At 46.7% G+C, this 57,671-nt stretch carries 50 protein-coding genes; 20 read left to right on the top strand and 30 right to left on the bottom strand.

The window, feature by feature from the left end:
* The first annotated feature begins 177 nt into the window (after positions 1 to 177).
* The 5 genes from E0D71_RS16015 to betA all read left to right on the top strand — a co-directional run bounded on the left by E0D71_RS16015 (position 178) and on the right by betA (position 6,679).
* Positions 178 to 369 carry a hypothetical protein gene (locus E0D71_RS16015; RefSeq protein WP_133004325.1) on the top strand — a complete coding sequence of 64 codons (192 nt, stop codon included), beginning with the start codon at positions 178 to 180 and terminating at the stop codon, positions 367 to 369.
* Positions 370 to 803: 434 nt separating this feature from the next.
* Positions 804 to 2,516 carry a lysophospholipid acyltransferase family protein gene (locus E0D71_RS16010; RefSeq protein ID WP_133004324.1) on the top strand — a complete coding sequence of 571 codons (1,713 nt, stop codon included), beginning with the start codon at positions 804 to 806 and terminating at the stop codon, positions 2,514 to 2,516.
* A gap of 334 nt (positions 2,517 to 2,850) precedes the next feature.
* Positions 2,851 to 3,243 carry an isoamylase early set domain-containing protein gene (locus tag E0D71_RS16005; protein WP_243712059.1) on the top strand — a complete coding sequence of 131 codons (393 nt, stop codon included), beginning with the start codon at positions 2,851 to 2,853 and terminating at the stop codon, positions 3,241 to 3,243.
* A gap of 298 nt (positions 3,244 to 3,541) precedes the next feature.
* Positions 3,542 to 4,999, top strand: a complete 1,458-nt coding sequence (betB, locus tag E0D71_RS16000; protein WP_133004322.1) for a betaine-aldehyde dehydrogenase — start codon at positions 3,542 to 3,544, stop codon at positions 4,997 to 4,999.
* A 12-nt stretch (positions 5,000 to 5,011) separates the two neighbouring features.
* Complete coding sequence (gene betA / locus E0D71_RS15995) at positions 5,012 to 6,679, top strand: choline dehydrogenase (protein ID WP_133004321.1); 1,668 nt, start codon at positions 5,012 to 5,014, stop codon at positions 6,677 to 6,679.
* A 121-nt stretch (positions 6,680 to 6,800) separates the two neighbouring features.
* Here betA and E0D71_RS15990 read toward each other — a convergent pair whose 3' ends face one another.
* The 4 genes from E0D71_RS15990 to E0D71_RS15975 form a co-directional block, all read right to left on the bottom strand.
* On the bottom strand, positions 6,801 to 7,175 hold the full coding sequence (locus E0D71_RS15990) for a DUF6515 family protein (protein ID WP_133004320.1): 375 nt from the start codon (positions 7,173 to 7,175) through the stop codon (positions 6,801 to 6,803).
* A gap of 171 nt (positions 7,176 to 7,346) precedes the next feature.
* A complete protein-coding gene (locus E0D71_RS15985) occupies positions 7,347 to 7,604 on the bottom strand; it encodes an EF-hand domain-containing protein (RefSeq protein WP_133004319.1) in 258 nt (85 codons plus the stop codon).
* A gap of 94 nt (positions 7,605 to 7,698) precedes the next feature.
* Positions 7,699 to 8,379: a response regulator gene (locus tag E0D71_RS15980; protein WP_133004318.1), complete on the bottom strand. Its 681-nt coding sequence runs from the start codon at positions 8,377 to 8,379 to the stop codon at positions 7,699 to 7,701.
* Complete coding sequence (locus E0D71_RS15975) at positions 8,372 to 9,916, bottom strand: ATP-binding protein (RefSeq protein ID WP_133004317.1); 1,545 nt, start codon at positions 9,914 to 9,916, stop codon at positions 8,372 to 8,374. The genes E0D71_RS15980 and E0D71_RS15975 overlap by 8 nt, the downstream gene beginning before the upstream one ends.
* A gap of 146 nt (positions 9,917 to 10,062) precedes the next feature.
* Here E0D71_RS15975 and E0D71_RS15970 point away from each other — a divergent pair, with 146 nt between their 5' ends.
* From E0D71_RS15970 to E0D71_RS15960, 3 genes are read left to right on the top strand one after another with little or no spacing between them, the layout of a single operon-like run.
* Complete coding sequence (locus E0D71_RS15970; RefSeq protein ID WP_165943021.1) at positions 10,063 to 11,448, top strand: FAD-binding oxidoreductase; 1,386 nt, start codon at positions 10,063 to 10,065, stop codon at positions 11,446 to 11,448.
* A 12-nt stretch (positions 11,449 to 11,460) separates the two neighbouring features.
* Positions 11,461 to 11,676 (top strand): ferredoxin family protein, encoded by a 216-nt coding sequence (locus tag E0D71_RS15965; protein WP_133004315.1) that lies wholly within the window; start codon positions 11,461 to 11,463, stop codon positions 11,674 to 11,676.
* A 2-nt stretch (positions 11,677 to 11,678) separates the two neighbouring features.
* Complete coding sequence (locus tag E0D71_RS15960; RefSeq protein WP_133004314.1) at positions 11,679 to 13,472, top strand: FAD-binding protein; 1,794 nt, start codon at positions 11,679 to 11,681, stop codon at positions 13,470 to 13,472.
* A gap of 72 nt (positions 13,473 to 13,544) precedes the next feature.
* Here E0D71_RS15960 and E0D71_RS15955 read toward each other — a convergent pair whose 3' ends face one another.
* Entirely contained in the window at positions 13,545 to 14,222 is a 678-nt protein-coding gene (locus E0D71_RS15955) for a zinc metallopeptidase (protein WP_133004313.1), read from the bottom strand.
* A 110-nt stretch (positions 14,223 to 14,332) separates the two neighbouring features.
* Here E0D71_RS15955 and E0D71_RS15950 point away from each other — a divergent pair, with 110 nt between their 5' ends.
* Both E0D71_RS15950 and mltA read left to right on the top strand, forming a co-directional pair.
* Positions 14,333 to 14,911, top strand: coding sequence for a DNA-J related domain-containing protein (locus tag E0D71_RS15950; RefSeq protein WP_133004312.1), 579 nt, complete (start codon positions 14,333 to 14,335; stop codon positions 14,909 to 14,911).
* A gap of 152 nt (positions 14,912 to 15,063) precedes the next feature.
* Entirely contained in the window at positions 15,064 to 16,242 is a 1,179-nt protein-coding gene (gene mltA / locus E0D71_RS15945; RefSeq protein ID WP_133004311.1) for a murein transglycosylase A, read from the top strand.
* Between the two features lie 150 nt (positions 16,243 to 16,392).
* Here mltA and E0D71_RS15940 read toward each other — a convergent pair whose 3' ends face one another.
* The 6 genes from E0D71_RS15940 to E0D71_RS15915 all read right to left on the bottom strand — a co-directional run bounded on the left by E0D71_RS15940 (position 16,393) and on the right by E0D71_RS15915 (position 21,781).
* Complete coding sequence (locus E0D71_RS15940; protein ID WP_133004310.1) at positions 16,393 to 17,346, bottom strand: energy transducer TonB; 954 nt, start codon at positions 17,344 to 17,346, stop codon at positions 16,393 to 16,395.
* Complete coding sequence (locus E0D71_RS15935; RefSeq protein ID WP_133004309.1) at positions 17,343 to 17,774, bottom strand: biopolymer transporter ExbD; 432 nt, start codon at positions 17,772 to 17,774, stop codon at positions 17,343 to 17,345. Before E0D71_RS15935 ends, E0D71_RS15940 begins: the two co-directional genes overlap by 4 nt.
* Entirely contained in the window at positions 17,771 to 18,193 is a 423-nt protein-coding gene (locus E0D71_RS15930) for a biopolymer transporter ExbD (RefSeq protein WP_133004308.1), read from the bottom strand. Before E0D71_RS15930 ends, E0D71_RS15935 begins: the two co-directional genes overlap by 4 nt.
* Complete coding sequence (locus E0D71_RS15925) at positions 18,183 to 18,860, bottom strand: MotA/TolQ/ExbB proton channel family protein (RefSeq protein WP_207923427.1); 678 nt, start codon at positions 18,858 to 18,860, stop codon at positions 18,183 to 18,185. Before E0D71_RS15925 ends, E0D71_RS15930 begins: the two co-directional genes overlap by 11 nt.
* A 241-nt stretch (positions 18,861 to 19,101) precedes the next feature.
* Positions 19,102 to 20,421 (bottom strand): MATE family efflux transporter, encoded by a 1,320-nt coding sequence (locus E0D71_RS15920; protein WP_133004307.1) that lies wholly within the window; start codon positions 20,419 to 20,421, stop codon positions 19,102 to 19,104.
* Positions 20,422 to 20,548: 127 nt separating this feature from the next.
* Positions 20,549 to 21,781: a multidrug effflux MFS transporter gene (locus tag E0D71_RS15915; protein WP_133004306.1), complete on the bottom strand. Its 1,233-nt coding sequence runs from the start codon at positions 21,779 to 21,781 to the stop codon at positions 20,549 to 20,551.
* 321 nt (positions 21,782 to 22,102) lie between these two features.
* Between E0D71_RS15915 and E0D71_RS15910 the strand changes: the two genes are divergently transcribed.
* Positions 22,103 to 23,671 carry a cation:proton antiporter family protein gene (locus E0D71_RS15910; RefSeq protein ID WP_133004305.1) on the top strand — a complete coding sequence of 523 codons (1,569 nt, stop codon included), beginning with the start codon at positions 22,103 to 22,105 and terminating at the stop codon, positions 23,669 to 23,671.
* A gap of 96 nt (positions 23,672 to 23,767) precedes the next feature.
* On the opposite strand, the gene E0D71_RS15905 is transcribed toward E0D71_RS15910, so the two are convergent.
* The 10 genes from E0D71_RS15905 to E0D71_RS15860 form a co-directional block, all read right to left on the bottom strand.
* On the bottom strand, positions 23,768 to 23,938 hold the full coding sequence (locus E0D71_RS15905) for a DUF6435 family protein (protein ID WP_133004304.1): 171 nt from the start codon (positions 23,936 to 23,938) through the stop codon (positions 23,768 to 23,770).
* 46 nt (positions 23,939 to 23,984) lie between these two features.
* Positions 23,985 to 24,188 (bottom strand): DUF1289 domain-containing protein, encoded by a 204-nt coding sequence (locus tag E0D71_RS15900; RefSeq protein WP_243712058.1) that lies wholly within the window; start codon positions 24,186 to 24,188, stop codon positions 23,985 to 23,987.
* Positions 24,189 to 24,389: 201 nt separating this feature from the next.
* Positions 24,390 to 25,811 carry an FAD-dependent oxidoreductase gene (locus E0D71_RS15895; RefSeq protein WP_133004302.1) on the bottom strand — a complete coding sequence of 474 codons (1,422 nt, stop codon included), beginning with the start codon at positions 25,809 to 25,811 and terminating at the stop codon, positions 24,390 to 24,392.
* Between the two features lie 97 nt (positions 25,812 to 25,908).
* Positions 25,909 to 30,360 carry a glutamate synthase large subunit gene (gene gltB, locus E0D71_RS15890; RefSeq protein WP_133004301.1) on the bottom strand — a complete coding sequence of 1,484 codons (4,452 nt, stop codon included), beginning with the start codon at positions 30,358 to 30,360 and terminating at the stop codon, positions 25,909 to 25,911.
* Positions 30,361 to 30,802: 442 nt separating this feature from the next.
* Positions 30,803 to 32,362: an AAA family ATPase gene (locus tag E0D71_RS15885; protein ID WP_133004300.1), complete on the bottom strand. Its 1,560-nt coding sequence runs from the start codon at positions 32,360 to 32,362 to the stop codon at positions 30,803 to 30,805.
* 29 nt (positions 32,363 to 32,391) lie between these two features.
* The gene (gene aroB, locus E0D71_RS15880; RefSeq protein ID WP_133004299.1) at positions 32,392 to 33,495 is read right to left on the bottom strand and encodes a 3-dehydroquinate synthase; all 1,104 of its coding nucleotides are present in this window, start codon (positions 33,493 to 33,495) and stop codon (positions 32,392 to 32,394) included.
* Positions 33,476 to 34,042, bottom strand: coding sequence for a shikimate kinase (locus tag E0D71_RS15875; protein WP_133004298.1), 567 nt, complete (start codon positions 34,040 to 34,042; stop codon positions 33,476 to 33,478). The genes aroB and E0D71_RS15875 overlap by 20 nt, the downstream gene beginning before the upstream one ends.
* A 42-nt stretch (positions 34,043 to 34,084) precedes the next feature.
* A complete protein-coding gene (locus tag E0D71_RS15870; RefSeq protein WP_243712057.1) occupies positions 34,085 to 35,269 on the bottom strand; it encodes a type II and III secretion system protein in 1,185 nt (394 codons plus the stop codon).
* A gap of 4 nt (positions 35,270 to 35,273) precedes the next feature.
* Positions 35,274 to 35,975 carry a hypothetical protein gene (locus tag E0D71_RS15865; protein ID WP_133004297.1) on the bottom strand — a complete coding sequence of 234 codons (702 nt, stop codon included), beginning with the start codon at positions 35,973 to 35,975 and terminating at the stop codon, positions 35,274 to 35,276.
* Entirely contained in the window at positions 35,947 to 36,921 is a 975-nt protein-coding gene (locus E0D71_RS15860; protein ID WP_133004296.1) for a hypothetical protein, read from the bottom strand. The genes E0D71_RS15865 and E0D71_RS15860 overlap by 29 nt, the downstream gene beginning before the upstream one ends.
* A gap of 150 nt (positions 36,922 to 37,071) precedes the next feature.
* Between E0D71_RS15860 and E0D71_RS15855 the strand changes: the two genes are divergently transcribed.
* On the top strand, positions 37,072 to 39,516 hold the full coding sequence (locus E0D71_RS15855; RefSeq protein WP_133004295.1) for a penicillin-binding protein 1A: 2,445 nt from the start codon (positions 37,072 to 37,074) through the stop codon (positions 39,514 to 39,516).
* 122 nt (positions 39,517 to 39,638) lie between these two features.
* On the opposite strand, the gene E0D71_RS15850 is transcribed toward E0D71_RS15855, so the two are convergent.
* The 3 genes from E0D71_RS15850 to rpmE form a co-directional block, all read right to left on the bottom strand.
* Entirely contained in the window at positions 39,639 to 40,907 is a 1,269-nt protein-coding gene (locus E0D71_RS15850; RefSeq protein ID WP_133004294.1) for a malic enzyme-like NAD(P)-binding protein, read from the bottom strand.
* 175 nt (positions 40,908 to 41,082) lie between these two features.
* Complete coding sequence (locus E0D71_RS15845; RefSeq protein ID WP_133004293.1) at positions 41,083 to 41,859, bottom strand: thermonuclease family protein; 777 nt, start codon at positions 41,857 to 41,859, stop codon at positions 41,083 to 41,085.
* Between the two features lie 8 nt (positions 41,860 to 41,867).
* Complete coding sequence (gene rpmE, locus E0D71_RS15840; RefSeq protein WP_133004292.1) at positions 41,868 to 42,083, bottom strand: 50S ribosomal protein L31; 216 nt, start codon at positions 42,081 to 42,083, stop codon at positions 41,868 to 41,870.
* A 259-nt stretch (positions 42,084 to 42,342) separates the two neighbouring features.
* Between rpmE and E0D71_RS15835 the strand changes: the two genes are divergently transcribed.
* The 6 genes from E0D71_RS15835 (at position 42,343) to E0D71_RS15810 (ending at position 48,338) form a co-directional block, all read left to right on the top strand.
* Complete coding sequence (locus tag E0D71_RS15835; RefSeq protein WP_133004291.1) at positions 42,343 to 44,574, top strand: primosomal protein N'; 2,232 nt, start codon at positions 42,343 to 42,345, stop codon at positions 44,572 to 44,574.
* Positions 44,575 to 44,617: 43 nt separating this feature from the next.
* Positions 44,618 to 45,241: an SPOR domain-containing protein gene (locus E0D71_RS15830; RefSeq protein ID WP_133004290.1), complete on the top strand. Its 624-nt coding sequence runs from the start codon at positions 44,618 to 44,620 to the stop codon at positions 45,239 to 45,241.
* 100 nt (positions 45,242 to 45,341) lie between these two features.
* Entirely contained in the window at positions 45,342 to 45,908 is a 567-nt protein-coding gene (gene hslV / locus E0D71_RS15825; RefSeq protein ID WP_133004289.1) for an ATP-dependent protease subunit HslV, read from the top strand.
* A 15-nt stretch (positions 45,909 to 45,923) separates the two neighbouring features.
* Positions 45,924 to 47,246, top strand: coding sequence for an ATP-dependent protease ATPase subunit HslU (gene hslU, locus E0D71_RS15820; protein ID WP_133004288.1), 1,323 nt, complete (start codon positions 45,924 to 45,926; stop codon positions 47,244 to 47,246).
* 21 nt (positions 47,247 to 47,267) lie between these two features.
* On the top strand, positions 47,268 to 47,651 hold the full coding sequence (locus tag E0D71_RS15815; protein WP_133004287.1) for a DUF971 domain-containing protein: 384 nt from the start codon (positions 47,268 to 47,270) through the stop codon (positions 47,649 to 47,651).
* 60 nt (positions 47,652 to 47,711) lie between these two features.
* On the top strand, positions 47,712 to 48,338 hold the full coding sequence (locus E0D71_RS15810) for an SCP2 sterol-binding domain-containing protein (protein WP_133004286.1): 627 nt from the start codon (positions 47,712 to 47,714) through the stop codon (positions 48,336 to 48,338).
* A 78-nt stretch (positions 48,339 to 48,416) separates the two neighbouring features.
* Here E0D71_RS15810 and E0D71_RS15805 read toward each other — a convergent pair whose 3' ends face one another.
* The 4 genes from E0D71_RS15805 to ilvA form a co-directional block, all read right to left on the bottom strand.
* Entirely contained in the window at positions 48,417 to 49,274 is an 858-nt protein-coding gene (locus E0D71_RS15805) for a DMT family transporter (protein WP_133004285.1), read from the bottom strand.
* Positions 49,275 to 49,321: 47 nt separating this feature from the next.
* The gene (locus E0D71_RS15800) at positions 49,322 to 50,302 is read right to left on the bottom strand and encodes an asparaginase domain-containing protein (protein ID WP_133004284.1); all 981 of its coding nucleotides are present in this window, start codon (positions 50,300 to 50,302) and stop codon (positions 49,322 to 49,324) included.
* Between the two features lie 169 nt (positions 50,303 to 50,471).
* On the bottom strand, positions 50,472 to 52,205 hold the full coding sequence (gene argS, locus E0D71_RS15795; protein WP_133004283.1) for an arginine--tRNA ligase: 1,734 nt from the start codon (positions 52,203 to 52,205) through the stop codon (positions 50,472 to 50,474).
* A gap of 137 nt (positions 52,206 to 52,342) precedes the next feature.
* Positions 52,343 to 53,848, bottom strand: a complete 1,506-nt coding sequence (gene ilvA / locus E0D71_RS15790) for a threonine ammonia-lyase, biosynthetic (protein WP_133004282.1) — start codon at positions 53,846 to 53,848, stop codon at positions 52,343 to 52,345.
* A gap of 285 nt (positions 53,849 to 54,133) precedes the next feature.
* On the opposite strand from ilvA, the gene rpiA reads away from it, so the two are divergent.
* Entirely contained in the window at positions 54,134 to 54,805 is a 672-nt protein-coding gene (gene rpiA / locus E0D71_RS15785; protein WP_133004281.1) for a ribose-5-phosphate isomerase RpiA, read from the top strand.
* 45 nt (positions 54,806 to 54,850) lie between these two features.
* On the opposite strand, the gene E0D71_RS15780 is transcribed toward rpiA, so the two are convergent.
* Positions 54,851 to 55,822, bottom strand: a complete 972-nt coding sequence (locus E0D71_RS15780) for a zinc transporter ZntB (RefSeq protein WP_133004280.1) — start codon at positions 55,820 to 55,822, stop codon at positions 54,851 to 54,853.
* Between the two features lie 147 nt (positions 55,823 to 55,969).
* Between E0D71_RS15780 and E0D71_RS15775 the strand changes: the two genes are divergently transcribed.
* Positions 55,970 to 56,929, top strand: a complete 960-nt coding sequence (locus E0D71_RS15775) for a class 1 fructose-bisphosphatase (protein ID WP_133004279.1) — start codon at positions 55,970 to 55,972, stop codon at positions 56,927 to 56,929.
* Positions 56,930 to 57,038: 109 nt separating this feature from the next.
* On the opposite strand, the gene E0D71_RS17425 is transcribed toward E0D71_RS15775, so the two are convergent.
* The gene (locus E0D71_RS17425) at positions 57,039 to 57,305 is read right to left on the bottom strand and encodes a hypothetical protein (RefSeq protein ID WP_165943020.1); all 267 of its coding nucleotides are present in this window, start codon (positions 57,303 to 57,305) and stop codon (positions 57,039 to 57,041) included.
* Positions 57,306 to 57,671: the final 366 nt, after the last annotated feature.

Below are 57,671 nucleotides of genomic sequence, written 5' to 3'. Positions count from 1 at the left end.
CGCATTTCCTTTCTAATGCCAGCAACATCCTTTGGTGCTTTTTGTACTAAACAAAAACACGCCCCGCGTTATGCTTTTTTCTCTCTGCCTGCTTATTAAATATAGATCGCATTCTAATAATATCGCACACTAGAAGAGTACTCAGTCGCCACACTCTACAAAGGAATTACCCTCACTATGCTAACCGATTCAGATCGTGCTTTTTTCCGTCCTAAATGGCGCCGCGTGGCGGCCACTGTTTTTTGTGCCGCCTGGGCCGTACTCGAATGGGTATCGGGTGAAGAATTCTGGGGAACCGTGGCCATCGGAATTACCATCTATTGCTTATGGAATTTTTTCTACCGTTTTAACGAGACACCAGAAGAATAATCTCAAAACGCTCCTTGTTGATCTTGCCGACGATTTTCTAAGTAAATGAAAATCGTCACAAAAATGTGAAGACAGCTCCTTACTAGAAGCGCATTCCATACCATCTTGAGACGCTTAATTTACTGACTCTTTGTTATAATTCTCTGCGTTGAGTTTCTACTTTTCTTTTTCTTGCTAGATAGGCTTTTGCCTCATCTGAAAAAGAAAGTTTCCCAGATGACTCCGTCGCAGCTGCCCTGCAGCTCGCGATTATTGCCCACTTCGGTGGGCTTTTTTTTGCCTTTCATTTATGAAAGCAGCCCTCTGTGTTATCGCCATCCAGTACTCATATTCCCTGTCATTTTTCCGACATCTTATCGTCACCCGTTTGTCACATCCGCCCTCTAGTCTCAAAGCAACTAACAAAGAAACTTTCCCTTTCGTGGAGCGTCACTGTGATACAAGTAGAACAATTGATTGCCAGTAAATCACCTCAGTTCTTCGACAAGAGCCCTTTAATCACACGCCCAACTTTAAGCGTCCTAAAACGCCTCTTTCATGAAAATGAAGTGAATCATTTTTTAGAAGCCAATGGCGATTGCATCGGCTTCGAATTTATTGACCGTGTTTTAGACCATTTCAATTTTACTTATCAAGTCGGCCAAGTGGATCGTCGTAATATTCCCGCCAGCGGACGGGTTATGATCATTGCGAATCACCCTCTTGGCGCGCTCGATGGATTGGCTCTACTGCGCCTAATCGGTGAAATCCGCCCTGACGTAAAAATCGTTGGCAATGACTTATTAATGGGCTTCGATGGCCTCAAAGATCTTGTTCTGCCGGTTGATAACATGGGCGGAAAAACAGGACGCCAGCAGCTGAAAGCGATTATGAATTGCTTACACAATGAAGAAGCCGTGATTATTTTCCCTGCAGGCGAAGTGTCTCGATTGTCCCCAAGCGGTGTCAAAGACCAAGGTTGGAATCATAATTATTTGAAGCTGGCGCAAAAGACCAACAGCCCATTACTTCCTGTGCACATTGGCGGTCGCAACTCTATGTTGTTCTACACCAGCTCTTTAGTGTATCGCCCTCTTTCTACGATCCAACTTGCTAACGAAATGTTTCGCCAAAGAAACCGAAAAATCCCAATGCAAGTTGGTCAGGCTATCCCGATTCAAGAGCTCGCAAAATTACCGTTAAGCGACAAAGAAAAAAGCAAATTGGTAAAACGTCATCTTTACCGTATCGCTAAGGGGAAAAAGCCATTATTGAAAACGGAAAAGACCGTTGAGCACCCACAAAACAGACAGATGATTCGGGCTGAACTAAAACAATCCGAACACCTAGGCAGCACCAAGGACAATAAACAAATCTATTTGTTCGACCACGACCCATCCTCGGTCACCATGAAAGAGATCGGCCGCTTACGTGAGATAGCCTTTCGTAAAGTAGGGGAAGGCACTGGAGAGCGCTCTGACCTAGATAAGTTTGACCAATACTATCGTCACCTTATTTTATGGGATGAAGAAGAGCTGGAAATCGTTGGGGCTTATCGCATTGGTGAAGTCGCTCGCTATATGAAAGAAGAAAGTCCTAATCGCATATACAGTGCGGAGTTGTTTCGATATTCATGCGACATGGCAACGTATTTTGAACAGGGCATTGAACTTGGCCGCAGTTTTATTCAGCCAAAATATTGGGGCAAACGCAGCCTAGATTATTTATGGTATGGCATTGGCGCTTATCTCAATCGTCACCCTGATATTCGCTATATGTTTGGGCCTGTCAGTTTAAGCAACAGCTACCCGCAAATTGCCAAAGATTTTATTGTTTCTTTCTACCGCTTATATTTTTCTGATAAAGAACATCTAGCGCGCTCTTTTACGCCGTACCAAGTAACCCCAGAACACGCTGAGATCATTGCGGGTTTATTTTCTGGTACAAGCTATGAAGAGGATTTCAAAGTACTCAAAGAGCAACTCGGGCATTTTGGCGCCAGCGTTCCGACCTTGTTCAAACAATACAGTGAAATTTGTGAGGTAGGAGGGGTTCGCTTCTTAGACTTTGGTGTCGATGCCGACTTTGGCTACTGTGTAGACGGTTTAGTCTTAGTAGACCTAAATACAATCAAAGAAGCGAAAAGAAAACGCTACCTAGGCCAATGATGATGGCGTTTAGAGTGATGGTGAAACTTTCGATGATGCTTAACGTGAGATCGTTTGAAAACGACAAGGTAAATGATCTTAATGACCAAAATAGCACTTAACACGACTAATACAGTCAGCTGAAGATCCATACTATCACCTCTCTTTTTACAGTGAGTGCGTTATGTCACTCTCTCATTATAGTGTATAGGTGAGAATAAAATGTGCATTTTTTGATCTACAGCACCAAACAATGGCAGCGATTTCGTCGCATTTTCATTATGATAGTAGAGTGTTTTTCTGAGTAGCAAGAGCAAGAATTGGATTCTTTAATAGTATTAACAAGTTACGATTCATGGCGCAGGACTTGCTTATATCAGGGGTGTCTTTAATTGCCACCCTAAACATTAATGGCCTCTCAAAATGGACGATGGAGTTGGAAATGATTGAGAAAAAGTACTTAAAAACCAAACCTGAATGCAAAGTAAAATTTGCCCTTCCTGCTGACAAAGTAGGTACTGCGAAAAGCGTTGCGGTCGTTGGCGACTTTAATAATTGGGATTGCACCGCCAACCCAATGAAAAAACAAAAATCAGGGGTATTTGCCTCAACTCTAAGTTTAGAAGTGAACGCAGCCTACCAATTTCGCTATGTGCTAGATGGCACCCAGTGGCTAAACGATGACATGGCCGATGATTACGTGCCAAGCCCGATAAGCTACGACAACAATGGTGTCATCAGCCTCTAAGAAGGCTTTATAGTTTTCTTCACACCCTTGCTTCATAGCACGAAGCAGGGGGTGTTCGTTCGTCTCAAGCTTTCTTAATTAACGGACTTTTACGTCCGGCTGCCATAAAGCCCTTTCTTTCTCTAGTAACTTAACTTTATCCTTAGACCACTAATTATTGGATTGCGGCTGCAATTTATAGTCAAAAAATGTACAATTGTTTTTATTAAACGAGCGTTTAATAAAAACGCGAAAGTCAAAACACCGATTATTCAAGCGAATTTATCGTCAAGAAACCAAACGATTAAAGAGGTTTATCATGGCACATCAGCAGCAATATATTCACGGTCGCTACCTTGCATCAACAAGCGGAGAACATTTCGACACGCTAAACCCAGCAACAGGCGAAGTGATTGCTACCATCGAGCATGCCGGACAAGCTGAGTTGGATGCTGCTGTCGAGTCAGCAAAAAAAGGCCAGCAAGTATGGGCTGCAATGAGCCCAGTTGAGCGTGGTCGCATCCTTAAAAGAGCCGCTGAATTGTTGCGTGAAAACAACGAAGAGCTGGCTCGTCTAGAAGTGTTAGACACAGGTAAACCTCTACAAGAAGCCATTTGTGTTGATATCGAAACCGGCGCCGATGTTATCGAATATTACGCAGGCCTAACCGATAAAATCCAAGGCGAATACCAGGACCTTGGTAACGGTAACTTTTATTACACTCGCAAAGAAGCGTTGGGAGTTTGTGCCGGCATTGGCGCTTGGAACTACCCTATTCAAATCGCTTGCTGGAAATCCGGTCCTGCTCTAGCGGCTGGCAACGCGATGATTTTCAAGCCTTCTGAAGAAACCCCACTAACGGCGCTAAAACTGGCTGAGATTTACACTCAAGCCGGCTTACCAGATGGCGTCTTCAATGTGGTTCAAGGGGATGCTCGCACCGGTCAAATGATTACCGCGCACCCTGGCATCGACAAGGTGTCCTTCACCGGTGAAGTTGGCACAGGTAAAAAAGTCATGGCGGCTTCAGCGCAATCTTTGAAGCAAGTGACCATGGAATTAGGTGGTAAGTCCCCTATGATCATTTTCCCTGACATGCCAATCGATCAAGCCGTGTCGGCGGCGATGCTTGCCAATTTCTATACGCAAGGCGAAGTATGTACCAATGGCACACGCGTTTTTGTGCATGCAGACATCATGGAAGCCTTCACCAAAGAACTAAAAAGCCGCACAGAAGCCATGATCATTGGCGACCCCATGAACATGGAAACCCAAGTTGGCGCGCTAATTTCTAAAGACCATATGCAAAAAGTATTGGGCTTTATTGAAGCGGCAAAAGCCTCTGGCGCAACCTTGTTATGCGGTGGTTACCAAGTCACTGACAATGGGTTAGAAAACGGCGCATTCGTTGCGCCAACCGTGTTCACGGATTGCACCGACGACATGCCACAAGTGCGTGAAGAAATCTTCGGCCCTGTTATGTCAGTCTTAAGCTTTACCGACGAAGACGAGGTTATTGCCCGTGCAAACGATACAAAATATGGCTTAGCAGCCGGTGTTTTCACCAAAGACTTTGCTCGTGCACACCGTGTGATCAACCAAATGCAAGCGGGTATTTGTTGGATCAACGCATGGGGTTCTTCTCCGGCTGAAATGCCTGTCGGTGGTTATAAAGAGTCTGGCGTGGGCCGTGAAAATGGCATCGAGACTTTATATCACTACACGCAAAACAAAAGCGTGTTTGTTGACTTAAACGACATTCAAAACCCTTATTAAGCGAGCACAGACATGAGCAACGAACTGTACGATTACATCATAGTCGGCGCGGGCTCCGCAGGGTGTGTGCTGGCAGACAGACTCACAGAAAGTGGTGACAACAAGGTACTGCTATTGGAAATGGGCGGTTCAGACAAAAGCCTATTTATCCAGATGCCGACCGCCTTGTCCTACCCGATGAACACGGAAAAATACGCTTGGCAATTTCATACCGAAAAAGAGCCAGGCTTAGACAACCGTGAAATGCACTGCCCACGCGGCAAAGTATTAGGCGGCTCTTCTTCCATCAATGGCATGGTGTATGTTCGAGGCCACGCTTGCGACTTTGACCAATGGGAAGAGCATGGCGCCAAAGGTTGGAATTACCAAACCTGTCTGCCGTATTTCAAAAAAGCAGAAACATGGAAAAACGGTGCGGACACTTACCGTGGTGGTCAAGGCCCTCTGTCGACCAACAATGGTAACGACATGACCTACAACCCACTTTATCAAGCCTTCATAGACGCAGGTGATGAAGCAGGTTACGGCAAAACCGACGACTACAATGGCTACCGCCAAGAAGGTTTTGGTGCCATGCATATGACGGTAAAAAAAGGCGTACGAGCCTCAACCTCTAATGCCTACCTGCGCCGTGCAATGCTACGTTCTAACCTGACATTAAAAACGGGTGTTCTTAGCCATAAAGTCGTATTCGAAGGCAAAAAAGCCGTAGGCATAGAATTCAGCAACAATGGCCACACCCAACAAGTCAACGCGCGTAAAGAAGTCATCTTATCTGCGGGATCTGTTGGCTCTCCGCAATTATTGCAATTGTCAGGTGTGGGGCCAAAAGACGTACTTGAGAAAGCTGGCGTGCCACTTTTACACGAGCTTCCTGGTGTGGGTGAAAATTTGCAGGATCACCTGGAAGTCTACTTTCAGTACTTCTGTAAGAAGCCCGTTACACTAAACAGCAAGCTTGGCTTGATCAGTAAAGGCATGATCGGAACCCGATGGATGCTCTTTAAGACAGGCTTAGGGGCGACGAATCACTTTGAATCCTGTGGTTTTATCCGCTCCCGTGCTGGCTTAAAGTGGCCTAATATTCAATACCACTTCTTACCTGCTGCTATGCGCTACGACGGCCAAGCCGCGGTAGAAGGCCATGGTTTCCAAGTGCATGTAGGGCCGAACAAGCCTGAAAGTCGTGGCAAATTATGGATTGAATCTGCAGATCCACAAGCTAAGCCTAGAATTCTGTTTAACTACATTTCAACAGAACAAGACAAGCAGGATTGGCGCGATACTATTCGCCTGACGCGAGAAATACTTCAGCAACCCGCCTTGAACGAATTCCGTGGTGACGAAATTCAACCTGGAATCGACATTCAAAGCGATGCAGACATCGACCAGTGGGTAAAAGAAAACGTTGAAAGCGCCTACCACCCTTCTTGTACTTGTAAGATGGGTGACGACAGCGACCCAATGGCCGTATTAAACGAATATTGCCAAGTTCGTGGCTTGCAAAATTTGCGCGTGGTCGACTCGTCTGTGTTTCCTACTATTACCAACGGTAACTTGAATGCGCCGACTATCATGGTGGCTGAAAAAGCCGCCGATATGATTCTTGGTAAGCAAGCGCTGCCTCGCTTAGAAGCGCCGGTTTGGATTCACCCAGAGTTTGAAAGCAAACAGCGTTAATCCATCGGACCTAATACGCCCGCGACGGTGAATGCTAGATCAGTACTTGAACAAACAAAAACCCAAGTAGATTTTTCTACTTGGGTTTTTTAATGGCGGCAAAGACGCTGGATATTAGTGCCTAAAAAGGGTCTTCTACCACACGATATTGCTTACGGTGAGCATCAAATCGATACCAAATACCCTTACACTTAAAGTAGTCATGTTCTTGATAATGCACTACTTTATGGTCCTCAGGTATGTCGTCTACCCAAACACCTGGTGACGGCACAATAACGACATATCCTCTTGGTCCATCGCGATAAAAAACGCCATCTGAATAATAAATGTCGTTTCTGACGACCACATGACGCGGAGGCAATGTCGTCAATACAGAACCAATTGCTACCCCAGCACCAAAAGCAAATAGGCCCAGTGGCGCACCGCCGCGCGGCCCCATCGCGCAACCTGATAAGGTGAGGCAGCAGCTCAATGCTAAAACAGAGCGAAATCTCATAACGATCTCCTTGTTATTTTATGATGAGCTACTAAGCCTTCTCAGATAGGCGAGTTTGGTGCTAGAAAGGGGAAAGTCCGACCTGTTTTTTGCCCCAAGAACACCGGCTACGCCTCTCTAAATGCAGATATCAGACTGGCTCATACATCGATTTAATTAAGAATAAGGCGTTTATTGATGGCTAGGTGGCGCAGGCAATTCGTCTTCTGTTAACGTGCCGCTGTTATCCGTATCAAAACGATCGAAGTCATCCGCTAGAGGGCCTCGTACTTCGTCTTTGGTCAGCACACCATCGCCATTAGCGTCTAGCTGTGCAAAAGAAGGTGGGTCTTTCGGTGGTTGTCCACCGGCTAGGCTATTAACAGAAAACAGCGCGAGTACGCTCGCCGTGATAACAGGCAGTAACACGGCCATTGACAGCTTTTTCATACTTTACTTCCCCTACTCGTTCATTGAACGTGAATCAGATTATTTTGTAAGGGAAGCATAAGTAGAAAGTTAGTATTCAATATGGAGAAAATGCCTACTGGTCGTCAAATTTATAACCAACACCGTAAACAGATTTGATGCAGTCTAGTTCTGGTTCTATTTCTTCTAGTTTACGTCTTAGATTTTTGATGTGGCTATCAATAGTACGATCTGCAACCACTCTGTGATCGGAATAAATATGATCCATCAACTGATCACGGCTGTATATACGGCCGGCATTTTTGAACAAAAGCGCCAAAATTTTAAATTCAGCTGGTGTGAGAGCAACTTTTTGTTGGTGGTAACGCACCGTCATGGAAGGCTCATCCACTTGCAGTGTGCCTTGCGTTTTAATGGCTGGCGCTTCGCTACGGCGTAAAATATTTTTTACTCTGACCACCACTTCTCTGGTGCTATACGGTTTGCAAATATAATCGTCTGCGCCCAATTCAAGACCAATCAATCGGTCAATTTCTTCTATTTTAGCGGTCGCCATAATCACAGGCACTTCACTAAAGCTGCGGATGTCTCGGAAAATATCCAGCCCGTTTCGGTTCGGTAACATCAAGTCTAGAATAATCATATCTGTATGATTTTCTTTAACAAAATCAACAACAAGCGAACCGTCACTCAACTGGCTGGCATGATAGCCTGCGTGTTCTAAATACTCACAAAGGATCGCCGCTAACGTCGGTTCATCTTCAACCACTAGAATACTTTTCTTTTTCTCATCCATTACTCATTTCTCTTTTCAATCTTACTTCAATGACTAAACCGCCCAGTTCGGATCGCTTCGCCACAATGCTTCCGCCGTGCATCATGACGATATTATGGCAAATAGACAATCCCAAACCTGAACCACCGTGGGAACGGCTACGGGATTGGTCTACTCGATATAGACGCACAAATAGTTTGCCTAAGTGAGCATCATCAACACTTGGAGCGGAGTCCTCGAAGAGCAACACAAGGTCATCATTTTGCTCTAGAACCGACAGCTTTATTGTGCCGGGTGCGTCCGTATAGCGAAGGCTATTTTCTAAAAGGTTTACACACAGCTGCTCTAATGTTTTTTCATCTCCTTTAATAAAAATAGGCTCTGAAATCAATCGTTCTAAGCGCAGACCTTTTTGTGCCATCCTGTGTTCGAAACGATTGGCGACGGATTGTAGCAAGGCCACAATGTCCAACCGACGAACGTCCAGTTGATACACGCCCGCATCGGTTTTAGACAAGAGGTAAAGATCATCCACCAAACGACGCAATCCCATCACCTGATGGTGCATAGAATCCATGCGCGTCATTTCTGGTTTGCGAATACCATCTTGAATGGCTTCTAACTCACTGCGCAAAACCGCTATCGGAGTTCGCAGTTCATGAGAAATATCGACTAACCATTGTTCACGACTGTCTTTTTGGCGTTTCAGGCTGCCAGCTAAATATTGAAAGCGATTAGCAAGTTCACCAAATTCATCATTACTACTGCTCTCAAACGTAAAGCTGTAGTCCCCTTCGGATAGTGCATTTGCCCCTTGTTGTAAGCGTTTTAATGGTGACAAAAAGTGACGCACCAACCCCAAGGCAACAAGCAAGGAAGCCAAGCCAGCTAGGCCGATAATCCAGATGAGGTTATGCTGCTGTTGGGCATAAAACTGCCCTACCAAAGGCCCTGAAAGCTGATTTTTTTGTTTAAGTACAAGCCAACCAACAATCTGTTTTCCTTGTTTAATCGGCTCCCTAAACCACTCAACGCTGCCCTCTTTTGAATCAGAAAAATACACACCAGCGATCCAATGATGACTGTCATCTTCAAGAAAAAGTCGATGACTGATGGGGCCAAACTCTTCCGACATAGCCGCATCTCTAGGGGGGAGATCATGGGGATCTGGACCTCGATCTGGACCTCGATCTGGACCTCGATCAGGCCCTCGATTAGGCCCTCGCTCTAAGCCTGAATCTGGGCCGCCAAGGTCAATATTCGGTTTAAAATGACGCTCAGGCGCCGCGCTATTTTTAGGAAACGGCACGCCTAACTTTACAAAAAGATCCCCCCAAATTTCAGGTTGCTCTTGCAACTCTTGCCAACCAACGTTCGCTGAATAATACCCAGACAAAAGACTCGCTAGCTGTTCGACTTGCTCTTTTTCTTGCTGATTTAAGTACTCTTGAAAACCGGATTTGAAGCTGTAACTAACAGAAAAAGTCATTCCGATGACCAATAAAATACTGGTCATAAACAAGGAAATAAACAGTTTCGTAAATATAGGGACTCGCACAATATTTCCTTTCTATATGGCATAAAACAAGCTTTTTAGGCTCAAAAAGCACGTATTTTGGCGAAGTAAACTTCTCACTTTTCTCCATATTCACCACAAAATTTATGGCTACCTTGGGCTCTATTATTTCATTCTTGGGTACGCGCATGGCAAGCTTACTAGAAAATCGGATCTTAGCGTCCTTCTCGCAGTTTATAAAACAGAAGACCTATCCAACACAAGGCTGGTTAACCATTCAACTTGCTCTTCTGGTGCTGCTTCCCTATGTTTTTCTAGCCATATTGCCGATGGATAACAAAGGCATTTACGTAGAAATATTAAGCTTTTTAAATCTCGTAATGATGCTTTCCATGATGCTGCAATTCCCGCTGGCCGCGCGCTTAAAACACGCAAAACTCTTCTCTCGTATTGATTGGAATATGCAACAGCATAAGCGTATGGGAAAGTGGATTGGTGTGTTTTTCTTCTTACATCCACTGTTAATTTTGCTGCCGAAATGGCTGTTATCCAACGCAGATTTACGCTTATCCATTATTGAATCGATCACAGCGCCACGTTTATTAACAGGGATTATTGCGTGGGTTTTATTGGCCGTTTGGGTGCTTTCTTCCATTTATAAAAACAAGCTTCCCATTGCCTATGATAAGTGGAAATTATGGCATACCGCAGGCTTCATGGTGGTATTAATTCTGGCGACCTGGCACATCACCCAAGTAGGCAGTCACGGGCAGTTTGGTCAGTATATCAATCTGCTTTGGTGGTCGGCCTGTTTCTTATCATTGGCATTTACCGTCTATGGTTATGCGATTAAACCCAAATTATTAAGCCAGCATGCCTGTACCTTGGTGAGCCGAGAAAAAGTCAGTTTTAACGATTGGTTAATCACCTTAAAAACCCACTCTGCTTTTACTTTCCAGCCGGGACAATTTGTCTGGCTGAGCACTAAGACAAGCGCCTATGAGCTAGATTACCACCCATTTTCCATTGCATCTACGCCCAGGTCTCTACCGAATTTATCCTTTGTAATCAGAGAATTAGGCGACTATACAAGGTCACTTGAACAACTCAAACCAGGACAAGCCGTCTTCGTCGATGGACCTTATGGCAATATGACCTTAGCGGCCAATGATGCCAGTAACGCCATCATTTTAATTGCCAGCGGCGTCGGCATAGCACCGATTATCGGCTTATTACGCGCTCTCGCTGAAGCCAATGATCCTCGTCCGATTCGTCTCATCTACGGTAACCGAACCTATTCGCAGATGCTCTTCACTGAAGAATTGGCGCACTTTGAGAACACGCTGAATAATTTTAAAACCCGTTTTGTTTGTTATTTACCCTCAACCTTTGCGATTTATTACCAAGGTTTTATTGACCAAACCTGCTTACAAAGTGCGTTGCAAGATGTTCCGGTCGAGACCAGCTCTGTGTATCTCTGTGGTTCTGACATCGCGGTAAAAAACATCCGCAAAGGCCTGAAACAATTTCCCATTCCGGCGCGAAATATCCATTTCGAACAACTTTCATTTTAATAGGATCACATTATGCCCATTCATCAAATTTCCGGCTGTATCGGTTGTAATGCTTGTATTGAAAGCTGCCCTACCGATGTCATAAAGCTCGATGAAGCAACGCAAAAAGCCGTTATTCAATACCCTGAAGATTGCCAAATCTGCCACTTGTGTCGGTTATATTGTCCGGTAGGCGCCATCACTATTACCCCTGAAAAATCCATTCCCGTGATGGTTTCTTGGAGGTAAGAATGAGCGATTCAAAACAAAAAGGACTCTCAAGGCGCCAGTTTATTAGCGCAGCAGGCAGTGCTCTGGGTGTTGCTGCCGCGGGGGCGTATGTGTTTAATCAAATGGATTTCAATAAGCCACCGATCAGCAATGATACGCCGATGCCACCCAGCACCTTTTCAGTCAAACACATGGAAAGCGATGTGCTGGTCATTGGCAGTGGCATGGCAGGGTTATTTGCGGCCGTAAAAGCACACGACGCAGGCGCCAAAGTGACCATGGTGTCGAAAGGGCGACTGGGGAGCTCAGGCTTAACTCCGTTCGCCAAAGGTATTTTTAGTTACGACAAAAACACCAGCAACATGAGCATTGATCAGTTTGTTGCTAAGGTGACAGAATCTGCCATTCAAACCAATAATCCCGTGTTTACTCGCCAGCTTGCTGAGCACTCTAAAGCGCGCGTAGAAGAACTCAAAGAGTGGGGCTTCTTTGACTCTCCGCTCTACAACGAAACCTTCTCTCGTCCCATCAATGAAAGAGGCATTCCCCTGCATCAAAGGGTCATGATCACGCACCTAATCAAAGAAAATGGTCGCGTTGTGGGCGCCTCTGGTTTCAGTTTAGACAAGCCAAATTTAATCCATTTCAAAGCAAAGACAGTGATTCTGTGTTCTGGCTCTGGAGGCTTCAAACCCAGTGGTTTTCCGGTCTGTGACCTAACCCACGACGGCACAATTATGGCTTATAAAATTGGCGCAAAAGTCACCGGAAAAGAGTGGAATGACGGTCATCCAGGGTCCGCCAAGAATTCAGGCTCCAGCTACGACAACTGGCACGGTCAAATTGAAGAAAAGCCGCAAATCAATGGCGCTGAAGTACGTCATGATCTTGGAGTCGATATGAACTACCAAGCTTATAAAATAGGTCCGCCTATCACCATGGGTCCACCACCAATGGGGCCATCAGGAAATAATCCAAAACGACCAGAAATGACGCAGATAAAAGGCGGTCCTTTTGTACCATCCGCCTTTCGCCATAGAGCGGCACCACCGCCAGAACACGAAGGCGGCATATTGGCTTTGTTTTCAGGTAAAAAACCCGGCGGAGGTCCACCTCCAGGAATGGGCGGTGAACAAGTAGGTGGCTCCAGCGCGGGCATGGCCATTCATAAATCAGAAGGACTGACGCCGATTAATGAAACGGGGCTCAGTACCATTCCAGGTCTCTATGCCGCTGGCGATGCCCTCGGCTCGCATATGTCGGGAGGCATTTATGCACAAATTGGTTCCTCTCTCGCAGGCTCCGCCGTACAGGGCGCCATCGCAGGGGAAGCCGCCGCACAGGCCAGCAAAAAAATATCATCCGTCGCCATAAGCTCAAGTCGATTAAGAGACATTGAACAAGAAATTTTTGCGCCGCTAAAACGCAAGCGTGGCTACAGCCCGGCCTGGGTAACACAGGTTCTACAGGGCATCATGATCCCTAATTTTGTATTGTACATAAAGAAAGAACGTCTGCTGCAGGCGGCATTAGCGTATGTCGAAGAGCTAAAAGAACATCATGTTCCTATGTTAATTGCCAATGATTTGCATAAGTTAAGACTTGCCCACGAAACCGAGAATATGATCATCACGGCAGAGATGAAACTCAAGGCATCGATAATGAGAAAAGAAAGTCGCTGTAGCCATTATCGATTGGATTACCCAAAAATAGACGATAAAAACTGGCAGGCTTGGATTAATATCTACCAAGATGAGAAGGGTGAAATGGCGTTTGAAAAACAACCTTTTGGCACTTGGGCGAGCGCAATATAACCCTCAAAGTGCTTTGTCAGAGCCAATATCATGCGCCCTATTGTGGTACTGGCTCTGACTCAACGATAGGGATTAACGCTTAAACCAACGCCACACAAACAACATTCTCAACAAGGCGGCCGCAACATATGTCATCGCACAAGCGAATAAAATCCGCTTAACCTTAGGCAAATCTTCGTTTGGTAAATAGCCGCCTTTTTCTAAAATAGGCAATGCCTTGTTAAAGCTGGCATCCCATTCTTCTGGTAAAATAGCCACCTGCACCAAGACCGCTAAGATCCCTGACAAACCAACCACAAGCGCATGAATTGCCACCGCGTAAGGGATATGCAGCACAATCGATAACAAGGGCCAGCCAATTAATAACCCGCCCGCAAGGCGCTGTAAAAAAACCGCTTTGGGTAAATATCGCACACGCAGCCGCGCAATTTTCTCTTGTCGTTCATGGGCTATTGCGTGGCTAACTTCATGACTTGCCACCGCCACAGCGGTCAAAGATTGGCCCGAAAAAACACTCGGGCTTAAGCGTACTTTATGTTGCTGAATATCAAAGTGATCATGACCTTCTTGAGTGGTTTCAACCGTGACGTCATGCAATTCAAAACGACGAATCAAATGTTGCGCCAACTCGCCACCAGAGCCGGGTAAATAATCTCGCGTACCCGAGTAGCGCTTTAAGGTAAATTTAACCCATAAATGTGGCCCACAAATAAGCGCTAAAAACAGTAAAATAGCTAAGATCCACAACATAACGCACCGTCTATTAATAACAAAAAATTGATCCATCCAGCGTAATGGCTTTGACCCTATGGGGGCCACTCCTCTACACTTTAGGCGTTTTCAAAGGAAAAAAACGAGCTATGCGAAACCCTCTAATCGGTCCCATTTTAGACATATTAAGAACACACCCAGAAGGCGTTGGTGAGTTTGAGATTCTTAAAACACTAAAACAGCAGCTCCCTGAACTAAAAAATATTGCCACAGACCCCAATCTGCAATTGTTTCGGCAGCACTTTCTAATTATGAATGCGCTTTATCAACTGCAATCAAGCTTATGGCAAGAAGAATCACTGACTCTGTCGATCAGCGCCACTCACATTAGAATCCTTCCAAGTGAACAAGTTCCCCTTGCCAACAGTAAGGAGTTAAATAATAGCGTGGACGCAAAGCTCGCGGCGTATTATCTCGATTGGAACGAATATGAGAAGACCAATGAAGAGGCGGTAACGCGCTTATTAGACAGTTTTTACCAAGGCATTTATCAAACGGACGATCGTGAAGCGGCGCTTGCCACCTTACAGCTGACTCAAAAATCCCCCAGTAAAGACGAAATCAAACGCCAATATCGAAAGCTCGCACACCAAACACACCCAGATAGAGGTGGTGACACAGAGGCCTTTATTTCATTACGTCATGCCTATGAATGCCTGATGTTCTAGCCGTCAATAAGCCCATTATAAAGTGTAAATTCACCCTCTAAAGATTGCGTTGCTTCGGCGTAGCACGCAAGATAAATACTTCTTGGCAGCGACCACACAATCATTGCTGCTTATACTTTGTTTAATGAAAGAAGTTAATAGAAAGAGCGCTTATGCCACTATTTATATCGTCGAGCACCACCCCTGTAAAAAGCAAAGCAAAAAGTCTATTTACCACACTTAGCCTATTTTCATTGTTGTCGTTAACTGCGTGTAGCCAGTTTGAGGTCGATTCATCCAATGACTTTGAGAATAATGGCCTAGATAAAACAGGCATAAAACGAGACGCTCTTTATTTAAAAGAAAGCCTACCTCCGGGTTTACCTTACCCAGATCCTAGCTTTCAAACCGGGCTAGACCAACAAATGGTTTACCTAAACAAGCTGCCTGAGCGAACCTACGAGTTAGAAGACACCAAAGTAAGCGTACAACAGCTCAAACAAGTCACCAATGAAATCCAGCACTGGCTGACACAGCCCACTTACCAACCACAATTAAAGGCGCTGCAATTAGCAGGGCAAGATTACCGCGGTAACGTGCAAATCACAGGGTATTATGTGCCCGTCATACCGGTTCGCCACAAACCTGATGCCGTCTATCGCTACCCTCTTTATCGTAAGCCATTGACCCGCGACGCCAATGGCCAGTTTCCTAATCGCGAACAGATCGATTTCGAACACGCCTTACAAGGCCAAGGTCTTGAGATTGCCTACAGCGCAGACCTAGTCGACAACTTCTTTTTGCATGTGCAGGGTTCTGGCGTAGTGCAATATGAAGACGGCACGCGGGAGCTGCTATCTTGGGGTGGCGTCAACGGTTGGCCGTATCGTAGTCTAGGTAAAATCCTCATTGAAAATGGCGAAATAGCGCGCGCAGATATCTCGGCTCAAAGCATCAAACGCTGGCTAAAAGACCACCCAGATAAAGTCAGAGAAACACTTTCACAAAACCCAAGTTACTTGTTCTTCAGTGAAGGATTATCCGCACCAGTGGGCGCTGCCAATGTCCCGCTAACCCCACTTTATTCGGTAGCGGTAGACCCTAAAGTGATCCCTCTTGGCTCTATTTTGCTGGGTGAAATGCCTAAACTAGACCAACAAGGTAACCTCATTGGTCACCAGTTTCGACTCTTGCTAGCGCAAGACAAAGGTGGCGCGATAAAAGGACCAGGACACATAGATTGGTACCAAGGAATTGGCGATGAAGCCCACGTTCATGCGGGCCAACTTAAGCATTTTGGTAAAGTCTGGTTGTTATTGCCGAACAAAAAAGAGACCGATTTAACCCAATAAAAACCTTCTTTTTAGCCTATTTAAAAGGGTCATAGACGACCAATAAAAACGGCGCATTTTGCCATAAAATGCGCCGTTTTTTTTACCTTGTATGCGAGCAATACAATGATCCTAGAGTGAACCTATCTGGTTTCTAGCGTTTGTCTAAACTCAATAGTCACTCAATTTAAAAGAGACAGGCAAAGTAATACTCAGCTGTTTTTCCGGCATATCGTCGGAAAACTTAGGAAGAGGCACGGCCCGCTTCAGCATGGTTAGCACCGCTTTGTCTAACCGGCGATAGCCGGAGCTTTTCACTATCTTCGCATCAGAGACACTGCCATTGGCATAGGCGGTGAAAGCCAGAGTCACAACGCCTTCTTCATTACGACGACGAGACGCGCGAGGGTATCGCTTATTCTGCGCCAACGCAGTAGTGAGCTGAGTAAAGTATTTGGCTTTGGCGCCAGGATTGCCGCCTGTGGTAACCGCATTCGAGCTACCAGTCGTGGCTTTTTGACTTGCTTGCGACTTGGGTCCTTGCTTCTGCGGTGTGGCACTCGCCACTTGGGTATTTTGGCTTGGCGCGTTTTCAAGCGTTGGTTTTGTTTCTGGCTGAGTCTCTACCTTTGGCGTCGGTTTGGGCGTAGGCTCAACCTTAGCGACCGGTTTCGGTTTTGGCTCAACCTTCGGCTTAGGCGTCACTTTAGGCACAACCACAGGTGAGGTTTGTTTGGCCACAACAGGGGGAGCAGGTTTTATAACGGTTTTTTTCACCGGCTCAGGTGTTGTCTCTTTAATCGGTTCTGGCTTCTTCTCGACCGGTGTTGGTTTTTTCTTTTCGACCGGCTTAGGCGGCTTTTCTTTAACCTTAGGAGGATTGTCTTGCGGTTTCTTTTCCAACGGTTTTTCTTCGGCTTTTTTCGGGGTGACGTTTTCTTGCTGCGCCAACGTCGTCTGTGCCGCTGCGCCCATGTCTCCCATCATACCAAGATCAAATTCAATGCCTTGAGCACCCGCGCCTTTACTGCCTTCAGGGGCATGATGAAACACCGCATAAAAACCCACAGCATGCATGGAAAGTGCGGCCGCACCAGCTATCAACCAATGACGCTTAGAGATCATTTCTGACCTCTTTCTAATTGCGTGGCCAAACTGACCTTGGTCAACCCAGACGCCCGAATTTCACTAAAAATAGGGCGTAAGACATCAACCGGAATAAGACCGTCTGCTTTAATTTGCACCCAGAATTTGTCTTTATTCTGAGCCTGTTCAAATTGGCTTTCTAAGGCAGGTTTTATGGCCTCAAGCGAGACCAATTTATCGTCTAAATAAATCTGTTTATTCTCACCCACAACAATCAATACATTCGGCTCTGTCGCCGCCTTGTTGTCATTAATAGAACTCGGTGGAATCACTGGAATTGGGTCGGCTTTGCGAATTTGCCCCGCGACCATAAAGAAGACCAACATAAGAAAAACCACGTTGATCAATGGCACCATACTGTCGTCGTCGGCTTTATTCTTGGCCGCAAACTTATCGGCTATTTTCATTCTTTATCCTTGCTGGAAAACGCGTTCGCAATCGACACGGTTTTCGCACCACTTTCCTTAAGACGGTCAGCCAGATTCAACACACTTTGTAGATTAACGCCATCTTCTGCGCTCACGGCAAAGGTGCCTTTTTTGTGCTCTGTGATCAGTTTTTTAAACCATGCTGCATCGGATATTGCGTAAGCACTGCCGTCTAACCACACCATTTGATCATTCTGCTTCAGTGTGAGCAGCACGATATCATTGTCTTTTGCGGCGCTTGGCGTATCCGATGCCACCGATAATGGCGTGTCTACTGTACGCCAAGGCACAAAGCTTGAAGTCAGCATAAAGAACAAAAGCAGAATAAAAACAATGTCTATTAACGGTGTCAGACTGATCGCAGTTTTGCGTTTCGGCTGACTTAAATTAAGCGGCATGCAGAACCTCTTTGGCCGCTTTAGCAACCAAACGCTCCGCTTCTTTGCAGGTAAATACTTGCGTCACTGCATCATTCACCATATGAGAAATACGTTCCACTTTACGCTCTAACCAGCTGTGCATAGTCACCACAGGAATAGCGACCGCCAAACCGACTGCCGTCGTTAGAAGCGCTTGCCAAATACCGCCAGACAAGACTGAAGGGTCCACTTGGCTACCGGCGCCTTCCATTTGCTGAAACGCGGTAATCATCCCCAATACGGTTCCTAATAACCCAAGCAATGGGCTCAAAGAAGCGATGATTTCTAGTGGACGAAAATACGAGCGCAGTTGATTCAGCTTATTCATCGCCAGACGCTCAACTTCTTCACGGATACGATCAACTTCCATATTGCCAGACTGCAAGGAGCGAATTGAAAAGCCCACCAGCGAATCCACTGGGCGTGTTTCATCGAGTAATTCTAATGCTTGGTTTGGATTATGCTGACGCCATGCTTCCAATGCCTTATCAACGGTTTTACGACTCTCTGCACGCATCGAAGCAAACTGCCAAAGTTTCATTAAAACGATCGTCAAGGCAACAACAGAAAAGCCCATTAAGATCCATACCACAGGTCCGCCGACCTGCAAAAAATCAATAATCTGCTGCTGTACTGAATTTTCCACGTTGAGCTCCAAATAAGAGAATGACTAATAGAACAAATGGTATTCATTCTCAACTCCGTTTTCAACTAAACAATTGTGCAATGCAATGCATATTTCAACAATATCGTCTTTCAAAAGGGCTCAAGACGGCTTTTGTCTTGGCTTTTCGTTAATAACCAGGCTTTAGAAGCAAGAATGCCACTTGATACTCAGTAGCAAGTGGCATTGTTTGTGGCAGGAAATCAGCGTTCTAAAAAATACTCTAGTTGTTTTCCACCATTTGTAGCGTGCGGCGGTACATATACCAAGAACAGATCCCGGCGAGTACATTACCAATCAAAACCCCCACAAAAAGGCCTTTTAGCCCTGCGATTTCCGACCCGATCCAAAGGCACGGCAAGAAAAAAGCAAACAGACGTAAAGCAGATATAGTCAACGCGGTATACGATTTTCCTAAGGCATTCGAAATAGACACCATCAGCATACAAATACCCAGTGGCCCTAAACTAATAGGGACTATCATGAGATGCCAATGCAAAATCGTCTGAACCTGAGCCTCGCTCGTCATAAGATTCGCCAGCCCACTGGCGACCAAGAACGTCAGAATGGCAATCAACAGTTGGAACAAGAGCACAAAACGGCACGCGACCTTGACTATATAGCGAATGTCTTGGGTTCTTCCGGCGCCCAACAAGCGCCCCACAAATGGTGGCATCGACATCGTAAGGGCAAGCACCGCCACTATCGAGAAGAACTCAAACCGAGAACCTAACGCCCAAGAAGCGACAGCAGCGGTACCAAAACCTGCAATCAACTTTGTGGCCAACATAGACGACACAGGTGGCAATAATTGGCTGACCATCGCAGGCCCCATGATGTGACCTATATCCGCCAAGCTTTTGCTGATTTTTAAATCTTTCCAATCAAATGAAAGCCAATGGCGACGAGCAACCAGCGGCGCCACAATCAGCACCCCAATGCTAAATGCCAAGACAGTAGCAATGGCGGCGCCATTCAGGCCTAAGCCTAATGTAAAAATGAAAATCGGATCTAGCACCAGGTTAAGCAAGCTGGTCACTATCATCATAATACCGGGAAGCAAGGTATTACCGTTGGATCGGCAAATGCTGTAATAAAAGTAAATCACAGCGCCAACCCAAGCGCTAAGCAGCCAATACGGCCAATAACTGTCGATCACAGAGTAAACCGAATCTGGCGCACTCAATAGCGCCAATATAGGGTGACGTAATAACCAAATCAGTAGCGTGAAAAACGCCAGTCCAATACTGCCGATCATCAGAACCAAGCCGCCTAATTGCTTGGCATAACGCACTTTCTGTGCGCCTAATGCTCTAGAAATCATCGCTGTTGTCGCGATTCCCAAACCAACTTGTAAGCCAATCACAATCATCTGAATCGGCAAAGTAAAGCCTTGAGCAGCCAGCGGCAACACCCCCAATTGACCAATAAAAGCACTGTCCACTAACTGGAAGCTCATTAATGACAAGATCCCAAAGAGCATGGGCCACGTCATGGTAAAGAGTTCGCGGGCGAGAGATGGTTGAGCGGTGTTTGAAGACATAAGTTAGGTTTTTTTGAAAACTAAAGACAAATAAAGGATCCTGATTATACGTGATTTTTGTGACAAATTCGTAATATCGAGATTTGTCTATTTATAATCAAGATTCCCCTATCATATAAAGCTGCGACTATTCCGCAGATGGGTATCGCCGAGCAATAAACAGCAACACCAGACTGGTGGAAGAAAAGATCAGAAAACCACACGCTAATGGCGTTACAGAATCATGATAAAACAGCCCCACGAGCGACGAAAACACCACGCCAATTAGGCTCGATGATGCTGACACAATGGCAGCACCCAACCCTGCGGTGCGACCAAGAGGCTCCATTGCCATCGCGTTAATATTTCCAAACAGCACCCCTTGGCAGAAAAACACCAAGATACCCAATGCCAAAAATAACCACAATGGCGGAACACCTTGATGCAATAAAGCACTCGCCAACATCACCAGCGCCGTGCCAGCCAACAAACACAAGGCCGATTTCACCAACAACGCCATTCCCAAGCGCATCACAAAACTGCCATTGGTAAAAGACGCCACCCCAGCGCCACAAGACAATAAGGCAAAGTACAAGGGAAAGTTATCACCGGTGCCATAGATGTCTTGGAAAATGGATTGAGCAATACTCAGATACAACAAGAGCCCACTAAAGACACACCCTGTAATACCGATATAGCACATCACATCAATGCGTTTGAAAATCCCCAATGCATCGCGTATTAGGCGCGCAGGTTGAAGCGGTTGACGTTGCGCTTTTGGCAGTGTTTCCTGTTGACGCAAAATCAGCCAGAGCGTGGCCACGGTTGCCTGTATTAAAAAGGCGACAAAGATCCAGCGCCAGCCACCCAACAACATGACTTTTTGGCCAAACCAAGGAGCGAGCATTGGCACGAAAATAAAAATCACCATGACATAGGACATGATTCTCGCCATCGCAGCGCCTTTATACAGGTCTCGAATCAGTGCCCTTGAGGCGATTTTCGGCCCAGCGACGCCAATCCCCTGTATCACGCGTCCCAATAACAAAATAGGCAAGCTTTGTGCGGTCATCGCGATCACAGTACCTAGCGCATAAACGCTGATTCCGATCAGAATGGTTTTACGGCGGCCAATCGCGTCAGACAAAGGTCCAAAAATAATCTCACCAAACACCATGCCAAACACTAAGCCTGTGACTATCCATTGCGTCTGATGATAATCGGCAATATTAAAAGCGTCTGTAATACTCGGAAAAGCCGGTAACACAGCATCCATGGTCAACGCCGTTAATGATGTCATTAGAGCAAAAAGTGCGATGAACTCTTTCTCTGGCAATCGTTTCTTAAGCGACGTTAGCGCTGATGTTTCCGAACTCGACATTCTTTCCCTCAATTCACAACAATAAAAAACGCAGTGTACGCGTCTAGATCTCTCTTTTACACTGAATTCGCCTTAACGAAGCGGCCATAAAAAGCATCCATGCCTATTCAGCACCTCAATTTTTAGACAAAAGAGCAAACGCGTCTTTCTGCATAGGAGCATGCATAAGACACCAGGCAAAAATACCTTCGCTAGGGAATGAAAAGTTCACTTACCGCCTATTTCAGGCTGTGCTTTAGGCGTGAATTTCGTATCATATTCTGCACCACAGTTGGCACGTTTTAGCGCTACGATGGCTCTCAAGAAAATTAGAAGGATTGCATGGAATTTATTTGGATATTATTTGCTTTTGTCTGCGGCCTCGCCGTTAAATTAATTAACTTACCACCACTGATTGGTTTCTTGCTGGCGGGCTTCTTATTAAATGCATTCGGTATGCAACCCAGCAACACCTTAGATTCTCTTGCTAACCTAGGCATTACCTTGATGCTGTTCTGCATTGGTCTAAAACTCCACGTCAAAGACTTATTAAAACGCGAAGTCTGGGCTTCAACACTAGGCCATATGGGAGTGTGGACTGTTTTACTGGTCGCTTTTTGCTTGCTGTTAGGCAGTTTGAGCCTCCCCTTCTTCGACATACTGGATCTGAAAACCGCGGCTTTACTTGGCTTCGCCCTCAGTTTTTCCAGTACCGTTTGTATTATCAAACTGCTTGAGGAAAGCAGCGAATTAAAAACACGCCATGGACAATTAGCGCTGGGCATCTTGGTAATGCAAGACATAGTCGCGGTGATCTTCTTGGTGTTCGCCACAGGCAAAATACCCTCCCTTTGGGCGCTGGCGCTTTTTGGTTTATTACTCATTCGACCTATTCTTAATAAAATAGTCGACAAAGCCGGGCACGGTGAAATGCTGCCACTCACGGGGCTTTTTCTCGCGTTGGGTGGTTATGAGCTTTTCTACCTAGTCGGTGTGAAGGGAGATCTAGGCGCACTGGTTTTCGGTATTTTACTGGCATCTCACAGTAAAGCAGCGGAAATGAACAAAGCCTTGATGAACTTTAAAGACTTGTTTCTGATTGGCTTCTTTTTATCCATTGGTTTTACCGCGTTGCCAACCGTTAACATGCTTGTCATCAGTTTAATTATCACCTTGGCTATTCTCGCTAAGTTTGCCCTTTTCTTCGCCTTGTTCACCAAGTTGAAATTGCGCGGACGAACCTCTTTTCTGTCCTCGATTGTGCTGTCGAATTACAGCGAGTTCGGCCTAATTGTAGTGGCTCTTAGCGTGGCCAATGGCTGGCTGGCCAAAGAGTGGCTGGTAGTACTCGCGTTAGCGGTGTCTTTTTCTTTTATCATTACCAGCTTGTTGTACCGAAATGTTCATCGCTTGTACCGCAAAAACAAAGAAACCATTCGCCGTTTTGAAAGTGCAAAATGCTTACCCGAAGACGTATTTGTACAACCTGTTGATACGGAAATTTTAGTGGTCGGCTTAGGCCGTGTTGGCCGTGGGGCTTTTGAATCATTAAAGGGCTTGGTTGGCGATACCGTTGCCGGTATGGATGCAGACAGAAAGCGCATTACCCAAATGCAAGAAGACCAAGAAAATGTCTTCTACGGCGATGGCGAAGACGCCGATTTATGGGAGCGCCTAGACACCTCTAATATCCATCTGGTTTTACTGGCTTTGCCTGCGGCTGAAGACACAACCAATGTCGCCATTCAATTACGTAAGGCCAATTACACAGGCCAGATTGCGGCGATTGCTCGCTATCAAGATGAAAGAGACATCCTCATCAATAGCGGTATCGATAATGTCTTTAACTTCTATACCGAAGCCGGTACGGGGTTTGCGGAAGAGAGCTTGGCACTCATCCGTCAGGGCTAATCAAATTGTCTCTATCCTGTGGTTAACACCAAAAACGATGACATGGATGTCATCGTTTTTTTATGCCTCTTGTTTGTTAATAACGGCAACGACAGACTAGTCACCCTTCGCGATTTGAATTTGCACTCTCACCATTTCGGCCTGTGCCGTCAGCTCTGAATACAGCTTGATGTCACCGCTGCGCTGGGCTTGCATGGCTTTTTCCAGTAACTGTCCGTACTCTTTATCAAGCTTTTTCACCGGATCAGACTTTAAAAAAGAAAACATAACCACCTCTTTTATTGAAGACTTACCTAACAGTACGTCACTAACGTCATTTTGGATGATCAAAAATAATATTTGTGAACGCAGGACTCGCTTGTGCTTTGCGCTCAGTCGCGTCCTTAAGGATGTGCTGTTTTTCGCTATCCGACATGGAAGACCAAGCTAGGATTTCTTGTAATGAGCGAAAGCAGCCCAAACAGATGTCTTTTTCATTCAAACAGCATTGTCGAATACAGGGAGAAGAAACCGTCATACACACCTTCATGCTTAATGATGGACCTGTACTAAGTCTAGACTATTTTCTGTTCTTATCAGGTGTTGTTTTCAGTACCGCCTTAAAACAAAAAAACACTCATTCGAGTATCAAATGAGTGTTTTTATGTGTGCTATATCTCCCACCGAAAAGTCTTAACGAGAGATATAAGTTACCTTGCTAAAAGACTAACGGGAGCGGTTAAACGTCCAAGAAGTCCATAATGCCTTCGGCGGCTTTGCGGCCTTCATCAATGGCGGTTACCACCAAGTCAGAACCACGTACCATATCGCCACCAGCAAAGATTTTCTCGTTGGTGGTTTGGAACATGTACTTGCCTTTCTTAGGCGCTAGAACACGACCTCGAGAATCGGTTTCAATGCCGAACTTCTCAAACCAAGGCGCCGGACTCGCTTGGAAACCAAACGCGACTAAAATGGCGTCCGCAGGAATGATTTGCTCACTGCCTTCTATCACTTCTGCACTACGACGGCCATTGGCATCTGGCTCACCCATTTTCGTTTCAACAACCTTGATGCCCTCTACTTTGCCATCACCGACAATTTCCACAGGCTGGCGATTAAAGAGGAACTGAACCCCTTCTTCACGCGCATTTTGAACTTCTTTGCGTGAACCAGGCATGTTTTCTTGGTCTCGACGGTAAGCACAAGAGACGCCCTTGGCACCTTGACGAATGGCTGTACGGTTACAGTCCATCGCGGTATCACCACCACCTAAGACAACCACTTGCTTGCCTTTTAGGTTGATGTAGTCGCTTTCGTCTTCTTCGAAATCTAGGCAATGGTTTACGTTAGAGATCAAGTAATCTAGCGCATCGTGGACACCCGGTAGATCTTCACCAGGGAAACCGCCTTTCATGTATTTGTACGTTCCCATGCCAAGAAACACTGCATCGTACTCTTCTAGAACATGTTCAAATGGCACGTCATCGCCAACCGAGGTGCCTAATACGAACTCAACACCCATTTCTTCAAAAATCTCACGACGGCGCGTCATAACACTTTTTTCTAGTTTGAATTCTGGGATACCAAACGTCAGCAAGCCACCGATTTCTGGGTACTTATCAAACACGACAGGCTTAATGCCGTTGCGTACCAAGACATCGGCACAAGCGAGGCCAGCAGGACCCGCGCCAACAATGGCCACGGTTTTGTTGACCGGAACCACATTGGTCATATCAGGGCGCCAGCCCAAAGCAAAGGCGGTATCAGTAATGTATTTTTCAACAGAACCTATGGTCACCGCACCAAAACCCCCTTCACCCAGCGTACAAGCGCCTTCACAAAGACGATCCTGCGGACACACACGACCACAGACTTCAGGTAAAGAGTTGGTTTGATGGCTCAACTCGGCAGCTTCTAAGACACTCCCTTCACTCACCAACTTCAACCAGTTAGGAATGTAATTGTGAACTGGGCATTTCCACTCACAATAAGGGTTACCACATTCAAGGCAACGATGAGACTGCCCTTTGGCGTGCTCTTCCTCAAACGGTTTATAAATTTCGACGAACTGAGCCTTACGAGTAATTAAAGGCTTCTTCTTCGGATCTTTACGATCCACTTCGACGAATTGAAATGCATTGTTCAAGCGCTCAGTCATAAGCTGCTATCTCCTATGGCCGCTTGCAAGCAAGCGGCACTTCTCTCAAATGGGTCAAACTGATTCATTGATGGTGCCTAGCACCACATAGCAAGTTTTATTCTGGGCGCTGACGAGTATTATCTAGCAACGCACCTAAGCTCGCGGCTTTTGGTTTTACTAGCCAGAATTTGCCAATGTAGTCATAGAAGTTTTCTAAGATTTCGTGGCCCCATTCGCTGTCAGTTTCTCGAACATATTCTTCAATCACACTGCGTAAATGAGAACGATATTCTTCGGTAATTTCTGTTCCTACACGCTGAATCTCAACCAGTTCATGGTTGTATTTGTCTACAAACGTACGGTCCATATCCAACACGTAAGCAAAACCACCGGTCATACCCGCGCCAAAGTTGTAGCCCGTATCACCCAGCACAGTCACCAGACCGCCTGTCATGTACTCACAGCAATGATCACCAGCGCCTTCGATAACCGCATGGGTACCAGAGTTACGTACCGCAAAACGCTCACCAGCAATACCCGCGGCAAATAACTTACCGCCGGTCGCACCATACAAACAGGTGTTACCAATGATGACAGTGTCTTGCGATTCGAAAGCCGACTGACGAGGTGGGCGAATCACCAGCTTACCGCCAGTCATGCCTTTGCCGACATAATCGTTCGCATCACCTTCTAGGTACATGTTCAAGCCGCCCACGTTCCACACACCAAAACTTTGTCCAGCCGTGCCCGTCAACTTCAAGGTTAATGGCGTATCGGACATGCCTTGGTTGCCGTAACGCTTGGCAATTTCACCAGACAAGCGCGCACCAATCGAACGATCACAGTTGGTTACTTTAAAGGCAAACTCACCACCTTCTTTTTCTTCAACGGTTGATTGCACTGTGTCCCACATTTTCAACGCTAACAAGCCTTTATCGTGTGGCGGGTTAAATGGCGCTACACAATACTGTGGTTTGTCGGCTGGGATGGCATCGTTCAATAAGATAGGCGATAAATCCAAACCTTGTTGCTTCTCTGTTTCACCAGGCAAGATGGTTAATAGATCCGTACGGCCGATTAAGTCTTGCAGACGAGCAACACCTAATTTCGCCAACCATAAGCGCGTGTCTTGAGCCATAAAACGGAAGAAGTTTTTGATCATTTCTACCGTGCCGATGAAGTGCTCATCACGCAACATTTGGTCTTGTGTTGCCACGCCTGTTGCACAGTTGTTTAGGTGACAAATTCGTAAGAACTTACACCCCATAGCAATCATAGGTGTGGTACCAAAGCCAAAGCTTTCTGCACCAAGAATCGCCGCTTTCACAACGTCTAGGCCCGTTTTTAAGCCGCCGTCTGTTTGCAGACGAATTTTGCCACGAAGGTCGTTAGAACGTAGCGCTTGCTGCGCTTCCGCCAAACCAAGCTCCCAAGGAGAACCTGCATGACGAATAGACGTCAATGGTGATGCTGCCGTACCGCCATCGTAACCAGAAATAGTAATCAAGTCCGCGTAGGCTTTCGCCACACCCGCAGCAATCGTACCCACACCAGGCTCAGACACCAATTTCACAGAAACCAGAGCATCAGGGTTCACTTGTTTCAAATCAAAGATCAGCTGAGCCAAATCTTCAATCGAATAAATATCGTGGTGCGGTGGCGGTGAAATCAATGTCACACCCGGTACCGCGTAACGCAAACGCGCAATCAACCCGTTTACTTTACCGCCAGGTAACTGACCACCTTCACCTGGTTTCGCACCTTGCGCTACCTTGATCTGTAGCACTTCAGCGTTCACTAGGTATTCTGCTGTCACACCAAAACGGCCTGACGCAATTTGCTTGATCTTAGAACGACGTTCAGTGCCATGACGCGCTGGGTCTTCACCACCTTCGCCTGAGTTAGAGCGACAGCCTAATTCGTTCATCGCTTGCGCAAGTGATTCGTGTGCTTCTGGAGACAAGGCCCCAAGCGACATACCGGCAGAATCAAAGCGAGGTAGAATCTCTTCTAGTGACTCAACATCGTCGATAGGAATCGCTTTGGCTTTATCTGACAAAGTAAACAAGTCACGCAACATTGACGCTGGGCGGTTATTTACCAACTCAGTGTAAGCGGTGAAATCTTCAAAACGACCACTGCCTACCGCAGTTTGCAGATTGCGCACCACGTCTGGGTTAAAAGCGTGATATTCCGCATCATGGACGTATTTAAGATAGCCGCCCTGCTGAATAGGTTTACGCAGTTTCCAAGCATTGTTGGCGACCGTCACTTGCTCGCGCTGGAAATCTTCAAAACGCGCGCCTTTAATGCGGCTTGGTACGCCTTTGAAACAAAGGTCCACCACTTTAGTGTCCAAACCAACCGCTTCGAATAATTGCGCGCCGCGGTAAGAAGCAATGGTAGAAATCCCCATTTTAGACAGGATTTTCATCATGCCTTTGTTAATGCCTTTACGGTATTTAACGTGACAAGCAATTGGGTCACCCAACACTTCTCCTTTATCCACCATGTCATTGATCAAACGGTAAGATAAGTACGGATACACTGCCGTAGCACCAAAACCTAACAAGACCGCAAACTGGTGAGGGTCACGCGCAAAGCCAGTGTCTGCAATGATGTTCGAATCACAACGCAAACCGACAGCGGTTAGATGGTGATGCACCGCACCGACCGCCATTGGCGCCGGAATAGGCAAATAGCCTTTTTCGATATCACGATCGGTTAACACCACAATCACAGCACCATTACGAACGACTTCTTCAGCACTGATGCATAGGTTTTTAATCGATTGCTCTAAAGAGACTTCATCTGGGTTGTAGTTGGTGTTCAAACGAACCAAGCGGAAACGATGGTCATTCAACGCCAATAATCGGCTGTATTTGCGTGGTGACAACACAGGCGAGGACAAAATGATTCGATTCGCATGCTTCGGCGTTTCTTCAAACAAATTACGCTCAACACCGATGCAGGTTTCTAACGACATCACCACAGATTCACGCAATGGATCGATAGGAGGATTCGTTACCTGAGCGAATTTTTGACGGAAATAATCCGTCACTGGACGAGTTTGGCTCGACATCACGGCCATTGGCGTATCATCGCCCATAGAGCCTACGGCTTCATGACCGCTCTCTGCCAACGGACGGAAAATCTGTTCACGCTCTTCAAAAGACACTTGGAACATCTTCTGATACGTCAGCATTTCTTCTGCGGTAAAAGGTTCGAACTCAAGAGACGATTCTTCTAATAATGACTCAATGCGAATGGCTTCTTGCTTCAACCATTTTTTGTATGGGTGCGCCGCTTTCAATCGATTGTCGATGTCATTGGTATGCAGTACTTGGCCGGTTTGAGTATCAACCACAAGCATTTGACCAGGACCTACACGTCCTTTCGATACCACATCTTCTGGCTTGTAATCATAGGTGCCAATTTCGGATGCCAAGGTAATGAATCCGTTTTTGGTGATCACCCAGCGAGACGGACGCAGACCATTACGATCCAGCATACAAATCGCATGGCGACCATCGGTCATCACAAGACCCGCTGGGCCATCCCAAGGATCCATGTGCATTGAGTTGTACTGGTAGAAAGCACGTAACTCAGGATCCATGTTCTCAACGTTTTGCCACGCCGGTGGAATAATCAAACGTGCCGCACGGAAAATATCCACGCCGCCCGTCACCAAGACTTCTAGCATGTTGTCCATGGAAGACGAGTCAGAACCCGTTAAGTTAACCAATGGCTGCAAGTCTTGCAGTTCTGGGATCAATGGTGAACGCAGTTTACTACCACGCGCCAACGCCCAATTACGGTTGCCTTCAATGGTGTTGATTTCACCATTGTGCGCCAACATACGGAACGGTTGCGCCAACGGCCATTTCGGCAAGGTGTTAGTAGAAAAACGTTGGTGGAAAACACAGATCGCCGTTTGTAGCGCTTCGTTGCCAAGATCTTTGTAAAACACAGGAAGATCAGCAGGCATCATTAAGCCTTTGTAAGACAAAACCTTGTCAGACAAAGAACAAATGTAGAAATTTTCGAAATGTGATAATTCGATTTCAGTTTGACGACGAGCAACAAACAGACGCGTTGAGAAAGTACGGGCGTCCATACGGTTACTATCAACAAACACTTGCTCGATACGCGGTAAACATTCTTCTGCAATGCGACCAAGACAAGAAGCGTCCATTGGCACTTCACGCCAACCAACGACATTAAGACCTTGTTCTTGTAACTGCTTCGTCAAGACGCCACGCTGCTCTGCAGCGGATGTTTCATCTTGATCCAAAAAGACCATGCCGATGCCATAAAGGTCGGACAGTGTGTGACTAAATAAAGATTCGGCTTCGCCGCGTAGAAAGGTATCCGGCTTTTGAATAAGAAGACCACAGCCATCGCCAGTTTTGCCATCGGCAGCGATGCCTCCACGGTGTGTCATACATGTCAAAGACTCAATGGCTGTTTTCAATAACTCATGGCTTGCATTGCCTTCCATGTGCGCAATTAAGCCAAAGCCACAGTTGTCTTTGAATTCGCCAGGACGATAAAGACCTGCATTCATACACCAACTCCCACAGTTGAAACGTAAAGATATCAAATAGATCAGAAAATACTTTCTTGGTGATCAGGCTCGTAGAAAGTCGATCAATTGACTTTGAGAATGATTATTATCTGCCTTGTCAACCACCAAAAAGGAAAATGATCTTACCTCGCAGCGTGCGACTACTCAAATCAAGCTAACTGGTTTTACCGTCATTTCGAGGGTTTTTCACGTGGGGTTCAGTGCAATTAAAGGCTTCTAGGAGAATTATCTATGGTTGTGGATTTTCCAAACAGAAAATTCCACTGTGGATCTGTGTATTTCAGAGATAAATGGTTTTTTTATAAGAAAATGTCTTTTTTTGAAAAGAAATTAGTAGTGAAATCGTAAAAAACAGACTTCATACGTGATTTAAAAGCAAAAAAACCGAGTAAAAACAGTGCATACGCCTGTTTCCAGTGGATTATTCTAGTTTTTGGATGTCTTGCTGAATGCTACGAGCACTGCGCGCCCAAGGGTTCAAATTCTTCAAATCTCTAGGCAAAGATTCCACTGCCGCAATGGCTTCGCTGCGATTTCGATACATACCGTACACCACAACATACCAATCTCGCCCTTTGTGTTTTGACTTAAAGTAGCTAAACACACTGATGCTGCCCTGAGATTTAATGAAGTCTTTCACCGTATCCAGATTATAAGTACCGAGTAGCTGCAAGGTATAACGACTTGGGCTTTGCGACAACCACCACTGTGTTTTATCAAATGGGTCGGCGGCTGGCGTTTTTTCAGTGACAGTCTGTTCCTTCTCAACCGGCATAGGCTGTAACACAACTTGAGGTCTGTCTTGGCTGAGGTTGGGGGTAATATCAACTGGCGTATCTTGGCGGATAGGCGCAACCGGAGCGGCTGAAATAGCCGGCTTCACAGGGGCGATTGATGGCGCAAGAGTAGCGTCTTCTGTGTCGGTAGGAATAGGCGGCAAGCCAAGACTCGGTTCTGAACCTATTTTACGTTGCATGGCATCAATTCTCGCAATGGTAGCGGAAGAAGATTGCCCTGCTCGTACTTCGGTTTTAGGACTCAAAGGAATGACATTACTGGTGCGATCAGCCACTTGGCGTTCTGACTCATCTGGGTCGCTGAATAAAACCGCGATCAAAATACCCAGCATGACAAAACACAGCAGCGCCATATGAACCAATGGAAAGCCCAACGCCAAATTGAAACGGCGACCAGGCTTAGCGCCTTTTGCGCCATTGCCCATCATCGACTGCGCAATCTTATTAATGGCACCAGGGTAACCGCCTGACTCTTGATAGATCTGTTTAATCTGCTTGTCATTAAATGGCAGATTAATGCTCCCACCCACCGTCCGAACACGATGCAATAAATAGGCTTTGGTTTGTTCTAGTGAATAAGGTGCAATGGTCAGCGTATGGCTAAGTTGCTCATAACGAGAACCTTGATAAGAATCGAGATTGCGTGACAATGGGAATTCTGTAAACAAGGCAACATGAGGAACGGATTGATTTTCGGTCGCCAGCGACATCATGTCTAACAACATGCTGACCGCATCGGTATTCAACTCTTGCGCATTATCAATCAAGATTAATGCTTTTTGGCCTTGCGCCTCTAAATCATGAGAGAACTTCAGCAAAGGCCCAAACGTCGCTTCGTTCGGCGGCTCTCTTAACTGTGTTGAAAAACCACTGTAAATGGCCTGCAGCAATTGCCCAGCCGTCATCAGCATACTGGCTTTTACTTGGCTAATAATGGTCGAATCGTCTTGATGACGAGCAAACTCCATCATAAACCGACTTTTGCCGCTGCCTTGTGGGCCTTGTATGACGGACAATAAATTACTGTAACGACTTAAATGCTCAAGCAGAGCCAGTTGCTGGTTACCTTCTTCTGAAGCAAAGTAAGCAGACATGTCTTTCGAGCCGAATGGGTCCCTCAGCGTCGCTTTAGGCGGCTGATTCAGTGCGCTTTCTAAGTCAAACTGAAAATTCGGTTCTGACATACTGGCCCTTTAAGACGACAGAGATCTAATTAAGAGGTTACTTGCTTACTCGCTTCCAATGCATCGGTAATACAGTCATCAAAATCGCTCATTGAAAAGTCTGACGTAACAATGGCATCGCCAAGAGCATCGAGCAGCACTAAACGCAAACTACCATCAAGCACCTTTTTGTCTAAGATCATCAAATCTTTAAACACACTTAATGTCATCACCGCTGGCGGTAAAGTAGGTAGTTTAGCGGCACGGAATAACGCCACGCTGCGATTCACATCTTGCTCAGAAATATTCCCTAAGCGCCACGACAAATCAACAGCCAGCACACACCCTGCTGCGACGGCTTCACCATGCAACCAATTACCATATCCCATGTGGGTTTCAATGGCATGACCAAAAGTATGGCCTAGGTTCAAAATGGCTCGAATGCCGCCTTCTCGTTCATCTTGTGCCACGACATTTGCCTTAGCCAAACAGGAACGATAAATTGCATCGCTGATTTTATCATTATCCAACGCCATTAAAGCGTCAATTTCTTGCTCTAACCAATCAAAAAATGAAGCATCGCAAATTAATCCATACTTGATGACTTCTGCCATGCCAGCGGACAATTCTTTTTCTGGCAAGGTTAATAGTGATTGCGTATCTATGATGACGGCTTGAGGTTGATAAAACGCGCCTATCATGTTTTTACCCAGCGGATGATTCACGCCGGTTTTACCACCAACAGAAGAATCCACTTGGGACAATAATGTCGTCGGCACTTGAATAAAAGGCACGCCACGCTGATACGTCGCCGCCGCATAGCCCGCCATGTCACCCACCACTCCGCCACCTAAGGCAATAATCGTGGTAGTACGGTTATGCTTAGCTTCAAGTAGCGCGGTAATAATCTGGCCATAGGTATCCAGTGTTTTAAACGCTTCGCCATCAGGTAAAATGCAGGTGGCGACTTGATATGACTCGCTCAGCATCGACACCATGGCATCCAGATACAAGGGAGCCACTGTGTCATTGGTAACAATCATGACTTGTTTGCCATGAATTGCTTGATCAAAAAGATCCTTCTGTTGACGAATTCCGCTGCCTATATAAATAGGGTAGCTTCTCTCTCCTAACTCAACCGTTAACGTTCGCATTCTGTGCCTTGTTTTCTGATTTTAAATGACGTTTGATGGCCTCTAAAGCCTTATTAGCCACTGACTTAGGGTGCCGTGAATCGGTCTCAACAACCAAGGTAGCCACTTCGCGATAGAGCGGGTCACGAACCTTAAAAAGCGCGTTCAATGTCGCTTTCGGATCGCTCGTCTGTAATAACGGTCGGTGGTTGCTTTTCGAGGTACGATGTAACTGTTGCGACACGGAAGCATAAAGGTAAACAACAAGCGCATCACTGTTACTCAGCAACTCGCGATTTTCTTCACGCATCACAATACCACCGCCCGTCGCAAGAACAACGCAGTCTTGGTTATGTAACATGCACTCTAAGGCCTGAGTCTCTCGTTTACGAAAGCCATCTTCACCTTCTTTTTCGAAAATCCAAGGAATATCAGCCCCGGCATTTTCTTCTATGATTCGGTCTGAATCATAGAATTCTCTGCCCAATGAGTGTGAAAGCAAGCGACCTATTGTCGTTTTTCCAGCACCCATCGGGCCCACTAAAATTATATTGGGAGCTTTTATCATTGTATTCAATTACATCGGAATTAAGCAGATACAGGCTGCAGCCTAGTTAACTGACATTTGTAGCAGCTTTGGTGTAATAAATACAAGTAATTCAACCTTTTCTTGTTGTTCTGTTTGTCTTTTAAAGAATATGCCCAGAATAGGAATATCGCCTAAAACCGGAACCTTACTGGTTGTTTTAAAACGCTCTTCTCGAAAAATCCCACCTAAAACAAGCGTTTCTTGGTCGTTCACCACCACATGCGTTTTTAATCGATTGGTTTCCAAGCTAGGCACGCCATTCACCAATTCCCCGACTGAGTCTTGATGAATCGTTAATTCCAACAAGATACGCTTTCCTTCTTTTACAAACGGCCTCACCTCTAACAACAAGGCCGCGTCGCGAAACTCAACATTAACCGTGTCATCGTCCACGGTTTGGTACGGTATTTCTGTACCCGATTCAATCCGAGCCAATTGGCCTTCTACGGCAACAATTTTGGGCTTAGACAATACTTTCGCCATGCCTTCACTTTCTAACATGTCTAAAGTAAACGACAACAAGTTCAAGCCGCTGCTGCCAGACACTGACAAACGGCTCGTTGCGGCTAATGCGCCAAGATCAATGGCGCCACCAATCGACGAGCGCACGCTGTTCGATAAGTTCGCCTGCCAATTCGCCCCAAATTGCGATTGGGCTGAGGTGCTCACCTGAGCAATTTGCGCACTGATTTCAATTTGTCGTAACGGCACATCCAGCCAAGCTAATGTCTGAGCCAAACCTTCAACCGGCTGGCAATAATAAGTAATCAGCGAGTTGGTTCGCTCATCCACGATCAAAGAGATGGTCGGGTACAACACACTTAAATGACCACCGACGGCTTTCGCTTTGGCATGGCGCAACATCCAATACGCTCGCTGGCAGTTGGCTTTCTCCTCTTTTTTCAGCGCAGGCATCAACACGGCCACAGCGCCTTGCCAAGTCAAATCAATACTCGGATTTTGCGCGACGGCTTGCATCACTTCCCGCCAAGAAGCGTCTTTAATCGACAGGGTGAGTTGATCGTCTATGTCTGGGCTAATCACCAAGCTCTCCTGCATTTTCGACGCCAGCCAAGGCAACACTTCCTGTATTGAACGCGATTCAAAAAAGACATCCATCGCGAGCAGCCGTTGTGGCACCAAGAGCATCATCAGCGCCATGAATATCGGCCTTACCACCCCCTTTTCCAGTAATAAAGAGCGCATACATTTACTCCTTCATGCCATTGAGGTTGCGAACGGGTAATAGAAAGGCATCACCAGACGGTGCGACAAACGTCACTTGATCGGGCGAGACTCGCTGCACAGACAACCCCAAAGTCGGCAGCCAATCGCCTTGTGCCACCCAACGTTTGGCCGATTGATAAGACAACAACGCAGACGCTTCTCCTTGAAACACGGCCACAGAGACCAATCGCCATTGCGCTAGAGCGCCAGACATAGCCACCTGACGAGCCGGAAGCCAATCTTGCTGAGGCTGTGATTTATTCGGCCTTAACACATCAAACAGCAAGCGCCCCTGCCAATGACCGTCCATCGTCAATGTCCAGCTGGCACTCACTAACCCTATTGCCACTTTTTCTTGTATTTTTTCCTGCACCGCTTGCCAGTGACTCAACAACATTTTTCCACTGACCGCCCATTGCGTCACTTCGCCTTTCTCGGTGTTCACCACACGAGTCTGCAATGTCTCTGATGTGAAAGAATTAGACGCTAGCAACTTGGCTTGGCGCTGCCTAAGCTGGGTGTGCCCATCCATTCGTGCCTGTTGCTTATTATCATGCTGAACGTCGCTTTGATGGTATTGCCATAATGGGTACCAAGCGGCGATTTGCAGCACAACTAATAAGCACAACAAGGTTCGTGATGGCTGCGGCCACGCTTTAACGCGCAGAAACGAGAAGTTCCACATGCATCACCTCCAAAGCGTCTTCTGAAGCCCCCATTGAAGTACCTTGGGGCGAAGTCGAGCTCACCTGCCAATGCCACGTTGGCTGCGCCTGTTGCCACTGCGTAAGCAATGTTTGCAGCCTGACCGTCGTCAAGGTTAAACGCGCTGAGGCGGTGTCTTTTTCACTATGCAACGCAGACACTCTTACGTCATGGGGTAAGGCGCGCAATATCGTCAAGAACCTAGTCACAAACACAGTGCCTTGGGTCGGCAAGACAAGCTGCTGAGTGTATTTTTGACGCTGCGCTACTCGCTGCTTGTCTTGCTCATCGGTGAGATAATAAAAATAGCCCAGCAACAAGCCGTGCACTAGCACACTCATTAGCACAAAAGCAGACCAACGATGACGTGTTTCCCGGCGCTTATCTTCCTCAGGTTGATATCGGGCTAACCCTTGGCGAGAGAGTAAGTAACAAGCGAAGCGACGTGTCGATTGTGCGTCCCATTGTTGCTGCGATATCAACTGACAACACCGATTGTCCGCTTGAAAAGGCTGACTTAGACAATCCATTAACATTTTTGAACAAGCGACTACATGCAATTGAACGAGGTCTTTGTTTAACTTAGTCACATGATGATGAAAGAAGATTTCATTGGGCGGTGCAAAGGTGCTTTCTGAGGCGAATGCTAACGCCGCCAATGGCGCTAATTTCTTTGATAATGGATGCTTTATTTGGTGCTCTGAAACAGACAACCAAGCATTAGGCACGACAATCAGCAGAGACTTTTTGTCTGCTAGATATTCATGGTCTAATAGTGATTGCAGCTCATTAAGCCGTTCGATACTCGGCAGAAATGTATCGTCTTTGGCGTTGAATGGAAGTCGCTCAGGCAAATGATTAGCCGCGTAAACATAGCACTGAGAGACAGTGTAAAATACGACACAGTCGGGGGATATTGGCTTCATGATTCATCCTTGAAATAATCAGCTCATTATTGTCTCGGTTTCCTAACCGAATACTGGCAAGATAACACGATTTGCTGCAAAGTTGATCAACTATGCGCCGCACAACTTCGTTATAATGTTATTTTTTTAATCCATTTGTATTGGATCTGTATGTTGAAAGTATTAAAAATCTTCTTTTTCTTGGCTTTGTTTGGTGCACTTTGTAGTGCTGTGATCACATTTGCTGTTTATGAAAGCGTTAAAGATCGCATCCCTACGGTGGCTCAACTAAAAGACATTGAGTTACAGATTCCATTGCGAATTTACACCGCGGACAATAAGTTAATTGGAGAGTTTGGCGAACAACGTCGTACGCCAATTACCTACGCGCAGCTTCCTGCCCAACTAGAACATGCTATTTTAGCGGCAGAAGACAGCAACTTTTATCACCACCCTGGCATTGATATTATGGGTCTAGGGCGGGCCGCAATGCAGTTGGTAACCACCGGACAAATTCAAGGCGGTGGTAGTACCATTACCATGCAAGTCGCCAGAAACTACTTTCTGTCGTTTGAACAAACCTTTACCCGTAAATTCACTGAAATCTTCATTTCTTTGAAAATGGAACGAGAACTCACCAAGCATGAAATTCTCGAACTGTATGTGAATAAAATTTACCTAGGCAAACGCGCTTATGGTTTTGAAGCCGCTGCACAGGTGTATTACGGCAAAAGCTTAAAAGACCTAGACCTAGCCCAATACGCAATGATTGCTGGGCTGCCAAAAGCCCCTTCGCGTTACAACCCAGTGGCGAATCCATCGAGAGCCCTCATCCGTCGTAACTGGATTTTGCAACGTATGCTGTCGCTTGGGTCCATCAATAAAGAGCAATATCAAACCGCCGTAGAGCAGCCTGTAACCGCTAAGGATTACGGCATAACACCCGATGTGGACGCCGGTTATGTGGCTGAGATGGTGCGCTCTGAGCTGCATGAAACCTATGGAGACAAACTGTACACAGAAGGCTTAACCGTCTACACAACCATTGATTCCAAGCGTCAAACCGCCGCCAATCAGGCGATCAATGATGGTGTCTTAAATTATGACATGAAACACGGTTATCGAGGTTCAGTAGCGACCCAACCAGAACTGCTCGACAAGTCATTAAAAGAACAAGAGAAAGCCCTCAATAGCTACAGCACGCTGCACATCTGGAAAGTGGGTTTAGTCCTCTCGACGACCGACCAATTCGCCAATGTGTTGCTTAGTAACGGCGACCAAATCACCCTGTCTTGGGACGCAATGAAATGGGCGAAGCCTTACATCAACGACGATGTACAAGGACCCGCGCCAAAAACCGTGGCCGACATTATGGTACCCGGTGATATCATCGACCTCAGACCAGACCCAGACCTTGGCTGGATCTTAACGCAGAAACCAAAACTACAAAGCGCCCTTATTTCCATCAACAGTAAAGATGGTGCTATTCAGGCGTTGGTCGGCGGTTTTAATTATTACGAAAACAAGTTCAACCGCGTCACCCAATCTAAGCGTCAACCTGGCTCCAGCTTTAAGCCGTTTATTTACTCAAGCGCACTGTCTCGCGGCTATACAGCGGCAAGCCTTATCAACGACGCTCCGGTGGTGTTTGAAGATTCGAACCTAGATAAAGCATGGCGTCCAACGAACGACACTGGTCGCTTCTATGGACCAACGCGTTTACGCCCTGCGTTATATCGTTCACAGAACATTGTCTCTGTGCGCTTATTACAAGAATTGGGCATTGCACCAACGATCAAGTTTTTAACTCGCTTTGGCTTCAATGCAGACGAGCTGCCTCGCAACTTATCTCTGGCATTGGGCAGCGCCAGCGTATCGCCAATGGAAATGGCGACAGGTTATGCGGTCTTCTCAAACGGTGGCTATAAAATATCGCCGTATTTAATTGATCACATTACCGATCGCAACAACAGCACGATATTCCAAGCCACACCAGATACCGTCTGCCGTACTTGCACCTTACTGGATAGCGACGCTCAAGATGGTCAGCCATCTGGCTTGTTCAATACCGCTCAAGGCGTGCAAAACCGCCCTGTTGCTGCACAAAAGCTGACACCTGAAGTGGATTACCTAATTTATGACATGATGCGAGATGTCATCAAGTATGGTACTGGACGACGAGCACGCGTGCTGAAACGCCCTGATCTTGCGGGCAAAACCGGTACCACCAACGACGGCAAAGACGCTTGGTTCTCCGGCTATAATGGCAGTCTAGTCACCACCGTATGGAGTGGCTTCGATGACTCCACCAGCTTGGGTCGTGGCGCCTTTGGTAGTTCGGTTTCCTTACCGACATGGATTGACTATATGCGTGTCGCATTAGACGGTACGCCCTTGTCTTATGTGCAAAAGCCTTCGACATTAGTCACTGTTCGCATCGATCCGAAAACCGGCGAACGCGCCCTTCCGGGACAAAAAGACGCCATCTTCGAGATGTTCCGCAGAAACCACATCCCTGCGCAACGTCAGTCAGACTCTCTCAACTCAGAGAGCAGCCAAGACAATGATGCACAGCAAGAAAAGCAAACGGACAATGCTCTAGAAAATCTATTCTAGTCAGCACTGCAGATCTCACATGCTGCAGTAAAAAGCACAAAAAAGGCGGTGTCTCTTATCAAGACACCGCCTTTTTTAGTTCGCTATTCTACCGACTGTTTTATCGCCTGTAGAAGAAACGCTTAGCCACCGAAGTGGTCTAGATTCTCTAATGGGTAAAACGCTGGGTATGGAAGTGTTGCCACACCAGAATCAACCGCCGCTTGTGCTACTGCTGCAGACACAACATTCAACAAACGAGCGTCCATTGGTTTTGGCAAGATGTACTCTTTACCAAAGCTCAATGCTGCGCCGCCGTAAGCTTCTACAACGTCTGCTGGCGCTTCTTCTTTCGCAAGATCTTTCAATGCGTGAACCGCGGCCACTTTCATTTCTTCATTGATCTTAGTCGCGCGAACGTCTAAAGCACCACGGAAGATGAATGGGAAGCCCAACACGTTGTTTACTTGGTTAGGGTAATCAGAGCGGCCTGTCGCCATGATCAAATCATCACGAGTCGAATGCGCCAATTCAGGATTGATCTCTGGATCAGGATTTGAACACGCAAATACGATCGGATTAGGCGCCATTTTGCTTAATTGCTCGCCAGAAAATAGATCAGGACCAGACACGCCAATGAAGACATCTGCGCCGTCGATTGCATCATCCAAAGTACGTTTGTCAGTATCGATCGCAAACATGGCTTTGAACTGGTTCAAGTCAGTACGACCTGAATGAATCACGCCTTTACGATCAAGTACAAAGATGTTTTCACGTTGTGCACCACACGCAATAATCAGCTTCATACAAGCCGTTGCCGCAGCACCTGCACCTAGACAAACGATTTTTGCAGAAGCGATGTCTTTGCCTTGAAGTTCAAGAGCGTTCAACAAACCTGCCGCTGTTACAATCGCAGTACCGTGCTGATCGTCATGGAACACAGGGATAGAACAACGTTCAATCAACTGACGTTCAATTTCAAAACATTCTGGCGCTTTAATGTCTTCTAGGTTAATGCCGCCATATGTGTTTGCAATACGAGCAACGGTATCAATAAAAGCTTGTGGGCTTTCAGATTCAACTTCCACATCAACGGAGTTAACGCCAGCAAAGCGTTTGAACAACAAACCTTTACCTTCCATAACAGGCTTACTAGCCAATGGACCTAGATTACCTAAGCCAAGAATGGCAGAACCATCAGAAATAACAGCAACAAGGTTGCCCTTACCTGTGTAGCGGTAAGCCGCTTCTGGGTCTTTTGCAATTTCGCGACAAGGCTCAGCCACACCTGGGCTGTAAGCTAAAGCAAGGTCACGTGCAGTTGCCGTTGGCTTAGTAATAGTAGAGCTCATTTTTCCAGGTACTGGATATTCATGGTAATCCAGTGCAGCTTGCTTTATATCTTCTGCCATTATGATGTTTCCGTCTATTATTTGGTGTTTTATATTAAATGCTTATATTACGTGAACCTTGTTCTTAAAACGTCTGAGTTAAGAAGGGTTCTTATTAGTATTATCGCAGAATAGTTTGCCTCAAAACGTCTTATAAATCACATTAAAAATGGAATCGTCTCACCCTCAGGATGAATTACGGTGTTCCCATGTCTAGAATGTCATTCGGGTGTTTCACAGGGAGAACCCAAGACGCATATTTTGAATGCCGACTGTTCCGCTTATGCTGCCAACCACGCACTTCAACTGTATGACCTTGGAGAAAAAATACTTTCTGAGCTGGCCAATAGTTTGCTGCGCTGGGCGGTAAGTTGATCACTAGACCTTGATTGGTTTCTAGCCACCAGCCACCTCGGTTATGAGTAATGGAGGTTATTGCTACTCGGGCGATTACAAAGCCAGCTTGTGGCTGCCATTGTAATGATTGCTGCCATACCCCTAAATCCGCATCACGAGCGGATTGCTCAGACGCTTGAAAACACGCCTGATAAGCAAGGTTAGGAGGAACAGCAATACGGTAACCTAGCCCTGCAGATAGTAACTGACTTGATAATGAAATACGATCTTTATCGAAAAGGTAGTAGAGATAGCGGCCGTATTTATCACGCCCGTCTTTACTGGGCTGTAGGTAAATATAACGCCCTGCAAGACGCTTGAGGAGGCGTGTCGCAGCCACGGCGAAGGGGTCATGATTGCCCTTCTTATGGTCTAATTCTGGCGTATTTATACCCACCAAGCGTACTCGGCGGCCATCCACTAAGGACAAGGTATCCCCATCTACTACTCGCTTTACTTGGGCGCGTTCGACCGCACCAGAAGCACGGCACAGGTCATTACCATAAGCAGTAGAAAGGGACAAAAACAAAAAAAGCGCCAAGAAAACTTGGCGCTTTTTTTGAACTATTGCTTTCATTCGGCCAATTACTTAGCTGAACGACGTGCTCCGAAACGCTTGTTAAAGCGATCAACACGACCACCGGTATCCAACATTTTCTGTTGGCCAGTGTAGAATGGGTGACATTGGCTGCATACATCAACGTGCATGTCTTTACCTAAAGTTGAGTTTAGGTTCAACGTGTTACCACAAGTACAAGTAGCAGTAATTGCAGTGTAATTTGGGTGAATATCTTTTTGCATTTTATTTACCTTCAAGTTTGGTGTGCCGCCACTTGATCGACATAAGGGCTTTCGCCTCGTCAAGCACCGCACGATTCGTTGTACAGACATTGTACAGTGGTACCAAGAGCGCGTATTTTAGGGCTCTATTGGTTATTCATCAACCTTTTTATGGTGCTTTCTCTAAAAAATCACACTCGCACCCAATGGCCACTCTAACGTACACTAATAAGTGTATTGCTCCCTGACCGTTTTCTCTAGATAAGGCCACAACAAACGCATGCAAGAGGCACTTTTAACACCTTACCCCTTCGCCCAAGTCGCTTTGCCTGTGCCAATGCGCACCTTATTTGACTACAAGATCCCCAAAGCCATGGCTCTGCGCCATCGTCTGATGCCCGGCATGAGAGTAAAGGTTCCTTTTGGCAAAAGTAGCCGCTTAGGCGTCATTGTTTCTTTCAGTGAGCAAAGCCAATGGGACGAAAACAACATCAAGCCCATTACCTCCTTACAAGATGAGACTGCGGTTATCCCAAATGAGCTCATGGCGCTGTGTAAATGGGCGGCTCGCTATTATCACCACCCTATCGGCGACGTGATCTTTCACGCTTTGCCGGTCTTACTGCGCAAAGGGGAAAACGCCGAATTTCGTACCGAAAACTGGTGGTTCACCACACCAGAAGGGCAGCAAAAAGACCTTGAGTCTCTGAATAAAGCGCCCCGCCAGCAAGACTTTTTAAAAGCAGTACAGCAGCACCCTAATGGCATGAGCCAAAATGCCATTTCTTCACTGTCGCTCTCACCCAGCGCAGGCAAAGCCTTAGAAGAAAAAGGTTTATTACGCCGTGAACAGCGCTCATTTAATAAGGCCGGAGAAAAACACACTCACCAAACCCAAGTACCACCAGTGTTAAACCAAGAGCAACGACTCGCCACCGATCATTTACTGGATATGGCATCGTCTTTTGGGGTCGCGTTATTAGATGGTGTCACTGGCAGTGGGAAAACCGAAGTTTTCTTACGGGTAATGGAAAAACTGATCGAAGATGGCAAGCAAATCTTGGTGATGGTGCCTGAAATTGGCCTGACTCCGCAGACGCTAAAACGCTTTGAAAGTCGCCTTCATACGGACATTGTGCTCATGCATTCACACATGAGCGACCGCGAACGATTGGACGCTTGGTTACTGTCGGCCAGTGGCCACGCTAAAGTGATTATTGGCACGCGCTCTGCGGCCTTTATACCGGCTCCAAATTTAGGTTTGATCGTCATCGACGAAGAGCACGATGCTTCTTACAAACAACATGAAGGGTTTCGTTATCATGCCCGTGACCTGGCGATTAAACGCGCACAAAACTTAAATATTCCTGTGTTGCTGGCGTCCGCTACGCCCTCTTTTGAAAGTCTCGCCAACGCCCTACAAAAACGCTTTGACTGGCTAAGGTTGCGTCAACGGGCAGGCAATGCTCAGATTCCCAAAATGGAACGCGTCGACTTACGCGGCCAAACACTGGTTAACGGTTTTAGTCAGCACGCTCTGGAATCCATGAAGCAATGCCTTGATCGGCAAGAACAAGTGCTGGTGTTTTTAAACCGCCGTGGCTATGCACCCACGCTAATGTGTCATCAGTGTGGCTGGATCGCCAGCTGCGATCATTGCGATGTGAATTTAACCGTGCATAAACGCGCCAACAAATTGCACTGTCATCACTGCGACGCTCAAAAAGCGCTTTTACATACCTGCCCAGAATGCCAATCCGATGAGCTGTTTACCGTTGGTGAAGGCACCGAACAAATCGAAACGCAACTGACGGCGCTCTTCAAAGAAGTGCCTATTCTGCGTATCGACCGCGACAGCACGCAACGAAAATCCGCGATGACACAACTCACGCAGAAAATACACGAGCATAATCAGGCGATTTTAATTGGCACACAAATGCTCGCTAAAGGGCATCACTTTCCTAATGTCACCTTAGTGATTGTCATGGATGCCGACGCAGGTCTATTCTCGGCTGACTTTCGAGGTATGGAGCGCACCGCCCAGCTGATCACTCAGGTGGCAGGACGAGCCGGTCGCTCGAAAAAACCTGGCCATGTGTTATTGCAAACCTATCACCCTGATCATGCAGCGATCGAATGCTTGTGTAATCTTGGTTATGAGCATTTTGCGATCGATGGCTTAGCCGAGCGCAAAGCGCTGTCCTTACCGCCGTTTTTTCATCAGGTGATTGTGCGAGCCGAGTCAGGAAATGAACAAGAAGCCATGCAATTACTTGCGGCCATGAAGAACGACCTCACGCCCCAGTTCCCAGAAGGTTTATTTTCTGTGGGTCCCTACACAGCGATCATTGTTCGTAAGGCGGGGCAACACCGCGCATTGCTCTCTATTAAGTCCGCCAACCGAGCCCCATTGCATCAAATCACCGCGCTGATGACGAATTGGTTGGAGCAAGCAACACGGCAACATAAAATTCGTTTTGCGATTGACGTAGATCCACTGGAAACTTACTAGCCAAGTCCGCATAATGTGCGCAGTTTCTTAAAAAGCCAAAAATATGTTTGATTTTGTACAAATTGCAACCAAAGGAAGTAGCCCTAAGAAAGGCGCAACTCGCCGTTCTCCCGCCCCCGCTAAGCGCAAAACGCCTTGGTGGTTATGGCTGATCGTTCCCACTATTCTAATTGCTTTTATCTATGGTTTGACGCAATTAAGCCAAGTTAAAACCCCAGCTAAGGCAACCCCGGTACGAGTACAGCCGGTAGAACACAAAGCGGCCAACGTCGAAGTCAAAAAAGCGACGCCTAAAAAATCCGACGTCAAAAAGAAAGAGTCGTTTGATTTTTATCAGATTTTACAAGACAGTGAAGTCGATACCAGCCACGTTGACGCGTACCAATTCGAACCACGTGGCGAGCAAGATTTTTACTACATGTTACAAGCGGCCTCATTCCGTAACTCTAAAGACGCGGATCGCATGAGAGCCAAATTGATTCTCGCAGGCATGGTCGACACCAATGTTCGCCAAACCATCAGCACCAAAGATGGCAAGCCTTGGTACCGTGTTGTGATTGGCCCATTCAATGACCGTTCGAAAATGAACCATATTGAAGACAAGCTGGTTGATATGCGCATTGAGGCTTACTCCTACAAAGTGAAAAAAGAACTGCAATCTAAGTAATCATCGCGCATACAAAGTGAAAGACACTTCTGTATGCGCATTTCGCTTGAAAACTCTTCTCACTGCCCCCACCTTGTTAGAATCGAATTTGGAGTAGACCATGACAACGATTCTTACAGTACGCAAAGGCAATCAAGTCGTCGTAGGCGGCGATGGACAAGTCTCTTTAGGCAACACCGTGATGAAAGGCAACGCCCGTAAAGTGCGCCGTCTATACCGTGGTGAAGTGATCGCAGGCTTCGCAGGCGGCACCGCTGATGCATTCACCCTTTTCGAACGTTTCGAAGGACAACTCGAAAAACACCAAGGCCATCTGGTTCGAGCCGCAGTCGATCTAGCAAAAGACTGGCGCTCCGATAAAGCGTTGCGCCGTCTTGAAGCCATGCTCATCGTTGCGAACAAAGAAAGCACACTGATTATTACAGGCACAGGCGACGTGGTAGAACCACAGCATGGTGCATTGGCCATCGGTTCTGGCGGTAATTACGCAGAAGCAGCGGCGCGCGCCTTGATCGATAATACGGATCTTACGGCGCGCGACATCGTCGAAAAAAGCCTCAACATTGCCGCTGATATCTGTGTCTTCACCAATCACAGCTTGACCATCGAAGAAGTCACCATCGACTCACAGCTTGAAGATCAGTCAGCCACGTCCAACAAAGAATAAGCGAGAGAACTCAACATGAGCAGCATGACCCCAAGAGAGACGGTTAACGCACTAGACAATCATATTATTGGCCAACAAAAAGCCAAACGCGCCGTCGCTATCGCCTTGCGTAACCGCTGGCGCCGCATGCAACTTCCTGAAGACATGCGAGCAGAAATCACCCCAAAAAACATCCTAATGATAGGCCCAACTGGGGTGGGTAAAACTGAAATCGCCCGTCGTTTGGCAAAACTATCCAACGCGCCTTTCATCAAGATCGAAGCCACTAAATTTACCGAAGTCGGTTACGTTGGTCGTGATGTAGAATCGATTATTCGCGACCTAGTCGAAATGGCGATCAAGATGCTACGCGAACAAGAAACCGCCAAACTTCGCCATAAAGCAGAAGACGCGGCAGAAGATCGTATCTTGGACATTCTACTTCCGCCTGCACGCGGTGGTGATCCAGAATTAGAAGACAACAGCACGCGCCAAACTTTCCGCAAAAAACTGCGCGAAGGCAAACTGGACGACAAAGACATTGAAATTGACCTAGCCGATGCGCCGATGGGCGTTGAGATTATGACGCCACCTGGCATGGAAGAAATGACCAGCCAGTTGCAAAACATTTTCTCTAGCATGGGCTCACAAAAAACCAAAAAACGTAAACTGAAAGTCAAAGAAGCGCTGCGTCAGGTTAGAGACGAAGAAGCCTCTAAATTGGTTAACGAAGATGAGCTAAAAGCCCGTGCCGTTGAAGCGGTTGAGCAAAACGGCATAGTGTTTCTAGACGAGATCGATAAAGTAGCGAAAAGCTCAGAACGCTCCGGCGGCGAAGTGTCTCGTGAAGGCGTACAGCGCGACTTGCTTCCATTGGTCGAAGGCTGCACCGTCAGCACCAAATACGGCATGATCAAAACGGACCATATCTTGTTTATCGCCTCTGGTGCCTTCCACCTTTCTAAGCCATCGGATTTGATCCCTGAGCTGCAAGGTCGTTTGCCTATTCGCGTTGAATTGGATGCTCTAACCGTGAACGATTTCGAGCGTATCTTGGTCGAACCAAGTGCCTCTTTGACACAACAGTACATTGCGTTGGCATCGACGGAAAACATCAATATCAACTTCACCACAGAAGGTATTCACCGCATCGCGGAGATTGCTTTCCAAGTGAATGAGCGCACAGAAAACATCGGTGCACGCCGTCTGCATACGGTATTGGAACGTTTGCTGGAAGAAGTCTCTTACTCCGCGAGTGACATGCCGGATGGTCAAGCCGTCGACATCACAGCCGCGTACGTGGATGAGCAACTGGGTGCCATCGTCGAAAACGAAGACCTAAGCCAATACATTCTTTAATCATTACCACTAGGACAGAACATCATGACGCCAGCACCAACCAAGATTCATTACCATAAGCAATCTCGTGAATTGGAGCTGGCGTTTGCTGATGGTCAGTCTTTTCGTCTGAGCGCGGAATACCTCCGCGTTCATTCCCCTTCTGCTGAAGTGCGTGGCCATGGCTTGCAAATGCCGATCCTGCAATACGGCAAAAAAGACGTCACCATTCAAAATGTCGAAGGCGCTGGCAATTACGCGCTCAAGATCAGCTTCAACGATGGTCATGATACTGGGCTTTATACCTGGGAATACCTGTATAATCTCGGCAAAAATCAGGATGAACTCTGGAAAATGTACCTAGATCGCCTTGAAAAAGAAGGTCAGACGCGGGACACTTCCGTCATCCAGTTGCATCAGCTTTAAGCGCACACTTTTCGCATCTAAGCTTTCAACCAGCATCGCTTCATACCATTAGGAATTAACATGAGCTCCCTTAGCCTGTCTGCTATTAGCGCGATTGAACACGCTATTAACCTTGCCCTTAAGCAAGATAATCCTTCGCAAGCGCGTCTTAGTAAATTGGCTGGTCAGCAGGTTTTTCTGTATATCGAAGACTTTTCTCTGATTCTACAGGTTCACATTCTTGAAGTAGGCGTGATGCTGCATCGTCCAGAAAGCCTTGACGAAGTGGAACTTGATCCACGCTTGGACACGCTCGTCCAAGGCCCGAGTTCCGCCTATCGCAAGCTACTTGAAGGCGACGGTTTTTTTGATGGCGACTTACGCATTCAAGGCAATGCACAAGCGCTAATGACATTGCATAAAGTGATGGAAAACTTTGAGTTGGATTGGGAAGGGTTACTGGCTGATTACATCGGTGATCTCCCTGCGTCTGCGCTCGCTCGCCTATTGCGCAAGCAATGGTCTTGGAGCAAAGAAACCGCCACCAGCTTGCAGTTACAGCTCGTTCAACACCTACAAACGAACAGCCAATTATTGCCCAGCAAAGTGGAATTCGACACCCTAGTCGACGACATTGAACGTTTTGGTACGTCACTGGATCGCGCTGAAGCCAAACTGCGTATTATGGCGCGTAAACACGCACAGTAACGCGTTAGCGGATGCCTCATAGGGCACACGTCACCTACAACAAAAACGCTTAGGCTCTGGGCGTAAGCGTTCTCCTGCTCACGCCTTCCGACTTAAATACACACCAGCAATGGTCACCACAAAACCCAATAGCTGAATCAGCGTCATGGTCTCATCAAACAGAAAATAGCTTTCGATGGCCGCTAGAGGTGGCGCCAGCAATAAAAACGCCGACACCTGCGATGCTCGACTTCTTCGTAATAGCCAGACCATCAAGAACACACCGCCCCCCGACAGCACCACAACGCCCCAAGCAACCAGTGCAAAAGATTGCCACTCCATGACAAAAACACTTTCCCCGAGGAACAGCATAAAGCCACAGGACACCACGCTGGCACCGAAATTTTGAATCGCCATTGAGCTAAAAATATCAGAAGAGGAAATCGACATTTTTTGATAGGTCACACCCACAGAAAGCGCCACAACCGCAATGCAGCCCAACAACAAGGTCCAGATTGAAACACCACCCTGGTTAGCGTCCAGTTCCAATGCAGGGCTTACCACCAGCAGCAAACCAAACATGCCAACAAAGATACCTATCATCCCTCTTGCCGAGGTTTTCTCTTTGATCAGCAGAAACGCTAATACCATCACCAGCGCAGGCTGTAATGCGCCAATTAACGCCATCATACCGGCGGGCAAACCTTTGGCGATCGCCACATAGGCAAAGCCAAGATAAAAGCCATTCATCAGCATGCCTGCAATAATGTGCTTAGGCAGATCTTTCCAGCTTGGAAAGGGCCGACGCAGCAGCAAAGCAATCGTTAGAAACAACAAGCCTGCACAAAGAAAGCGAAGGCTCAAAAATACATTCGGATCAATTTGACCAACGATCAGCTTGCCAGTAATAAACCCAGCAGACCAAATCAACACCAAGAGCATAGAGAGCAGCGCCATTCCCTTTCCTTTCTTCCATTTATAAAAAATCGCTTCCTTGCAGAAACTTAGCGGTTAAATACGCCTTTTATTTCGCGGCTGTCTAAGCCCAACCCGATCAAAAAATGCAAACGCGCAAACACCGCTTCATAGGTCATGTCTTTGCCTGAGATAACGCCTGTTTTGGCAAGGCCTGATGTGTCTTTATCATCATTATCAGCAACACGGCCCGAACCACACTGGCTGACCTTCACAATCACGACGCCTTGATCGACAGCATTTTTTAACACCTCAAACAGCGCTTGATCATTCTCGGGCACAGTGCCAGCACCGTAGCTTAACAACACGGCTCCTTTCACCTTGTCATTGAGCAGACCTTGCCAATGAAGCGCTTGTACTCCAGGGAAAACCGGCAAGATAGTGACGGCTCCGTCCTCCATGTTCGGAATGCGGATTTTCATCGGCGGCTTAATAAGTAACTGGGCAAAACTGCTGTCTCGCCATTTCCAGTCGGATTCTAAAACCCCGTATTCAAGCGCGTTAACCGAACGAAAAGCTTGCCAAGTGCCAATGTGTGATTGATGGGCACGATCGCCATCGATCAAGCGGTTACCAAAAAACAAAAACACGCCTTTTAACGCCGCCTCACACGCCGAAATAGCGCCCAACACATTATTCATCGCATCGCTGCGTGCTTGAGACATGGGCACTTGAGACCCGGTGACTATGATCGGCTTTTTACTCGGGGCAATCATGTAGAACAAGGCCGCCGCCGTATACGCCATGGAGTCTGTGCCATGCAGCACAATAAACGCATCGAAATCTTCCCATTTACTTTCTATATCACGCGCAATGTTCTGCCAATCTTTCGGCGTCACATTCGCGCCAGCCATAAGATTGTCATAGCTCTCTACAACAAAATCATGATCAAGATCCGCCGTCTGGAGCTGTGCGGCGAGTTGTCCTGCAAAAGCATCATTAGGCACCAGTCCCTTGTCTGATGGCATCATCCCCATCACACCACCTGTGTTTGCGATATAGATTTTCATAGACTTCTTCCATTCCTCGATTAATGTGCTTTTTATTCGTCTCTTATTTGTCTTCGCTCTCTTTAAAAAATAAAAAAGGCGCTGACCTAAGAAGGTAGCGCCTTTCGCTTATCGATTAAACCATTTACTGATGAAACCATTTACCGATTAGACAAGAGCCTCGCGAACATTACATGCGTTCTAGCGTTTCAATGCCCAGCAAAGCCAAACCTTGCTTCAAGGTAGCCGCCGTATTTAAGGACAATTGCAAACGGCTGTTTTTCACGCTGTCTTCTGCGTTCAGGATTGGACACGCTTCGTAGAAAGTCATGAAAGTACCAGCCAAGTCATATAAGTAAGCACATAAGAAATGCGGCATACCGTCGTTGGCAACCTGTTGCACGGCTTCTTCAAATTGGCACAACTTCATAGCCAAAGCTCGCTCTTGCGCTTCGACGATGGCAATGTCACCTGTTAGGCTCTCTACATCGATCTCAGAGCGTTTAACGATGCTGGCAATTCGTGAGTAGGCATACAACAAATAAGGCGCTGTATTGCCTTCAAAACTCAACATAGAGTCCCAGTTGAATACATAATCACTGGTGCGGTTTTTTGATAAATCGGCGTATTTCACAGAAGAAATGCCCACCACACGACCGATGTTACGCAACTCTTCTTCGCTCATGTCTGGGTTTTTAGACGCCACTAACTGATAAGCACGCTCTTGCGCTTCTTCTAGTAACGCAGACAATTTTGCCACACCACCAGAACGCGTTTTAAACGGCTTGCCATCGCTGCCCATAACGGTACCAAACGGCATGTGTTCCAATCGCGTTTCAGGTTTTACAAAACCCGCTTTACGCGACAAGGTGAAAATCTGTTGGAAGTGCAATGACTGACGAGCGTCTACAAAGTACAACACACGGTCTGCATTTAAGGTGTGCTGACGGAAACGTACCGCGGCCAAATCCGTCGTCGCGTACAAGAAGCCGCCTCCTGTTTTCTGTACGATCACAGGCGTGATTTCACCGTCTTTATTGGCGAATTCGTCCATGAACACACACTGTGCGCCATTCGACTCTTTCAACAAGCCCTGCTCTTGCAGGTCATTCACCACATTTACCAAATCATCGTTATAGGCACTTTCTGGCATCACATGTTGACGCTCTAAAGAAACTCCCAACATTTTGTAGGTTTCTTCACAGTGGGTTAACGAGATATTGATAAACTCATCCCACAATGCCAAGCAATCTTCGTTACCTGACTGCAATTCAACCACAAGTTCACGGGCTCGTTTGGCAAACGCTTCGTCGTCATCAAAACACGTTTTAGCAGCGCGGTAGAAGGTCTCAAGATCAGACAATGCCATGCTGATTTCAGAGTTCTCAGCACGCAGACGCTCCATGTACGCCAGCAACATACCAAACTGTGTACCCCAATCACCCACATGGTTTTGACGCACGACAGTGTGACCAAGAAACTCTAAGGTGCGCACAACCGCATCGCCAATCACGGTCGAACGAAGGTGACCCACGTGCATTTCTTTCGCCAAGTTTGGAGAAGAGTAATCCACGACCACAACTTCTGGAGAGTCTACTTTATCAATGTCGAGATGATCGCTGCTGCGTAGCTCGGCTAACTCTTTGCCCAACCAAACATTTTTCAGGAAGACATTAATAAAACCAGGCCCAGCAATTTCCACTTTCTCTGCCACATCAGACAGGTCCAGTTTATCAATAACCACTTGTGCTAATTCACGAGGATTGGTTTTTAGCGCTTTAGCAACGCCCATAATGCCATTGGCTTGGTAGTCACCGAATTGCACTTTAGCAGATTGGCGAACAAGCGCTGGAGAGCCATCAGGCGCACCAGCTGCGACCATTGCCGCTTGAATACGTTGATTCAGAAGGGTTTGAATATTCACAGGAGACCTTTTAAACAGTAGACAATCCGCTCATTCGAAGCGACTGCCAGAATCACACAACCCTCTGCTCATGTTCACAAACAGAGGGCTGAATTCAGAAAGTTAGAGTGCGGTAATGATAACCGATTTTCACGTTTTTAGCGAAAGAACAGCTTGCACGCTTCGTTGTTGTTTTCATCTTCGTAAGGGTAGCCCAACTCGTCCAAATAATGGGTCACGTCAGTTTCTTCACCCACCGCCTGCAAACCAACCAATACACGTCCGTAAGCATCGCCGTGGTTACGGTAATGAAACATAGAAATATTCCATTGCCCGCCCAGTGTGTTTAAAAACTTAAGCAAGGCACCAGGGCGTTCGGGAAACTCAAAACTGTACAGCAGTTCGCCCTTGTCGCTGCGTAAGTGACCACCAATCATATGGCGCACATGGACCTTAGTGGTTTCATCGTCTGTTAGGTCGATGATTTCGTAATCTTTGAGGTCTGCCAACAAGTCCTGACGACTATGAGGGCTGCCACCCAATGCCACGCCAACATAAATAACGGCTTGTTTGTCATTGCCATAGCGGTAATTAAATTCAGTAATATTACGGCCGACCAAGGCTTGGCAGAAATCTTTAAAGCTGCCTGGCGCTTCGGGGATTTTAACGGCAATAATGGCTTCACGCTTTTCGCCCAGCTCGGCACGCTCAGAGACATGGCGTAGGCGGTCAAAATTCACGTTCGCCCCGCTGTTAATCGCCAATAAGGTCTGACCTTTCGCGCCTTCGCGTTCAATGTACTTTTTCAAACCCGCTAGGGCACAGGCGCCAGCAGGCTCAGTGATGGCGCGAGTGTCATCGTAAATGTCTTTGATCGCCGCGCACATCTCATCGGTCGTCACGGTAATGACTTCATCCACGGTGTTTTTCGCGATCTCAAAGGTATTTTTGCCAATTTCTGCAACCGCCACCCCTTCGGCAAAAATACCGACCGTGGCTAAGCGCGTTGGCTCGCCTTTTTCTAACGCCGCTTTGAGACACGCCGCGTCTTGAGGCTCAACACCAATGATCTTGATGTCAGGACGAAGGTACTTAATGTACGCCGACACACCAGCAATCAAACCACCGCCGCCAACTGGGATAAAAATGGCGTCTATATCGCCTTCATGTTGACGCAGGATTTCCATACCTATGGTGCCTTGACCGGCAATGGTATCGAGATCATCAAAGGGGTGAACATACACTTGGCCTGTCTTTTCCATGATTTCACGCGATTTCGCCGACGCTTCATCAAAGGCATCACCAAACAATACCACCTCAGCACCGTGGTTACGTACTGCGTTCACTTTCACTTCAGGTGTGGTCGCTGGCATCACAATGGTCGCTTGAATACCAAGCTTTTTCGCCGCCAACGCCAAGCCTTGCGCATGGTTACCAGCAGAAGCGGCAATGACGCCGCAAGCGCGTTCTTCGGCGGTTAGCTGACAAATTTTGTTGTATGCCCCACGAATTTTGAACGAGAAAACAGGTTGTAGATCTTCGCGCTTCAAAATAATCTCGTTGCCTAATCGACTAGAAAGTTGATTGGCGCGAGTCAGTGGTGTTTCTACGGCCACGTCGTATACACGCGCCTGTAGAATTTTTTTGATCATGGTATGGGGCATAATGCTTCCTAAGCGAATTACAATGACCAGTGTGGCGATTCATAAAAATCCCATCACTGATATCAGTCATCTAAAAAAACGGAACATGAAATATACTCTTTCGCCTTGTATCGCGCAAAGACAGATCCCCTTTACGGCTAATAAAAAGCGCAGCAAATTGGCAAATTGGCTATTTTTTTCGGGCTAACATTCCCCCATCGATATGCTTATAATATGACCACCCTCAGAGGAGGCTATTTGCGAGAAAATAGCCCCGCATAAAACATAAGAAAAGGCTCTAGAAGCATGACCCAAGACGAACTTAAGCAAGCAGTAGCAGAAGCCGCTGTTGAATACATTCTGCCAATGCTAGACCGCGACACCATTGTCGGCGTTGGTACCGGTTCTACCGCCAACCTTTTTATCGATGTCCTTGCTAAGCACAAGCAGATGTTTGATGGCACAGTGGCTAGCTCAGAAGCGTCCGCTGAGCGACTAAAAGGCCACGGCATTCCTGTTTACGAGTTAAACAGCGTGCCTGAGATTCGCGTCTATGTAGATGGAGCCGATGAGTCTGATCACCACTTACACCTTATTAAAGGGGGTGGCGCCGCTCTTACTCGTGAGAAAATCGTCGTTGCGTGCAGTGAGCTATTCGTTTGTATTGCCGATGAATCGAAACTGGTCAATGTTTTGGGCGACTTCCCACTACCCGTAGAAATCATTCCAATGGCGCGTGGTCATGTTGCCAGAGAAATGGTCAAACTAGGTGGCGACCCAGTCTACCGTGAAGGTGTGGTTACGGATAACGGCAACCACATTTTAGACGTTTACAATCTTGATATTCTTGACCCTATCGCACTCGAAAAAAGCATCGATGGGATTGTCGGTGTGGTCACCAATGGCTTGTTCGCAAAACGCTCTGCGGATGTGTTGTTACTGGCGACAAAAGAAGGCGTGAAAACGCTGAAGAAATAAGCGCCGCACGACGCTTATCAAAAAAACTGCTTGAAAAGTCGCTGCCTAAAACCAGCGACTTTTTCGCATAATGACAAACTGGCCCACGCCCAAAATCGCCAATACACCACAGAACAACCAAAAAGCCGCACCACTTTCAGTCCCCGGCATGCCACCAATATTGATGCCAAATAAACCGGTTAGAAAACCTAACGGCAAGAAAATACCCGACAAGATCGACAACACATACATGCGTGCGTTCATCTTCTCAGACTGCAAGTTCACAAACTCTTCTTGCATGAATAAACAGCGCTCACGAAGCGACTCTAAGGCTTCCACATAGCGAGTAATGTCGTTTGCTGACTCTTGGATCAGCACCACTTGCTCCTTGGTTAGCCAGGTTTGAGACTCCACCGCTAAACGCTGTATCGCTTCTTTTTGCGGCACTAAAAAACGGCGCAATCGGACGGTTTCAATACGGCGCTGAACCAAGGTACTGCGTTGATCAGATTCTACGGTGTTTTGGATCAGGTTTTCTTCCAACTCCGCCAACTCATCTTCTAAGTCATCAATCACCGACGCCATTCGAATGGTTAGAGTTTGGGTAAGCGTGGCCATCAAATCTGCGGTATTAATCGGCCCTTCGTTGTTAATGAGGTCTTTTACGATGTCTTGCACAGACAACAGACGTCGACGACGGCTAGAAATAATAAAATGCGGTGTCACCCACAAACGTAAAGACACCATATCGGAGGGATTAGAACCGGGGTTTAAATTCACGCCCCGCAAAGTCACCAACACGCCCTGACCTATTTTCGTAGAGCGTGGACGCGTTTCATCAGCAAACAAAGCATCTACCACAGCTTCAGGAATATCCTCCATGCCGGAAAGCCACTCTCTTGCACCCCCTTTACTAAAATCAATATGCACCCAACGGCTGCCTTCTTTAGGCACCTGCGTTGGTAAATTGTGATGATCTAGCAGGGTTGCGCCACCCTGACCATTTAGCTCTAAGTGATGAACAATAAAATCCGACATAGTAATTCCCTAAACTCGTTGTGCGTAGATTATCCGAAAAAACGACGATTCCCTATTTATTTTAAAGCATTTAACAGACTCAGCTGACACTCTCCCCCTAGGGTGGCATAATTTCCACAACCTCTAAAAACAAGGATATTTCAGACCATGCAAAACCTTTCTCAAGTGTTAGCATCCAGTTCCGTTGCAGACTCTCTTCAAACGGTATTGATCCAAACGACAGATACCTGCGTTGCTATTTCTGACGTACTGAAACAAGGCTCACTTGCTGGTATTTTAGGCATGGCTGGTAATGAAAATGTCCAAGGTGAAGAACAAAAGAAACTTGATGTTATCTCGAACGACATGCTCAAAGACGCACTGCTTGCCTGCCCAGCTGTGCGTGCAATCGCATCAGAAGAAGAAGAGGACATTGTGCCAGCTAACACCAATGGCGAATACTTAATCGCTTTTGACCCGCTTGATGGCTCTTCTAATATCGACATCAATGCCATGGTTGGCACCATCTTTTCCATTTACCGTCAAATTGGGGATAACCCAGCCGAAGAAAAAGACTTTTTGATCCCTGGTAAAGAGCAAGTGGCGGCAGGTTACGTACTATATGGCCCTTCTAGCATGCTGGTATTAACCACAGGCGATGGCGTGAATATGTTTACCCTTGACCCTAAAACCAACACCTTTTTGTTAACCGAAAAAGGCGTTTCTATTCAGCCTGAGACACAAGAATTCGCCATTAACATGTCCAACCAACGTTTTTGGTCTGACAGCATACAAAACTACGTCGACGACCTTGTTAAAGGCAAAGAAGGCCGTAGAAACAAGGACTTCAACATGCGCTGGGTGGCTGCTATGGTCGGTGACGTACACCGTATTTTATGTCGCGGTGGTGTATTTCTTTACCCATGGGATAAAAAAGACCCAAGCAAACCAGGCAAACTTCGCCTCATGTATGAAGCCAACCCAATGGCCATGTTATTAGAGCAAGCTGGCGGTAAAGCACACACTCATACAGATCGTATTCTGGATATCCAGCCTAGCGCCATTCACCAACGTGTTGCCGTCATACTTGGCGCCGCCAACGAAGTGGATAAGTGCCTAAGTTATTAACAATTAAAAAACATTGAGCGAATTTGGGCTCAATGTGGATAGCTTTATTGAAATAAAAAAAGACGCCGAAGAGCGTCTTTTTTTATGAGCTAAAAGGGGTCAGATCCCTTTAAACAGAAGAGCAAGAAACGGCCGTTTTACGACTAGGGTCAGAGCCCTTAAACATATCAAGAGATGTGGTGGGTTGAACGCTGTGCGACTTTTTAAGGGGTCTGACCCTGCTGACGGTATGCGCAATCAGTGTGAGAGCTTCTTGTTTTACCGTATCTTTAGAGAACCGCTGACGCGTCGAGCTTGGCTCTTTAGAAAGTAATGGCGCAAGCAAATGGAAGAACAAGAAACGACTTTTCGTAGGGGGATAACTTATTTCAGGCATAAAAAAAAACCTGACAGCGTTAGCTATCAGGGCTTTCTTAATTATAAGCTTGACGATAATCCGCTCTCACATGCGTTCCTTCATAAGAGCCCCACACGGGTGTGAGGTTATTATGCAGTGGAACGAAAAAACCCCACCCTGCGTAGCAGGATGGGGCTTCTCTTAATTATAAGCTTGACGATAATCCGCTCTCACATGCGTTCCTTCATAAGAGCCCCACACGGGTGTGAGGTTATTATGCAGTGGAACGAAAAAACCCCACCCTGCGTAGCAGGATGGGGCTTCTCTTAATTATAAGCTTGACGACGACCTACTCTCACATGGGATCCCCCACACTACCATCGGCGATGACGCTTTTCACTTCTG

The organism is Marinomonas sp. KMM3893, from assembly GCF_004352855.1.
GTDB lineage: Bacteria > Pseudomonadota > Gammaproteobacteria > Pseudomonadales > Marinomonadaceae > Marinomonas > Marinomonas arenicola.
The sequence above is the reverse complement of the archived record's forward strand: the minus strand, read 5'-3'. Positions and strand labels throughout refer to the sequence as shown.

Bases quoted from the DNA above. Each gene is read 5' to 3' on its own strand.
- rpiA (WP_133004281.1), top strand. From the start codon at position 54,134: ATGACCCAAGACGAACTTAAGCAAGCAGTAGCAGAAGCCGCTGTTGAA.
- betA (WP_133004321.1), top strand. From the start codon at position 5,012: ATGAGCAACGAACTGTACGATTACATCATAGTCGGCGCGGGCTCCGCA.
- E0D71_RS15930 (WP_133004308.1), bottom strand. From the start codon at position 18,193: ATGCCGCTTAATTTAAGTCAGCCGAAACGCAAAACTGCGATCAGTCTG.
- E0D71_RS15895 (WP_133004302.1), bottom strand. From the start codon at position 25,811: ATGACTGAGCGCTTGAACAATGCATTTCAATTCGTCGAAGTGGATCGT.
- E0D71_RS15900 (WP_243712058.1), bottom strand. From the start codon at position 24,188: ATGACGGTTTCTTCTCCCTGTATTCGACAATGCTGTTTGAATGAAAAA.
- E0D71_RS15950 (WP_133004312.1), top strand. From the start codon at position 14,333: ATGCGAAACCCTCTAATCGGTCCCATTTTAGACATATTAAGAACACAC.
- E0D71_RS15910 (WP_133004305.1), top strand. From the start codon at position 22,103: ATGGAATTTATTTGGATATTATTTGCTTTTGTCTGCGGCCTCGCCGTT.
- E0D71_RS15990 (WP_133004320.1), bottom strand. From the start codon at position 7,175: ATGAGATTTCGCTCTGTTTTAGCATTGAGCTGCTGCCTCACCTTATCA.
- E0D71_RS15875 (WP_133004298.1), bottom strand. From the start codon at position 34,042: ATGATAAAAGCTCCCAATATAATTTTAGTGGGCCCGATGGGTGCTGGA.
- E0D71_RS15850 (WP_133004294.1), bottom strand. From the start codon at position 40,907: ATGGCAGAAGATATAAAGCAAGCTGCACTGGATTACCATGAATATCCA.
- E0D71_RS15780 (WP_133004280.1), bottom strand. From the start codon at position 55,822: ATGTCGGATTTTATTGTTCATCACTTAGAGCTAAATGGTCAGGGTGGC.
- E0D71_RS15870 (WP_243712057.1), bottom strand. From the start codon at position 35,269: ATGCGCTCTTTATTACTGGAAAAGGGGGTGGTAAGGCCGATATTCATG.
- hslV (WP_133004289.1), top strand. From the start codon at position 45,342: ATGACAACGATTCTTACAGTACGCAAAGGCAATCAAGTCGTCGTAGGC.
- E0D71_RS15885 (WP_133004300.1), bottom strand. From the start codon at position 32,362: ATGTCAGAACCGAATTTTCAGTTTGACTTAGAAAGCGCACTGAATCAG.
- E0D71_RS15955 (WP_133004313.1), bottom strand. From the start codon at position 14,222: ATGTTGTGGATCTTAGCTATTTTACTGTTTTTAGCGCTTATTTGTGGG.
- E0D71_RS16015 (WP_133004325.1), top strand. From the start codon at position 178: ATGCTAACCGATTCAGATCGTGCTTTTTTCCGTCCTAAATGGCGCCGC.
- E0D71_RS15965 (WP_133004315.1), top strand. From the start codon at position 11,461: ATGCCCATTCATCAAATTTCCGGCTGTATCGGTTGTAATGCTTGTATT.
- E0D71_RS17425 (WP_165943020.1), bottom strand. From the start codon at position 57,305: ATGCCTGAAATAAGTTATCCCCCTACGAAAAGTCGTTTCTTGTTCTTC.
- rpmE (WP_133004292.1), bottom strand. From the start codon at position 42,083: ATGCAAAAAGATATTCACCCAAATTACACTGCAATTACTGCTACTTGT.
- E0D71_RS15920 (WP_133004307.1), bottom strand. From the start codon at position 20,421: ATGTCTTCAAACACCGCTCAACCATCTCTCGCCCGCGAACTCTTTACC.
- E0D71_RS15775 (WP_133004279.1), top strand. From the start codon at position 55,970: ATGCAAAACCTTTCTCAAGTGTTAGCATCCAGTTCCGTTGCAGACTCT.
- mltA (WP_133004311.1), top strand. From the start codon at position 15,064: ATGCCACTATTTATATCGTCGAGCACCACCCCTGTAAAAAGCAAAGCA.
- E0D71_RS15800 (WP_133004284.1), bottom strand. From the start codon at position 50,302: ATGAAAATCTATATCGCAAACACAGGTGGTGTGATGGGGATGATGCCA.
- E0D71_RS15935 (WP_133004309.1), bottom strand. From the start codon at position 17,774: ATGAAAATAGCCGATAAGTTTGCGGCCAAGAATAAAGCCGACGACGAC.
- gltB (WP_133004301.1), bottom strand. From the start codon at position 30,360: ATGAATGCAGGTCTTTATCGTCCTGGCGAATTCAAAGACAACTGTGGC.
- E0D71_RS15915 (WP_133004306.1), bottom strand. From the start codon at position 21,781: ATGTCGAGTTCGGAAACATCAGCGCTAACGTCGCTTAAGAAACGATTG.
- E0D71_RS15855 (WP_133004295.1), top strand. From the start codon at position 37,072: ATGTTGAAAGTATTAAAAATCTTCTTTTTCTTGGCTTTGTTTGGTGCA.
- E0D71_RS15860 (WP_133004296.1), bottom strand. From the start codon at position 36,921: ATGAAGCCAATATCCCCCGACTGTGTCGTATTTTACACTGTCTCTCAG.
- E0D71_RS15905 (WP_133004304.1), bottom strand. From the start codon at position 23,938: ATGTTTTCTTTTTTAAAGTCTGATCCGGTGAAAAAGCTTGATAAAGAG.
- betB (WP_133004322.1), top strand. From the start codon at position 3,542: ATGGCACATCAGCAGCAATATATTCACGGTCGCTACCTTGCATCAACA.
- E0D71_RS15980 (WP_133004318.1), bottom strand. From the start codon at position 8,379: ATGGATGAGAAAAAGAAAAGTATTCTAGTGGTTGAAGATGAACCGACG.
- E0D71_RS15865 (WP_133004297.1), bottom strand. From the start codon at position 35,975: ATGTGGAACTTCTCGTTTCTGCGCGTTAAAGCGTGGCCGCAGCCATCA.
- E0D71_RS15985 (WP_133004319.1), bottom strand. From the start codon at position 7,604: ATGAAAAAGCTGTCAATGGCCGTGTTACTGCCTGTTATCACGGCGAGC.
- E0D71_RS15805 (WP_133004285.1), bottom strand. From the start codon at position 49,274: ATGGCGCTGCTCTCTATGCTCTTGGTGTTGATTTGGTCTGCTGGGTTT.
- E0D71_RS15845 (WP_133004293.1), bottom strand. From the start codon at position 41,859: ATGAAAGCAATAGTTCAAAAAAAGCGCCAAGTTTTCTTGGCGCTTTTT.
- E0D71_RS15960 (WP_133004314.1), top strand. From the start codon at position 11,679: ATGAGCGATTCAAAACAAAAAGGACTCTCAAGGCGCCAGTTTATTAGC.
- E0D71_RS15970 (WP_165943021.1), top strand. From the start codon at position 10,063: ATGGCAAGCTTACTAGAAAATCGGATCTTAGCGTCCTTCTCGCAGTTT.
- E0D71_RS15830 (WP_133004290.1), top strand. From the start codon at position 44,618: ATGTTTGATTTTGTACAAATTGCAACCAAAGGAAGTAGCCCTAAGAAA.
- ilvA (WP_133004282.1), bottom strand. From the start codon at position 53,848: ATGCCCCATACCATGATCAAAAAAATTCTACAGGCGCGTGTATACGAC.
- aroB (WP_133004299.1), bottom strand. From the start codon at position 33,495: ATGCGAACGTTAACGGTTGAGTTAGGAGAGAGAAGCTACCCTATTTAT.
- E0D71_RS15835 (WP_133004291.1), top strand. From the start codon at position 42,343: ATGCAAGAGGCACTTTTAACACCTTACCCCTTCGCCCAAGTCGCTTTG.
- hslU (WP_133004288.1), top strand. From the start codon at position 45,924: ATGAGCAGCATGACCCCAAGAGAGACGGTTAACGCACTAGACAATCAT.
- E0D71_RS16005 (WP_243712059.1), top strand. From the start codon at position 2,851: ATGGCGCAGGACTTGCTTATATCAGGGGTGTCTTTAATTGCCACCCTA.
- E0D71_RS15810 (WP_133004286.1), top strand. From the start codon at position 47,712: ATGAGCTCCCTTAGCCTGTCTGCTATTAGCGCGATTGAACACGCTATT.
- E0D71_RS15940 (WP_133004310.1), bottom strand. From the start codon at position 17,346: ATGATCTCTAAGCGTCATTGGTTGATAGCTGGTGCGGCCGCACTTTCC.